The 42,390-nt window shown below is 64.9% G+C and carries 42 protein-coding genes; 29 read left to right on the top strand and 13 right to left on the bottom strand.

The genetic code is table 11. The features are described 5' to 3' along the window. Positions 1-3: 3 nt before the first annotated feature. Both RA20_RS00005 and RA20_RS00010 read right to left on the bottom strand, forming a co-directional pair. Positions 4-2,076, bottom strand: a complete 2,073-nt coding sequence (locus RA20_RS00005; protein ID WP_206540083.1) for an acetate--CoA ligase family protein — start codon at positions 2,074-2,076, stop codon at positions 4-6. Between the two features lie 4 nt (positions 2,077-2,080). Further along, entirely contained in the window at positions 2,081-2,896 is an 816-nt protein-coding gene (locus tag RA20_RS00010; RefSeq protein ID WP_039123509.1) for an enoyl-CoA hydratase-related protein, read from the bottom strand. Positions 2,897-3,011: 115 nt separating this feature from the next. Between RA20_RS00010 and RA20_RS00015 the strand changes: the two genes are divergently transcribed. After that, on the top strand, positions 3,012-3,959 hold the full coding sequence (locus RA20_RS00015) for a LysR substrate-binding domain-containing protein (protein WP_052248753.1): 948 nt from the start codon (positions 3,012-3,014) through the stop codon (positions 3,957-3,959). A 135-nt stretch (positions 3,960-4,094) separates the two neighbouring features. Here RA20_RS00015 and RA20_RS00020 read toward each other — a convergent pair whose 3' ends face one another. The 6 genes from RA20_RS00020 to RA20_RS00045 form a co-directional block, all read right to left on the bottom strand. After that, positions 4,095-4,862 carry an SDR family NAD(P)-dependent oxidoreductase gene (locus RA20_RS00020; protein ID WP_039123510.1) on the bottom strand — a complete coding sequence of 256 codons (768 nt, stop codon included), beginning with the start codon at positions 4,860-4,862 and terminating at the stop codon, positions 4,095-4,097. Between the two features lie 13 nt (positions 4,863-4,875). Further along, positions 4,876-6,060, bottom strand: a complete 1,185-nt coding sequence (locus tag RA20_RS00025) for a glycine C-acetyltransferase (RefSeq protein ID WP_039123512.1) — start codon at positions 6,058-6,060, stop codon at positions 4,876-4,878. Positions 6,061-6,072: 12 nt separating this feature from the next. Beyond that, positions 6,073-7,365 (bottom strand): TRAP transporter large permease, encoded by a 1,293-nt coding sequence (locus tag RA20_RS00030; RefSeq protein ID WP_039123513.1) that lies wholly within the window; start codon positions 7,363-7,365, stop codon positions 6,073-6,075. Continuing rightward, positions 7,362-7,859: a TRAP transporter small permease gene (locus tag RA20_RS00035; protein ID WP_039123514.1), complete on the bottom strand. Its 498-nt coding sequence runs from the start codon at positions 7,857-7,859 to the stop codon at positions 7,362-7,364. Before RA20_RS00035 ends, RA20_RS00030 begins: the two co-directional genes overlap by 4 nt. 55 nt (positions 7,860-7,914) lie before the next feature. Next, positions 7,915-8,907 (bottom strand): TRAP transporter substrate-binding protein DctP, encoded by a 993-nt coding sequence (dctP, locus tag RA20_RS00040; protein WP_039123515.1) that lies wholly within the window; start codon positions 8,905-8,907, stop codon positions 7,915-7,917. Positions 8,908-8,991: 84 nt separating this feature from the next. Beyond that, on the bottom strand, positions 8,992-10,017 hold the full coding sequence (locus RA20_RS00045) for a proline racemase family protein (RefSeq protein ID WP_039123516.1): 1,026 nt from the start codon (positions 10,015-10,017) through the stop codon (positions 8,992-8,994). Between the two features lie 99 nt (positions 10,018-10,116). Here RA20_RS00045 and RA20_RS00050 point away from each other — a divergent pair, with 99 nt between their 5' ends. The 4 genes from RA20_RS00050 (at position 10,117) to repC (ending at position 14,979) form a co-directional block, all read left to right on the top strand. After that, entirely contained in the window at positions 10,117-11,103 is a 987-nt protein-coding gene (locus RA20_RS00050) for a GlxA family transcriptional regulator (protein WP_039123517.1), read from the top strand. A gap of 250 nt (positions 11,104-11,353) precedes the next feature. Further along, on the top strand, positions 11,354-12,541 hold the full coding sequence (repA, locus tag RA20_RS00055; RefSeq protein ID WP_039123518.1) for a plasmid partitioning protein RepA: 1,188 nt from the start codon (positions 11,354-11,356) through the stop codon (positions 12,539-12,541). Then, entirely contained in the window at positions 12,538-13,557 is a 1,020-nt protein-coding gene (repB, locus tag RA20_RS00060) for a plasmid partitioning protein RepB (protein ID WP_039123519.1), read from the top strand. The genes repA and repB overlap by 4 nt, the downstream gene beginning before the upstream one ends. A gap of 183 nt (positions 13,558-13,740) precedes the next feature. Continuing rightward, entirely contained in the window at positions 13,741-14,979 is a 1,239-nt protein-coding gene (gene repC, locus RA20_RS00065) for a plasmid replication protein RepC (RefSeq protein ID WP_241482178.1), read from the top strand. A 296-nt stretch (positions 14,980-15,275) separates the two neighbouring features. Here repC and RA20_RS00070 read toward each other — a convergent pair whose 3' ends face one another. Both RA20_RS00070 and RA20_RS00075 read right to left on the bottom strand, forming a co-directional pair. Continuing rightward, entirely contained in the window at positions 15,276-16,922 is a 1,647-nt protein-coding gene (locus tag RA20_RS00070; RefSeq protein WP_039123522.1) for an ABC transporter substrate-binding protein, read from the bottom strand. Between the two features lie 35 nt (positions 16,923-16,957). Then, complete coding sequence (locus RA20_RS00075; RefSeq protein ID WP_039123523.1) at positions 16,958-18,496, bottom strand: sulfatase family protein; 1,539 nt, start codon at positions 18,494-18,496, stop codon at positions 16,958-16,960. 96 nt (positions 18,497-18,592) lie between these two features. Between RA20_RS00075 and RA20_RS00080 the strand changes: the two genes are divergently transcribed. Continuing rightward, on the top strand, positions 18,593-19,504 hold the full coding sequence (locus tag RA20_RS00080; protein ID WP_241482179.1) for a LysR family transcriptional regulator: 912 nt from the start codon (positions 18,593-18,595) through the stop codon (positions 19,502-19,504). A 66-nt stretch (positions 19,505-19,570) separates the two neighbouring features. Here RA20_RS00080 and RA20_RS00085 read toward each other — a convergent pair whose 3' ends face one another. After that, on the bottom strand, positions 19,571-20,194 hold the full coding sequence (locus RA20_RS00085) for a helix-turn-helix transcriptional regulator (RefSeq protein WP_052248754.1): 624 nt from the start codon (positions 20,192-20,194) through the stop codon (positions 19,571-19,573). 139 nt (positions 20,195-20,333) lie between these two features. Between RA20_RS00085 and RA20_RS00090 the strand changes: the two genes are divergently transcribed. Both RA20_RS00090 and RA20_RS00095 read left to right on the top strand, forming a co-directional pair. Beyond that, positions 20,334-20,858, top strand: coding sequence for a DUF4142 domain-containing protein (locus RA20_RS00090; RefSeq protein ID WP_241482180.1), 525 nt, complete (start codon positions 20,334-20,336; stop codon positions 20,856-20,858). Further along, on the top strand, positions 20,849-21,181 hold the full coding sequence (locus tag RA20_RS00095; protein WP_039123527.1) for a cupredoxin domain-containing protein: 333 nt from the start codon (positions 20,849-20,851) through the stop codon (positions 21,179-21,181). Before RA20_RS00090 ends, RA20_RS00095 begins: the two co-directional genes overlap by 10 nt. Here RA20_RS00095 and RA20_RS00100 read toward each other — a convergent pair. Then, positions 21,171-22,031 carry a response regulator transcription factor gene (locus RA20_RS00100; protein ID WP_082017865.1) on the bottom strand — a complete coding sequence of 287 codons (861 nt, stop codon included), beginning with the start codon at positions 22,029-22,031 and terminating at the stop codon, positions 21,171-21,173. The two genes, RA20_RS00095 and RA20_RS00100, sit on opposite strands and share 11 nt — an antisense overlap. Before the next feature lie 117 nt (positions 22,032-22,148). Between RA20_RS00100 and RA20_RS00105 the strand changes: the two genes are divergently transcribed. The 19 genes from RA20_RS00105 (at position 22,149) to RA20_RS24475 (ending at position 39,553) form a co-directional block, all read left to right on the top strand. Further along, on the top strand, positions 22,149-23,090 hold the full coding sequence (locus RA20_RS00105) for an ornithine cyclodeaminase family protein (RefSeq protein ID WP_039123528.1): 942 nt from the start codon (positions 22,149-22,151) through the stop codon (positions 23,088-23,090). A gap of 18 nt (positions 23,091-23,108) precedes the next feature. Beyond that, positions 23,109-24,233 (top strand): aminotransferase, encoded by a 1,125-nt coding sequence (locus tag RA20_RS00110; RefSeq protein ID WP_039123530.1) that lies wholly within the window; start codon positions 23,109-23,111, stop codon positions 24,231-24,233. A 165-nt stretch (positions 24,234-24,398) separates the two neighbouring features. After that, positions 24,399-25,121: a GntR family transcriptional regulator gene (locus tag RA20_RS00115; RefSeq protein ID WP_039123531.1), complete on the top strand. Its 723-nt coding sequence runs from the start codon at positions 24,399-24,401 to the stop codon at positions 25,119-25,121. Further along, positions 25,118-26,116, top strand: coding sequence for an ADP-ribosylglycohydrolase family protein (locus RA20_RS00120; RefSeq protein WP_039123532.1), 999 nt, complete (start codon positions 25,118-25,120; stop codon positions 26,114-26,116). The genes RA20_RS00115 and RA20_RS00120 overlap by 4 nt, the downstream gene beginning before the upstream one ends. Beyond that, on the top strand, positions 26,113-27,048 hold the full coding sequence (locus RA20_RS00125; protein ID WP_039123533.1) for a PfkB family carbohydrate kinase: 936 nt from the start codon (positions 26,113-26,115) through the stop codon (positions 27,046-27,048). The genes RA20_RS00120 and RA20_RS00125 overlap by 4 nt, the downstream gene beginning before the upstream one ends. Positions 27,049-27,077: 29 nt before the next feature. After that, complete coding sequence (locus RA20_RS00130; protein WP_039123536.1) at positions 27,078-28,109, top strand: ABC transporter substrate-binding protein; 1,032 nt, start codon at positions 27,078-27,080, stop codon at positions 28,107-28,109. 166 nt (positions 28,110-28,275) lie between these two features. After that, complete coding sequence (locus RA20_RS00135) at positions 28,276-29,139, top strand: ABC transporter permease (RefSeq protein WP_039123537.1); 864 nt, start codon at positions 28,276-28,278, stop codon at positions 29,137-29,139. Beyond that, positions 29,136-29,921, top strand: a complete 786-nt coding sequence (locus RA20_RS00140; RefSeq protein ID WP_039123538.1) for an ABC transporter permease — start codon at positions 29,136-29,138, stop codon at positions 29,919-29,921. Before RA20_RS00135 ends, RA20_RS00140 begins: the two co-directional genes overlap by 4 nt. Next, entirely contained in the window at positions 29,921-30,949 is a 1,029-nt protein-coding gene (locus RA20_RS00145; protein ID WP_039123539.1) for an ABC transporter ATP-binding protein, read from the top strand. Before RA20_RS00140 ends, RA20_RS00145 begins: the two co-directional genes overlap by 1 nt. A gap of 154 nt (positions 30,950-31,103) precedes the next feature. Beyond that, a complete protein-coding gene (locus tag RA20_RS00150; RefSeq protein ID WP_039123540.1) occupies positions 31,104-31,331 on the top strand; it encodes an AbrB/MazE/SpoVT family DNA-binding domain-containing protein in 228 nt (75 codons plus the stop codon). Next, positions 31,321-31,719, top strand: a complete 399-nt coding sequence (locus RA20_RS00155) for a PIN domain-containing protein (protein WP_039123542.1) — start codon at positions 31,321-31,323, stop codon at positions 31,717-31,719. The genes RA20_RS00150 and RA20_RS00155 overlap by 11 nt, the downstream gene beginning before the upstream one ends. A 342-nt stretch (positions 31,720-32,061) precedes the next feature. Then, positions 32,062-32,244, top strand: a complete 183-nt coding sequence (locus tag RA20_RS00165) for a Flp family type IVb pilin (protein ID WP_039123546.1) — start codon at positions 32,062-32,064, stop codon at positions 32,242-32,244. A 171-nt stretch (positions 32,245-32,415) separates the two neighbouring features. Then, positions 32,416-33,222: a Flp pilus assembly protein CpaB gene (gene cpaB / locus RA20_RS00170; RefSeq protein WP_039123566.1), complete on the top strand. Its 807-nt coding sequence runs from the start codon at positions 32,416-32,418 to the stop codon at positions 33,220-33,222. Between the two features lie 132 nt (positions 33,223-33,354). Continuing rightward, entirely contained in the window at positions 33,355-34,590 is a 1,236-nt protein-coding gene (locus RA20_RS00175) for an AAA family ATPase (RefSeq protein ID WP_039123549.1), read from the top strand. Position 34,591: 1 nt separating this feature from the next. Further along, positions 34,592-35,977 (top strand): CpaF family protein, encoded by a 1,386-nt coding sequence (locus RA20_RS00180; protein ID WP_039123550.1) that lies wholly within the window; start codon positions 34,592-34,594, stop codon positions 35,975-35,977. Beyond that, a complete protein-coding gene (locus RA20_RS00185; protein ID WP_039123557.1) occupies positions 35,978-36,970 on the top strand; it encodes a type II secretion system F family protein in 993 nt (330 codons plus the stop codon). A 14-nt stretch (positions 36,971-36,984) separates the two neighbouring features. After that, complete coding sequence (locus RA20_RS00190) at positions 36,985-37,986, top strand: type II secretion system F family protein (RefSeq protein WP_039123558.1); 1,002 nt, start codon at positions 36,985-36,987, stop codon at positions 37,984-37,986. A 452-nt stretch (positions 37,987-38,438) separates the two neighbouring features. Beyond that, positions 38,439-39,077: a helix-turn-helix transcriptional regulator gene (locus RA20_RS00195; protein ID WP_193748744.1), complete on the top strand. Its 639-nt coding sequence runs from the start codon at positions 38,439-38,441 to the stop codon at positions 39,075-39,077. Beyond that, entirely contained in the window at positions 39,074-39,553 is a 480-nt protein-coding gene (locus tag RA20_RS24475) for a prepilin peptidase (protein ID WP_052248756.1), read from the top strand. The genes RA20_RS00195 and RA20_RS24475 overlap by 4 nt, the downstream gene beginning before the upstream one ends. An 8-nt stretch (positions 39,554-39,561) precedes the next feature. Here RA20_RS24475 and RA20_RS00205 read toward each other — a convergent pair whose 3' ends face one another. Continuing rightward, complete coding sequence (locus RA20_RS00205) at positions 39,562-40,020, bottom strand: Lrp/AsnC family transcriptional regulator (RefSeq protein ID WP_039123559.1); 459 nt, start codon at positions 40,018-40,020, stop codon at positions 39,562-39,564. Positions 40,021-40,135: 115 nt separating this feature from the next. On the opposite strand from RA20_RS00205, the gene RA20_RS00210 reads away from it, so the two are divergent. Then, on the top strand, positions 40,136-41,338 hold the full coding sequence (locus RA20_RS00210; protein ID WP_039123561.1) for a methionine gamma-lyase: 1,203 nt from the start codon (positions 40,136-40,138) through the stop codon (positions 41,336-41,338). 10 nt (positions 41,339-41,348) lie between these two features. Beyond that, positions 41,349-42,390 (top strand): 1-deoxy-D-xylulose-5-phosphate synthase N-terminal domain-containing protein (locus tag RA20_RS00215; protein WP_039123562.1); only part of this gene is annotated, 1,042 nt, incomplete at its 3' end.

The following is a 42,390-nucleotide window of genomic DNA, read 5'->3' on the forward strand; positions in this document are numbered from 1 at the left end:
CCTTCATTCCGCCCCCTCCCGGACAGCGTCCTGCGCAGGCACGATCAGCGCATCCACCGCCATTGCGCCGCTTTCCGTCACCATCACCGGGTTCACGTCGATCTCAGCCACCCGATCCCGCATCGCAGCACAGGCCACGGAAAACGCGCTCAAGGCTTGCGCCGCTGCCGCCATATCCCGCGGCGCATCGCCCCGCACCCCATCGATCAGCCTGGCCACCCGCAAGCGGCGGATCATCTTCTCGGCCTGCCCCGGCCCAAACGGCGCCCGGGCAAACTGGCGTTCATCAAACAGCTCCACCAGCGTGCCGCCCGGCGCCACCATCACCAGCGGCCCGAAATCCGGATCCATCACGCAGCCAAAGGCTAGCTCAACGCCTTTCGAGGCCTGTTTCTGCACCACCGCCCGCGGCCCCAGCCGCGCCGACAGCTCCGCATAAGCCGCCGCCAGCGCTGCCGCATCCCCAAGGTTGAGGACCACCCCGCCCAAGTCGCTCTTGTGGTCAATCCCAGCCTCGGCAGTTTTCAGAACCACCGGGAAGCCCAGGTCCTGACCCGCGGCAGCCACGCTTCCCGCGTCGCTGCACACCTGGCTGAGCGCGCCCGGCACGCCAAAGCCGGAGAGCACCTCCAAACTCGCCGCCTCATCCAGATGCGCGGGCAGCGCCTGCCCGAGAGGCACCTCAGGCGCGGTCTCAACCTCCACCTGCAAGCCATCGGCCCAGGCCTGAAACGCTTTCACCGCCTGCATCGCGGTTTCGGCCCCGTTCAGGCAGGGCACCCACGCTTCCGCCAGCGCCTCACCAATGCCGCGGTTATGGGTCTGGCCAAAGCTGGCATAGAAAAACACCGGCTTGTCCGTGCGTGCCCGCAGCTGCCTGGCGTGTTCCAGCAGCCCGGGCTCATAAACATAATCGTCGCGCAGATCCGCCTCGAACCCCAGCATCGACACCTCCGGCGCCTGCGCCAGAATATCGAGGCCCCGGTCAAACACCTTGGGGAACTCATCCGTCAGATCCGCCGCACAGTCGAGCGGGTTGGAGGGCTCCAGCTCCGGCGGCAAAGCCTCGCGCAGCGCGATGCGGGTCTTGCCGCTCAGCACCGCCAGCGGCGTGCCGGTCTCCGCCGCCAGATCCACCTGCATCTCGCGCAACCCGCCGCTGTCGGTCACCAGCCCGGCGCCGCCCGGCCCCGGAATGCGGCCCGAGGAGCACAACAGCGCCGTGTTCATCAGCGCATCGACCGTATCGACCGAGATCGCGCCGCATTCCTCGAACACCGCTTCATAAGCCGCATGGCTGCCCGCCAGCGCGCCCGTGTGCGAGCGCGCCAGCCGCGCGCTCTCCTCGGTGCGGCCCACCTTGCAGATCACCACCGGCTTGCCCGCCTCCCGCGCAAGCTTCAGCGCCTGCACCAGCCCTTCGGGGCTGCGGGCGCTCTCCATGAAAACCGCAATCGCCTTGGTGGTCTCGCGGCTGGCGGCATAGGCGATGTATTCATCCACCGTCGCGCCGATCTCCTGCCCCGGGGAGGCAACCAGATCGAAGCGGAAGCGCGGATCGTTCATCCCCAGCACGGTAAAGACGCTGCCGGAATGGGCAATCAGCGAGATCCCCCCGGCCTTCATGTGATCTGCCGGATAAAAACTGCCCACCAGCCCGGTTTGCGTGTTGATCACCCCCATGCCCGAGCCGCCGCAAATGGGCAGCCCGGCCTCAGCCGCAATATCCTTGAGCCGCGTCAGGATCGGCGTGCCATTGACCGTCTCACCCTGGCAGAGGTCGAACACCACCGCCGATTTCGCGCCCATCGCAATCGCATCCACCAGCGCCGCCTCCAGATTCGCGCCGCCGATCCCCAGCACCGCCACATCCGGCGCATGGTCCAGCTCCCGGATCGAGGACAGCGCCTGCCGCCCCGAAATCTCCCCGCCGCGCGGGTTGATGAAACTGATCCGCCCCTGAAACCCGCCGGACAATGCCGCCTCAGCCAGCCGCGCGCCAAAGGAGCCGGCCCGCGCCGAGGCGCCCACCACGGCCACCGAGCGGGCCTCGAACATCGGAGAAAGCCTGTGCATCATCTCAGCCCTTGAACTTGGGGTCGCGTTTTTCGGCAAAAGCCAGCGAGCCTTCGGTGAAATCCTCCGACCGGATCATCTGCTCGTAGATCGGCATATCGCTCCTGCCGACCCAGGCCCGGCGCACCGCCGCATGGCTTTCCTCAACCGAGCGGTGGCCATATTTGCGCATGTATTCCTTTAGCGCACCTGCAACCAAAGGCGCCCCTTGCGCAATCGTATCCGCCACCCCGCGGGCGTGTTCCATCAGCTGATCGACAGGCACCACATCACGCACCAATCCCCAATGTTTCGCCTCATCGGCATACATCTTGCGCCCCGTCAGGATCAGATCCATCGCCACATTCCACGGAATCCGGTGGTGCAGCTTCTGGATCGCGCCTGCATCAGGCAGGAAGCCGCGCTGCATCTCCGGCAGCCAGAAATAGGCATCCTCGGCGCAGATGATCACATCGCCCCCCAGCGCCAGCTCAAAGCCGCCGCCGATGGCGCCGCCCGCCAGCGCCACCACCACGGGTTTATAAAGATCGAAATACTCCGGCAATCCGCCCAGGCCGCCGGGGCCAAGGTCGAACCCCTGCTCCGCATCCGCGCTTTCGCCGGCGGCAAAGGCCTTCAGATCCCAGCCCGCCGAGAAAATGTTCTTCTCATTGCCAAGGCTCGACAGCAGCCCGACGCTGAGGCCCTCATCCTCGTTCAGCCGCTGAAACGCCGCATACATCTGGCGGCTCAGATCCAGATTGATCGCATTCACCGGCGGCCGGTTCATCGCCACTTCCAGCACACGGCCGCGCGTGTTCACCTCTATCAGCCCTGCCATATCGTCTCCCCTCATGCCTCCCGCGGGCTTCTGCCCCGCGCATTCCGCTTGATTTCAACGGCAAAGAGGCGGCAAGGGTAGAGAGAAAGCGATCATTCTATCATGAAGGAATTTCATGATGCATTACTGGAAGACCATCCCGCCGCTGAAGGCCCTGCTGGCGGTCGAGGCCGTGGCCCGGCTGCGCAGCTTCACCCGCGCCGGCGAAGAGCTGAACACCAGCCAGTCCGCCGTCAGCCACGCGGTGACCCAGGCAGAGGCTTTCCTGGAGACCAAACTGTTCGACCGCTCCGCCCGCCCCGTCGCGCTGACGGCGGAGGGCACCGAGTACATCGCCTCGCTCAGCACCTGCCTGGCGCAGCTCTCGGCCGACACCCAGGCTCTGCGCCGCCGCAGGGAAGACAACACACTGACGATCTCCTGCAACCTGGCTTACGGCAACTATTGGCTGCTGCCGCGGCTCAAAGGGTTTCACGCCGCGCACCCCGGCATCCAGGTCAATATGGTCACTGCCTTCCACGGGCTGTCCACGCTCGACCCCGGCATCGACGTCGCCATCCGCTTTGGCCGCGGCAGCTGGCCCGGCTGCCGCTCCCGGCTTTTGTTCCGCGAGCAGATCCTGCCGGTCGCCTCCCCGGGCTACCTCGAACAGGCGGGCGCTGCGCCGCACCCGCAGGACCTGCTGGCCCACACCCTGCTGCACGCCCGCTCCAACGACAAATCCTGGTACGACTGGGCGCAATGGTTTGCCTACTTCGGCGTCAGGCAAAGCGGTCCCCTGCCCGGCCCCGCCTTCGACAACCACCTGTTGATGATGCAAGCCGCTCTCAGCGGCCGCGGCATCGCGCTTGGATGGATCGGCACCGCCATCGACTTCCTGCAGGAGGGGCAGCTGGTGCCGGTCCTCGGCACGCCGGTGGTGCTGGAGGACGGCCTCTATGCCGTGGCCCGCGACCGGAGTTCCCCGCGCATTGCGGCTTTTCTGGACTGGTTCGGCAGTTACACCGAGACCGAGTTCCGGGCGCAGACGGAAGCGCACTGGCCTGGACAGATCGTCCCTTAGCCTTCCCCTTCCATGAAGAGCAAAGGGCTGCAGAGACCCGCGGAGTGGCGCTATTGCGCCGCCCCATGGGGGCGGGTCGGCGCAGCCCGGCCTGTCGGCCGGGCAAATGGCATCAATTGAGCGATAAATGCTGCATCAGCCGCTCTTAATCACCCCGGAGGCATCAAATCCGCCATCCACCGGCAAATTGACCCCGGTGATATAGCTCGACTGCGGCAGTGCCAGATAGACCGCCGCCGCGGCCACCTCCTCGGGCGTGCCGTAACGGTCCATCGGGATGCCCGCCAGATAGGCACGGCGGGTCTCGGCGTCGTGCATCTTCTTGACCAAAGCGGTCTCGATCCCGCCCGGCGCCAGCGCGTTCACCGTGACGCCATGCTTGGCCCATTCCATCGCCATCACCCGCATCATCGCCGACACCCCGCCCTTGGAGGCGCCATAGGCCGTGCGCCCGGTCCCGCCGCGCACCCCGGCCATCGAGGACATCGCGACAATCCGGCCATAGCCCTTTTCCACCATCACCCGGCCCGCCGCCTGCAGCATCAGGAAGCTGCCGGTGAGGTTCACGCCAATGATCCGCTCCCAGTTCTCCCGCGTGGTGTCCAGCACATGCTGCTCCAGCCCGATCCCGGCAAAATGCATCAGGATCTCCATGCCCTTGAACCGCTCCAGCGTGGCGGTGATCAGCGCGTCCACATCCGCAGCCTCGGCCACATTGGTGCGCAGGAACAAGGCCTCGGCCCCCTCCCCTTCCAGCTGCCGCACCGCGTCGGCGCCAGCCTCTTCATTCAGGTCGGCAATGACGATGTTCGCCCCCAGCTCGGCCAGCATCCAGACAGTGGCCAGGCCAATGCCGCTGGCGCCGCCGGTGACAATCGCTGTCTGCCCTTTCAATGAAAACATCTGCAGTCCTCCTTCAGGATATGACGCCCAGCTCGCGCCCCGCCTGGGCAAAAGCGGCAATGGCGCGGTCCAGCTCTTCGATCGAATGCGCCGCCGACATCTGGGTGCGGATGCGGTCCTGCTCCTTGGGCACCACCGGGAAAGAGAACGCCGCCACATAGACGCCCAGCTGCCGCAGCCGCGCGGCAAAATCCTGCGCCAGCTGCGGATCGCGCAGCATCAGCGGAATCACCGGATGCTCCCCCGGCAAAAGCTCGAACCCCAGCGCCGTCATCTCCCGGCGGAAATGCTCCGCGTTGCGCCGCAAGCGCGCCCGCAGCTCCGGCTCCTCCTCCAGGAGGTCCAGCACACGCAGGCTGGTCTGCGCAATCACCGGCGCCAGCGTGTTGGAGAACAGATAGGGCCGCGAGCGCTGCCGCAGCCAGTCCGCCACCTCCCGCCGTGCCGCCACATAGCCGCCGGAGGCCCCGCCCAGGGCCTTGCCCAGGGTGCCGGTCAGGATATCCACCCGGCCTTCCACGCGGCACAGCTCCGGCGTGCCGCGCCCGTGTTCGCCCAGAAATCCCACCGCGTGGCTGTCGTCCACCATCACCATGGCATCGTATTTCTCGGCCAAGTCGCAAATCTCCGGCAGCTTCGCGATATAGCCGTCCATCGAGAACACCCCGTCGGTGGCAATCAGCCGGTAGCGCGCGCCTTGCGCCTCTTGCAAACAGCGCTCCAGCTCCGCCATATCTGAATTCGCGTAGCGGAACCGCTGCGCCTTGCACAGCCGCACCCCGTCGATGATCGAGGCATGGTTCAGCGCATCCGAGATGACCGCATCCTCGGGCCCCAGCAATGTCTCGAACAGCCCGGTATTGGCGTCAAAGCAGCTTGGGAACAAAATGGTGTCCTCCATTCCCAGAAACCCGCTCAGCCGCGCCTCCAGCGCCTTGTGCGGGACCTGCGTGCCGCAGATGAACCGCACCGAGGACATGCCGAACCCGAACTGGTCCAGCGCCCCCTGCGCCGCCTCCACCAGCGCCGGATGGTTCGACAGGCCAAGGTAGTTGTTGGCGCAGAGGTTGATGCTGCGGCTGCCATCCTCCAGCACCACCTCGCCTTGCTGCGGCGAGGCAATCGGCTGCTCGCGCTTATACAGCCCTTCCGCCTTCAGCCCGTCCAGCCGCGCGGCGATATCCTGGTAAAACGTCATGTCATCCTGTCCTTAGTATCCGAGAACATAGTCCGGCAGCGCCAGCGCGACGTCCGGAATGTAGGTTGTGAGAAGCAGCGTCGGGATCCAGGCAAAGGCGATCATCAGCAGCGTCGGCTTCAGCATCGACTGCACGGATGTCTGCCCCACCCGCGCCCCCAGATAGAGCAGCGGCGCGGTTGGCGGAGTGATGTTGCCCATGCCCAGATTGACCCCGATGATGGCGGCAAACTGCACCGGATCGACGCCCAGATCCTGCACCACCGGCAGCAGCAGCGGCGCCGACAAAAGCACGCCCGAGACGTCGTCCATCAGCATCCCGATCGCCACCAGCACGATGTTGATCATCAACAGGATCACAATCGGGTTCTCCGACACCGAATAGATGAACTCCTGCGCCAGCGCCGGGATGTCCTCGAACACCAGCAGGCGGCTCACGATCATCACCATGAAGAACATCACCATCACCGCGCCGGTGGTGACACCGCTTTCAATCACCGCCTCCTTGAAGGTCTGCCAGTTGAGGCCGCGGTAGACCCAGAAGCCCACCGGCAGCGCATAAAACACCGCAATTGCCGCCGCCTCGGTCGGGGTCATCACCCCGCCGTAGATACCGCCCAGGATGATCACCGGCATCAAGAGCGCCGGGGTGGCAAAGGCGGTGCGGCGGCGGGTCTCAGCCATCAGCGACTGCGGCGCCCCCTCCAGCACGATCTCCCTGCGGGTCCGCATCAGCACCCAGTTCACCAGGCACAGCAGGGTGATCAGGATGATCCCCGGCACCACGGTGGCCAGAAAACACTTCAGCACCGACTGCCGCGTCACCCAGGCATAGATGATCTGGATCGAACTGGGCGGGATCAGCAGACCCAGCGGCGCCGCATTGGCGATCAGCGCTGCCGAGAACCCCTTGGGGTAGTTGTGCCGCTCCAGCCGCGGCAGCATCACCCCGCCGATGCAGGTGAGCGTTGCCGCCGCCGACCCGGAGATCGAGCCAAAAATGGCACTCGCCAGCACCGCCGCCGCCGACAGCCCGCCGCGGAAGCGCCCCAGGAACAAGGAGGCCATATCCACCAGCGGCTCCGCCAGCTTGCCCCGGTTCATGATTGCGCCGGACAGGATGAACAGCGGGATTGCCAAGAGCACGATGTTGTTCATCCGCCAATGGCCTGAGGACAGGAAATTGGCGATATCGGTCTCGGCCGCCCAGCCGAGGTACAAAAGCACCGCGCCAAAGGCAAAGGGCACCGGCAGCCCGATCACCAGCAGCAGGCACAGCAGGATGAAAACGATAGCCAGGGTCATGATGCAGCCTCCGGGCTGGCCGCACGGGCACCGCGCAGGGTCTGCAGCCCGTTCAGCAGCGCATGCAGGGTCATCAGCACAAACCCCGCGGCAATGAAGAACCGCGGCACCGCCAGCGGGATCTTGTAAACGGTGGTGGCGGGGATGTTCGGCCAGCGGGCAAATTCGTTCAGAAACATGCGCACCGCGAAATAGGTCAGCCCGGCCAGGATCAGCGCCTCCACCAGCTGGATCACACCGGAATAGACCTGCCGCCCGCGCGGCGTTCGGATCATTTCCAGAATGATATCGGCCTTGATGTGGCTGTCGGTTTTCGAAGCCAGCGCGCCCCCTGCAAAATACAACAGAAAGGCCACGATCAGCGCCCATTCCTCATAGGCAAACAGATCACTTTCAAAGACATAGCGCATCAGCACCACCACCAGGAACACCGAGGCCAGAAACAGGCTGCAGGTAAACACGATGGCGCGCTCCAGTTTGACCAGAAGGTCCATGGGCTCCCCCTCCGCAAGGGCGCCGGGGCAGGCCCAAGCCCGCCCCGGCACATCATCAGTTCAGGTCGGCCTTGATCGAGTCGAGCAGCGCCTTGCCCAGCTTGTCCTCCAGCACCGGCCAGACGGTCTCGCGCACATGCGCTGCCAGCGCCGCGCGCTCGGCGTCGGAAATGCCCACCACCTCGATGTTCTTTTCACCCAGCCGCCCGATGTATTCGGCATCAACGCTCTTGCTCAGCGCAAAGGACTTGGCCGAGGCCTTGGCAAAGGCGTCCGCAATCACCTGCTGCTGATCGGCGCTCAAACCGTCCCAGGTGTTCTGATTGATGTAAAAGGCAGTGTTTTCGACAAAGGCGTTATAGGGGGTGAAGTATTTCACGCTGTCTCCGAACACGGTGTAATTCGACTCGGCAGTGCCGCCGATCACACCCTCGATCACGCCTTGCTGGATCGCCGGAACCACATCGCCCCAGTTCATCGTGGTGGTCTTGAAGCCGATCGCCTGTGCCGTCAGCCGGCCCACGTCAGCGCTCCACACCCGGATGTTCAGATCCTTGTCCCCGGTGCCGCCCGCATCAGCCGGCGCCTTGGTCGAACCCACGCCGATAAACCCTTCGGCAAAGACGCCCAGCAGTTTCATGCCCTGCGCTGCGATATGCTCGTCATAGATGCCATAGAAGGCAGAGCCTGCCGAATAGACCTTCTCCATCTCTTCGTAGTTGCTGACCAGATAGGGCAGCGAGTTGATTTCCAGCACCGGGTCCTTGTGGCTGTAGATGAAGGTATGGCCGATATCGATCACCCCTGCGGCAACGTCATCAAACACCACCTCGCCATTGCCCAGCTGGCCGGCCGGGAACAGCTTAATCTCGACGCCGACGCCGGCGCCTTCGATTTCGGCGATGGTTTCCTTCAGCACCTTGGTGGCGTTGTGGTCGACCGGGTGCTGCCCCGCCAGGCGCAGTTTCACATCGGCGGCCGCCGCGCCGGTGGCCGTCATCAGCACCAGCGCCGCAGCACCCAGTTTAAGTCCGGTAAAGAGTTTCATTGCATATCCTCCCAAGTTAGTGCCGGAAAATGAGGGGTAAGCCCCGGGCTGCTGCACCGGCGGCGGCAGCCGGGGCACAGGGGGTCAGCGGGGCGCCGCTGTGCCCCAGGTATCGGAAAGCGTGTAGCCCAGCGGGAACGGGTCAGAGGGATGCACTCCAAGCACATGGCGGCCATAGATCCAGGCCCGCCCGGCAACCTGCGGCAGGAGCGCCTCCCGCCCGCCGCAGGTGGTTGTCCCGGTGATCTTTGCGGTGAATTCGCCGCCGATGATCGAACACGACGACACCGTATCCGCCAGACTGATCTCCCCCCGCGCCAGCATCACCGCCAGCCGTGCGGAGGTTCCCGTGCCGCAGGGCGAGCGGTCGATGCGGCCCGGGTGAATGATCGTCGCATTGCGGATCGACGCCCCCTGCCCCGCGATGAACATCGGGTATTCCACCCGGTTGAAGGCATCGACCTCCGGATGCTGCACTTTGATCTGCTCCGCGGCTGCAGCCTGAATGCGCGCGCCCAGCTCCACCAGGTCCCGCGCCTCGTCCGGGGCAATCGCAAACCCCAGCTCCTCGGCTCGGATCAGCGCGAAATAGCAGCCGCCAAAGGCCACATCGGTCTTGATGGTGCCCAGGCCCGCCACTTCCAGCGGATGGTCGAAATGCTCGGCAAAGCTCACCGGCATTGCAATCTGCACCCGCTCCACCTTCTTGCCGTCCCAGAACGCGGTTGCCTTGATCAGCCCCGCAGGCGTGTCCAGCGGCACCACCGCCTCCGGCCCCTCGGCCTGCACCAGCCCGCTCTCCAAAAGCGCCGTCACCACGCACATGGTGTTGGAGCCGGACATCGCATGCGCCCCGTCCGCCTGCAGCGGGATAAAGCCATACTCCGCCTCCGCCCGGCAGGAGCGCTGCAGCAGGTTGATCGTCATCTGCGCCGCCCCGCGTGGCTCATAGAGGCACTGCTTCAGCAGGCTGTCGTCGGTGGTGTTGATGTACCCCATCTTCTCCACCAGCGTCTCACCGGGAATCTCCGGCGCGCCGGAGACGATCACCCGCCCGACCTCGCCTTCCGCATGCACGCCGAGAAGTTCGATTTCCCGCTCAAGTTCCATAAAACCGCCTTCGCTGTCAGATCCTGTTTGAGACAGGAAATTCCAGATTCCGGCAGGTAAAACTTGAATGATATGTTCATTTACTTGTAAAAACTGCGCATGACCGCCCCCCGCAAGCCCGAGGTGACCTTTGCGCTCACCATGACGCCGACCTTTTCGGTGCTGGCGCTCAGCGCTTTTGTCGACACCCTGCGCCACGCCGCTGACGACAATAACCGCAACCGGCAGATCTATTGCGGCTGGCAGATCTGCGGCCCCGACCGCAGCCCGATCCGCGCCAGCGCCGGCATCGACGTCACCCCAGACACCACCTTCACCGAGATGCAGGACCCCGACTACCTGATCGCCATCGGCGCGCTGATGCCCACCATCGACGACGTGCCGCAGGAGACGCTCGACTACATGCGCGCCTTCCACGCCCGCGGCGGCACCGTCATCGGCCTCTGCACCGGCAGTTTCATCCTCGGCCAGGCCGGGCTGCTCAAGGGCCGCAAGGCCGTGGTCCACCACCGCCACCGCCGCGATTTCCTGTCCCGCTACCCGGACGTGCAGATCACCAGCCGCGACATCCACGTCCGCGACGGCCGCGTCATCACCTGCCCCGGCGGCACCGCCTCCATCGACCTGGCAATCTCCCTGCTCACTCCGAAACTGGGCCGCCAGCGCGCATTGAAAGGCCTGGTCGAGATGAGCGTCGACCGCCACCGCCAGGCCACCGAAATGGCCATCACCCCGCTCAGCAAGTTCGACAGCCACGCCGACCGCCGCATCCGCATGGCGATCCAGCTGATGCGCGAGAACCTCAGCCAGCCCCTCACCACCGGCGAGATCGCGGACAGCCTCGGCGTCAGCCCCTCGCAGCTCTCCCGCGTGTTCCAGACGGAAACCGGCCGCAGCCCTGCCCGCTTCCGCCGCGCCCTGCAGATGGAACAGGCCCGCTGGCAGCTGGTCAACACCAGCCTGTCGCTCACGCAGATCGCCATGGAAACCGGGTTTTCAGACCTCGCCCATTTCTCCCGCGCCTTCTCGGCAATCTACGGCGCTCCGCCGCGCGACTTCCGCAAACAGCTGCGCGCGCGCGAGTAACCGCGGCGCCGATTTTACGTTAAAAGGGTGAAATCAGACCCTAACAGGGCCATATTGCTCTCAGGCCACAATGCTGCGCAAACAGCCGCAGCCTGCTTCCGCTGACCGGTCAAGTATAGAAAACACTTGCACGAATCCGCCTGTTTCGCCAATAGTCACGAAAAAGAGGCGGTAAACGCCAATTTCCGTGAACACGCTGCAGCAATACGAACTGCGCAGACCCACGGATATACATACGGGCAGCGAGCAGATGGATACTACACACACTCCCGAGGACCTCAACGCGGTAATCCGCCAGCATTCCGAATGGATTGCGGCGCAGCTGCATGCGCAGCGCGAGAGCCTGTTTCCGCCCAACGCCTCGAAAACCATGCGGAAATTCACCTCCGGCGAGGCCGCGGCCCTGCTGGGCGTGAATGATTCCTACCTGCGCAAGCTGCATCTGGACGGCAAGGGCCCCTCGCCCGAGCTGACCCCCGGCAACCGCCGCCAGTACACTGCCGACGACATCCAGGAATTGCGCGAACTGCTGGAAAAAACCGCCCGCAAGCCCGGCGACTATCTGCCCGGCCGCCGTGATGGCGACAAGATGCAGGTCATCGGGGTGATGAATTTCAAGGGCGGCTCGGGCAAGACCACCTCCTCCGCCCATCTGGCGCAGCGTCTGGCGCTCAAGGGCTACCGGGTGCTGGCCATCGACCTCGACCCGCAGGCCTCGCTGACCGCGCTGCACGGGGTGCAGCCGGAGTTTGACCTGCAGGACGGCGGCACGCTGTATGACGCGATCCGCTATGACGATCCGGCCCCGATCCAATCGGTGATCCGCAAGACCTATATCCCGAATCTCGACCTCATCCCCGGCAACCTCGAACTGATGGAGTTTGAGCACGACACCCCCCGGGCGCTGGCCCAGGGCAGCGCCGGATTGTTCTTTTTCCGGGTAAAAGAGGCTCTAACACAGGTGGATTCGGACTATGACGTGGTGGTCATCGACTGCCCGCCGCAGCTCGGCTTCCTCACCATGTCGGCGCTTTCCGCCGCCACCGGGGTGCTGGTCACCATCCACCCGGAAATGCTCGACGTGATGTCGATGTCGCAATTCCTGCGCATGACCGCCGACCTGATGGACGTGATCGCGGAATCCGGCGCCGATATGAGCCACGACTGGATGCGCTATCTGCTGACACGCTACGAACCCTCGGACGCGCCGCAGAACCGCATCGTTGCCTTCCTGCGCACCATGTACGGCGACAAGGTGCTGAACGCGCCGATGCTGAAGTCCACCGCAATCTCCGACGCAGGGCTCACAAAACAGACTCTATACGAGGTCGAACGCAGTGCCTTCACCCGCTCGACCTATGACCGCGCCGTCGAAAGCCTGAACGCGGTCAACGACGAGATCAGCCAGCTCATTCAGGAAACCTGGGGGCGCACATGAGCAACAGCAAGAAATCCCGCCTGTCGATGCTCGACAGCCTGGCCGCCGCCGGCGCGCCGATGGCCTCCCCTGGCCCGGCGACCTCGATGATGACCAGCAACCGCGCCCTGCGCTCGGCCCGCGACGCGGTGGACTCGCACCGGGTCTGGGAGCTGGAGCCGCATCAGATCGAAGACACCAGGATCAACGACCGGCTCGACCCGTCGGACGTCATCGACCTGCGCGACGCGATTGAGACCAACGGCCAGACTGTGCCGATCCTGGTGCGCCGCCACCCGTCGGAACCGGACCGCTACCTGCTGGTCTACGGCCGCCGCCGGCTGGAGGCGATCCGCTCCTCCGACAAGGTTGCGAAGATCCGCGCCCTGGTTGCCAATCTCGACGATGACGCCGCGGTGCGCGCCCAGATCTCCGAAAACATGGCCCGGCGCGACCTCACCTTCATCGAAAAGGCCCTGTTTGCGCAGGAGCTGGTCGAGAACGGCTTTGGCAACCAGTCGCAGGTGGCCGAGGTGCTGACCGTCACCAAATCCTCGGTCTCCATGGCCATCGCCATTGCCGAGGCCGTCGGCCCGGAGCTCGCCCGCGCCATCGGCCCCGCCCAGGGCATCGGCCGCCCGCGCTGGGACACGCTCGCCAAGGCCATCGAGGAAACCGGCGCCGACCGCGACGCCCTGATCCGGATTGCCGAAGCTGAGTACAGCAATTTCGCAGTGGAAGCGGTGGTCGAAGGCTCTGAGGCCGCAGCGGCGGATCCCTCGCTGCTGGCCTTTGAAGCCGTTTTCAAGGCCGCAGTCCCCTCCCCTGCCCCGCAGGCCGCCAAACCGGCAAAGAAGGTGCTGCAAGGGGCGCAGAAACTGACCATCGGCGGCAAACGCGGTGCCACCCTGCGCCGCTCCGCCAAGGGTTTGAACCTGGAGCTTCCCGGCGGCGAGTTTGCCGACTGGTTCGAGGCCGAGGCCCAGACCCTGATCGAAGAGCTTCACGCCCGCTGGCAAGAACGGGTGGAAGGTTAAATGAAAACAATAACTTAAGGAGGCACAGAGCAGACTAAAAAAGAAGGCCCCGCAAAGCCGGAGCTCCACGAGACCTACTTGTTTCTAGCACTCTCAAGTTAGTGGCCGGAGCCCATAACCGCAAGTCCAAAGCGATTCGCGGGCCGCTCTTTTTTTGTCTTTCGTGATGATGACATGGGATACATGCCCCTCACGCCTTTCGGGCGAACGGTGGAGGCTGTCCTGCTGCACCAGCAGGCCGCCACCGAACGGGCCATTGCGCCTGCTGCGGTGAACAAATGGGATGTGCTGCGCGAACTCGCCGCCGCACGTAAGCACTACGGCCTGAATGACCGCGACCTTACGGTGTTGCAGGCGCTGCTCAGCTTCCTGCCCGGCAAGATGATCGAACCCTCCGCCGGCTCCCCGGTGGTGCATCCGGCAAACCAGACCATCTGCGAGCGGCTGAACGGCATGCCCTGCTCCTCCATGCGCCGCCATCTGGCCAAGCTGGTTTCCGCCGGCCTTCTGATCCGCCGCGACAGCCCGAACGGCAAACGCTACGTGCGCCGTTATGGCGGGGAGCGGGTGGCCTATGGGTTCGACCTCTCCCCCCTCGCCCGCCGCTTTGCCGAAATCTCGGACGCGGCGGAAGCTGAGCGCGCCCTTCAGGCCCGTATCAAACAGCTGCGCGAAACCGTCAGCCTGATGCGCCGGGATCTTGCCAATCTTGCGCTTCTGGGTGAGGCGGAGCATCCGGACGTGCCCCACTGGACCCGCTTCCAGGACTGCGCCGTGCTCACCGCCCGTTCCCTGCGCCGCAAGCTTGGTTTGGACGAACTGCAGCTGATCGCCTCGGGTCTGGAACAGATGCTGACCGAGGTAAAAACCCTTTTAGAGCCTGTTTTGACCGAAGAACTGAGCACCAGTGACAGTCAAATTGAGCAGCACTATCAGAATTCAAAGAAAGACTCTTATGAATCTGAACAGGCGGCTATGGCTGCGCACGGATCTGAAACCATACCGCAAAAGGACATGGCATATGCTGAGAAGGCCTCAGCGCAGATCCTGCCGGACCACACAGTTTCTAACCAAACCCCAAGGAGCACCCCAACGGAACCGAACATCTCTCTCCGCCTGATCCTGGCATCCTGCGGAGAAATCCGAAGCTATGCCGAAGGCGGAATCACAAATTGGTCCAGCCTCCAGCGCGCCGCGGATACCGTGCGGCCCATGATGGGAATCTCTTCCCAGGTCTGGGAGGAGGCCAAGCGCGCCATGGGGGCAGCTGAAGCCTCGGTTGTGGTGGCTGCTATGCTGGAACGGTTTGGCGATATCCGTTCTCCCAGTGCTTATCTGCGGAGCCTCAGTGCCAAGGCTTTGGCCGGGACGTTCTCCAGCGGGCCGATGGTGGTCGCGCTCTCCCGCCGGGCGGCAGCGTGAGGAGTTCACAGCTGTGAACTTTGGCTGGTTGCGGCTGTGAACAGGGCCTGCGGTCTGAGAACTTTGCTTCGGAGCACAGTAGCCTTGCGGGCTTAACAACTACAAAGCGGTGCGTCCGGTGCCAACGCAACAGGTGGGGCGCCGAGGCTTGAGAGCGGTGATAACGGAGTTTTTGCAGGCAGATCAGAGCGAGGGAACGGCTCTTGATCCAAACCCCCTGCCCGGGTTTTCACGAGGCCCGGAGTAAAGTCCGGGGTCTTTGGGCCAGCCGCGATGACTGGCCCAGAGAAAGAGACTTAGATCCAGCCCATCTTATAGTGATGGTGGTCAAAGGAGAGATGCTGGCCGCAGCCGGCAAGGCCAGGACGGTGGTGGCGGTAAAGCGCGCGCCAATAAGGCTGAATGGCGACGCCCTCATCCTGGATCAGCTTCTGGATCTTGGCCATGACTGCGCGGCGTTTGCCGGCATCAGCAATGGCCAGGGCCTCGTCCAGCAGTGCGTCAAACTCCGGGTTGTCCCAGCCAAACTCGTTCCAGGCCTCGCCTGAGCGGTACGCCACGGTCAGGATCTGCACCGCCAGCGCGCGGTGGTTCCAGTTGGTGGCTGAAAACGGGTATTTGGTCCAGTCGTTCCAGAATGTCGAGCCGGGCAGCACCGTTCGTTTTACCTTGATGCCTGCATCGCGCAGCTGGGCCGCCACGGCATCGCAGGTGTTGCGGCGCCAGTCGTCGTCGATCGAGATCAGCTCATGCTCGAAGTCTCCCATGCCGGCCTCGTCCATCAGCGCCTTGGCCTTTTCCGGGTTCACCTCCAGCGGCGGCAGTACGGCATAGGCCGGATGCACCGGGGAGACGTGGTGGTTTTCGGCGGGCGCACCGAGATTGTTGTAGCCCAGTTCCAGGCAGACCTTGTTGTCGACGGCTAATGCAAGCGCCTTGCGGACGCGGACGTCGGCATAGGGTTTGACGCCGTTTATCTCGGCCTGCTGGTTGGGGCGGATCACCAGGGTTGAGGCGGTCACAACTTCGGACTTCTCCAGGCCGAGATCGTCGAGGATCGAGATGTATTCGCCGACCGATTCATGCAGCATGTCGACTTCCTCGGATTCCAGCGCCGCCAGCCAGGACGAGGGATCGGTGCCGAAGTCGAGATACTCGATGCGGTCGAGGTAGGGGCCGCCGTAGACCTCGGTGCCCCACCAGGTGAAATCCGCCTTGCGTTCGAGGATGCAGTTCACGCCGACCTGATGCTCGGCAATCACGTAAGGGCCGGTGCCGATGTTGTTCAGCAGGTCGGCGGTGTCGAAATTGGCGTGGATGATCTGCGCCGGGTAGTCGGCCATCGCCGGGATCAGCGAGATGTCAGGGCGGGGCAGGGTGAGTTTTACTGTCAGGTCATCGGCCACAGTGATGGCGCCGGGAAGGGCCTTGCCGCTGTCCTTGTCGACCAGGGTGGCCATTCGGCCGGCCATGGAGTTGCCCTCGACGGATTTGTCGCACCAGCCTTCGATATTGCGGGCGACGTCGGCGGCGGTGAAGGGATCGCCGTTGTGCCAGGTGACGCCGGGGCGGACGTGCAGGGTGTATTCGGTGGCGCTGTCGTTCACCTCCCAGCTTTCCAGCAGCATGCCGCGGAAGGAGCCGTCGTTGTTGTACTCGACCAGGTACTCAAAGGTGCCGCGGGTGATGTTGCCGATCTGCGACCAGTCGTAGACGCGGGGCTCCTTGAGGCCTTTCACGTCCATCTGGATACGCAGGGTGCCGCCCTGCTGGGGCACGGTTTCGGCGCGGGCCGGGGCGGCTGCTCCGATCAGCCCGTAGGCAGCCGTGGCACTAACGCCAAGCGCGGTGGCGCGGGACAGGAATTCGCGGCGGCTGAGCTTGCCGCCTTGAACTTCGGCGGCGTGCATGCGGGCCGCGGGGTGGATGTGGGGATGGGTCATTCTGGTCTCCCTGGAGTGATCTTGGCCTGCGCGCATCAGTAGGTCGCAAGCGATGGGCCGCCGGCCTGGGAGGCAGGCGGGAATTCGCGGGTGAGCTGCTCGGTAAACTGTTGTTTTTGTTTGGTATAGTCCGGATGAAAGTAAAGATTTACGTGTTCGCCCGGATCAGAGGCGAGGTGGAACATCTCGCCCCAGTCCGGATTTTCCGGATAAAGGGTGAAACGCCAGTCCGCGCTGAGCAGGGTCTGGTTGTAAGTGTCCATGCGGGTGCGCGGGTGGTACTCGGCATAGAAGGTCTCGCGGCCCGGTGTTTCGGGCGCGGGCAGCATGGGCTGGAAGGATTTCCCGTCTGTGTTCTGTTGGGGCAGGGCGAGGTGGTCCTGCAGCGTGGCACGCAGATCCAAGTGGCTGGTGATGCCGTTTCGCTCGCCGGGGGCGACGCCCGGTCCGGCCATGATCAGCGGCACATGCAAAAGCGGCCGGTAGGGGGAGGGGCCCTTGCGGATCAGCCCGTGATCGCCCAGCAGCTCGCCGTGATCGGAGGTGAAAATGATCAGGGTGTCCCCGGTCAGGCCCTGGGCGTCAAGCTGGGCGAGGATGCGTCCGATGCCGTCGTCGATCATCGAGACCATGCCGTAGGTATGGGCGATGGCCTGGCGCAGGGAGGCGTCGGAGAAGCGTTTGGTGGTCTGCATGAAGCCCTGCTCGCGCGGGGGGCCAGGGTTGCGCAGGAAGTCGACATAGCTGCTGGCGGCTTCCTCGCGGTCGTTGTCGAGGATGTAGGAGGGCATCGCCGCCAGTTCGTCCGGGACTTGGGCAGGGGCAGGGACCTCGGCGGGGTCGTACATGTCGCACCAGGGTGCGGGCGGTGAGAAGGGGTGATGCGGGTCAGGGTAGGAGACGAAGAGGAAGAAGGGCGCGTCGCCGGTTTGGTTCTGCAGGAAATGGCAGGCGCGGTCGGTGATCCAGCTGTTGTAGTGGAGCTCGGCCGGGATGGCGGACTTCCAGACCTCGTCCATGTCTTCGGGGGGCTGCTCCAGCGCGTTTTCGGGGAGGTAAAGCGCGGCGGCTTCGGGGGCGGTTTCACGCAGCCAGTTGGCGTAGTGGCCGCCTTCGGTGGCGCTGACGGATTCGCCGATCAGGATGTCGACGGAGTCAAAGCCGTAGAAGGGGCCGGTCCAGCCCGCGCTTTGCGGCAGATCCCAAAAGGCGTTGCTGTCGGGCATTTCGTGTTCGGCGCCTGCGAGGATGGGCTGGAAGTGGAACTTGCCCGCGCCGTGGGTGCGGTAGCCGGCCGCCTTCAGGTCATGGGTGATCAGCGGCAGGTCCTGGGGCAGGGCAACGCCGTTGCGGGTGAGGCCGGGGTGGCGGGCGAACAGACCGGAGAACAGGGTCGAGCGGCTGGGCGAGCAGATCTGATGCGGGGTGAAATGATTGCGGAACACAGCGCCGCGGGCGGCGAGGGCGTCGATCTGCGGGGTCTGCACAACCGGGTTGCCGGTGCAGCCAAGGCTGTCGGCGCGCTGCTGGTCGGTCATGATCAGGATGACATTCGGAGGCGTGGGGGGCGGCATAGGGGTCCTCTGCGGTTGCGGCGCAGGGACGGTAGCGGGCCAAAGAGATTTGGAAAAATACTATGTTTTTCCCATGATATTCGTAAAGTGAATATCATGTTCAGTCAGAAGCAGCTCGAAGTGTTCCGCGCGGTGATGTCCACCGGCTCTGTCTCCGCCGCCGGGCGGCGGCTGAACCTGTCGCAGCCAAGCGTCAGCCGGATCCTGGGCGATCTGGAGCGGCAGTTCGGGGTGCCGCTGTTTCAGCGCAAGAGCAAGGGCGTGCATCCGACGCCGGAGGCGGAGGCGTTTCTGGAGGAGGTGGAGCGGAACTATCTGGTGCTGTCGAACCTCGAGGAGGCGGCGGCGCAGATTGCCCGCAAGGAGCGCGGCACGCTGTCGATTGCCACCATCACCGCCGCCTCGCTGGAAATCGTGCCGAGGGCGCTGGAGCGGCTGGGGGTGCGGGAGAAACAGATCAAGGTGTCCTGGCAGGTGAAATCCTCGAAATGGGTGCTGGATTTTGCCCGCTCGGGGACGCTGAAAACCGGCTTTGCCAATGTGCTGCATATGCCGACCGGAATGCATCTGCTGTTTGAAGGCGCGGTGCCGCATATGGTGTTTGCGCCGGAGGGGCATGAGCTGGCCGGAGAGGCCGGGCCGCTGCTGTTGAGGGAGCTGCGCGGCGCGCCGCTGATCGGTCTGTTGGGGCAGGTGGCGGATGAGCTGGCGTTGCGCAATATAGGCTCTAATGCAGGGGCTCCGATGACGGCGGAGACCTCGCTGGCGGCGCTGACGCTGTCGCAGCATTGCGGCGGTCTGCCAGTGGTCGACGCCTTTACCGCGCATTACTGGCAGCAGCGTCATGGAGGGGCAGCGCGCATTGTGCCGGACCTGCCGGCCTACCGGTTTGCGGTGTTTGAGCCGCTGGGCAGCCGGGCGTCGATGATCGACCGGGAATTCCAGGCCTGCCTGATTGATGAAATCAAGCGGATCATGAGCTGGGTTGAGGCACAAACCCTAAGTTAGAGCCTGATTCCGGCGATCTCTTAGGCCGGGCCAGCACGCAATTCGGCCCGCTGGGCCATGACTTGTTCAGTCCTTGCGGAAGGCAAACCGGCACCGCTGGCCGCCCCTGACGATGCATTCGCGATGCTCGACCTGGCAGCCGGAGAGCCCGCGCAGCAGGGTGAGGTCCATTTCACAGACTTCCGGGTGCTCCTCTGCCACATCGTGAAAGACGCAATTGTGCGCAGCAATAACGGGGAGGCTGCCGGGTTCGGCGTCCTCCAGCGAGGCTTCATAGCCGAGACTGGCCAAGGCAGCACTGATTTCGCGGATCTTGTCTTCGGCGGACAGGCCGGCCAAGTCCTCCTGCAAGCCTGCGGCAAGGGTCCGGCCCAGATCCTGCAGCAGGGCCTTGGTTTCGTCTGTGCCCAGCCGGTCCTTGACCGCACTCACCAGCAGCGTGGCGATCAGCGAATAGGATTGCTTGAAGGTGGCCTGGCCCTTGCGGGTCAGCCGGTAGGTCTGGCCGGGGCGGCCCTTGGTTTTTTCCACCCGGTGGCTGGTGATCAGCCCGTCGCGCTCCAGCGTTTTGACATGCTGGTAGGTGGCGTTGCGGGAAATCTCCAGGCTTTGCGACAGGGCGTCGATATTGGCGCCCTCGGGCCGGTAGAGCAGGGTTTTCAGAATGGCAGACTGACTGGTTCCAAGCATCCGGAGCACTTTCCTGTGAGTGGGCAACACCTAGTGTGATCGCCGGTTTGACGCAACTTTGTAATTTAAGTAATTAACAAAGAGTGCAAAGAATCGCATGGCGGGTCCTTGCACCTGATTGATTGAAAGGGAGAGAGCTGTGAAACACCTGAAAATGACCGCCTTGGCGGCGGCCTGCGCGGCGGCAACGGCTGCTGGCGCCAGCGACAAGATGAATGATCTGGAGATTGCGCATACGGCCTATACCGCCGGGGCAATTGATATCCGTTATGCGCATCTGGCGCTGGCGGTGTCCGAAAGCCCGGAGGTGCGGGAGTTTGCCGCCGTCATGCTGCGCGACCATACGGCGGTGAACGAGGCCGCGGGCGGGCTGGTGGCCGAGCTGAATGTGACGCCGCAGGACAACGACCTGTCGCGGGCCCTGGTTTCGGGTGCCGCGGAGAAGCGGGCAGAGCTGGCCGGTCTGTCGGGCAAGGATTTCGACTGTGCCTATGCCGCCAACGAGCTGGCCTATCACCAGCTGGTCAACAAGACGCTGGAAGAGAGCTTTATCCCCTGGGCAACCGTGCCGCAGCTCAAGGAACTGCTGGGCGAGGGGCTGGTGACGTTCCAGGCGCATGAAAAACATGCGGAAAACATGGTGGCGGCGCTGCAATGCGGCTGAACCGGCGGGGCTTCGGCCTGTCCCTGACGGCCGCAGCTATGCTGCAGGCCGGGCAGGGGCGGGCTGCGGGAGCGGAGCATGCCGTGACCATCCGGCGGTTCACCTTCAGCCCGGCTGAGCTGGTGATCCGGCCGGGGGACCGGGTGGTCTGGGAAAACAGGGACTCGGCCCCGCATACGGCGACGGGCCGGGACGGCGGCTGGGACACTGGAGAGATCGTCAAGGGCGCGCAGGCCGGGGTGGTGTTTGAGCGGGAAGGGCGGTTTGAGTACCTCTGCGCCTATCATCCGCATATGACGGCGGTTGTGACCGTCAGGCGCTGACCGGCGGTCCGGCCGGGCGGGGGAAGCAGGGGCAGAAGGGGCAGCCGGGGGCCCTCTGCCATTCCAGGAAGGCGTTGAACAGCTGCTGCTGGGTGCTGATGCCCAGTTTGGCATAGGCGTTCCTGCGGGGGGTTTTGACGGTGGGCAGGGCGATGCCCAGGGTCAGGCTGATCGACAGGCTGGAGTGGCCCTTGAGAACCATCTGCACCACCTCCGCCTCGCGCGGGGAGAGGATGGCGCGGGCAAAATCCCTCAGCGTGCGGTCCGGATCAGCGGTTTCCGGAGCCACAGCCTCGCGGGACCAGAGCTGGCGGAAGGCGGCAGCGAAGAGGGGCAGGAAGGGGCGCAGGCGCTCCAGCAGATCGTCCGGGTAGCCGCCTTGGGCGGCGGGACGGGCAAAGCTGATCTCGCCCATGGCGCCTTCGGGCAGTTCCGCCAGCAGCGTGAGTTCCACCAGGCCCGCAGGCCAGCCGGGGGTGCGGTAGCCGATCTCCTCGGCGTCTTCGACCAGGATGCCGGGGGTTTCCGGCGCCGGGTTCCAGTTGTCGGGTGCGAGATCCGCCATCCGGTAAAGCCCGGGCTGCAGCCCGTCGAGGATGGCGTTGTAGACCGGGTTCAAGAGGTAGGTGCTGCGGGCGTAAAGCTGCACCGCGTCCTTGGCGGCGCCTTGCGGGTAGGTGTCTGCCAGGTACTGCGGGCGCTGGCCGGGGCGGTTCACCACGCAGAAGGCGGGGGAAAAGGGCAGCGGGGGGGGGGGGGCGGCAATCAGCTCAGCCGCGCCGCCGCTGCCGCCGATGACGCGGGCCAGCGCGCTGTTCGCGGTTTCGATGTCAGTGCCCTGATAGTCCACATCATCCTCCTGGTTCCGGCGGCATAACATGGCGGTGCGGCGGGCGCATCATCCTTGAGGATGATGGCGCGGGGTGCGGGGGCTCCTTAGGGTCGCGGGCAAAGAAGGAAATTGCCGATGACGACTCCCCCGATTGTTTTGGATGCCGAAGCCGTGGCGCGGCTGCTGCCGCAGGTCGATGTGCTGCAGGAGATGCGGGCGCTGTTTGCTGAACTGGGCCGCGGCGAGGCGATGCAGCCGGCGCAGACGCTGACCTTGTTTCCCGAAGGGCAGGGGGATTTCATCACCTATCTGGGCGCCGGGGGCGGTTCGTTTGGTGCGAAGCTGTCGCCTTATCTGGTGCGCGAGGGCGGGCCGGTGATCACCGCCTGGACGGTGTTGATGTCAATGGAGACAGGCCAGCCGCTGATGCTGTGCGACTCCGGGCGGCTGACCACCGAGCGCACCGCAGCCACAACTGCGCTGGCAGTGGATCTGCTTGCTAGGCAAGACGTGAAAACTGTGGCGGTCATCGGCTCTGGAGCTGTGGCGCAGGCGCATTGGCGGCATGTGCAGGGCTTGCGCGGCTGGCAGAAAGTGCGGGTCTTTTCGCCGGGGCTGGGCGCCGATGCGGACAAGCAGGCCGCCTGGCGCGGGATCTGTCCGGATGTGGCGTTTGCCGTCAGTGCGGAAGAGGCGGCGCGTGAGGCGGATGTGGTGATGCTGTGCACCTCTTCCGGTACGCCGGTTCTGGACACCGCGGCGGTGGCGCCGGGGGCGCTGGTCACCTCGATCAGCACCAATGTTGCCCAGGCGCATGAGATCGCGCCCGCGTTCCTGGCCTCGGCGCAGGTCTATTGCGATTACCGTGAGACCACGCCGGCAAGTGCCGGTGAGATGGTGCTGGCGGCGCGGGATCATGGCTGGAGCGCGGAACAGCTCCGGGGTGATCTGGCGGGGCTGGCCGCCGGAACATGTGAGGGGCCGGAGCCTGAGCAGCCGGTGTTCTTCCGCTCGATCGGGCTAGGGCTGGAAGACATCGCCATCGCCAATGCCATCTACCGCGCCGCAAGCGCTTGAGAGACAGGAGAGAGACCCATGCATATCGAACCTTTCGGCGTCGAAATCTGGATGAACGAGTGGGAGACCAAATGCGAATGGAACCTCGCCGAAACCTGCGTTGAGAGCCTGACGATTGAGGAGCTTCTGCAGCTGGCGGGGAGAAACTCCGCCGATCTGTCCGAGCTGTTGGCGATGAAAATGACCTATGGCGCCATCGAGGGATCGGACCGGCTGCGCAATGCGATTTCGGCTCTGTACAAGGGGCAGAGCCCGGAAAATGTCATCGTCACCCATGGCACCATCGGCGCCAATATGCTGGTGCACAAAGCGCTGGTTGAGCGCGGCGACCGCGTGGTGGCGGTGGTGCCGACCTATCAGCAGCATTACTCGATTCCCGCGAGCATCGGTGCGGATGTGCATCAGCTGCGCCTGCGCGAGGAGAACGGGTTTCTGCCCGACCTGGAGGAGCTGCGGGCGCTGGTGACGCCGGAGACAAAGCTGATTGCGATCAACAACCCCAACAACCCGACCGGCGCGCTGATGGACCGGGCGATGCTGGAGGAAATCGCGGCCATTGCCAGCGAAGCCGGCGTCTGGATCCTCTGCGATGAGGTTTACCGCGGCACCGATCAGGACGGGGACGGGATGACCGCCTCAATCGCGGATATTTATGAGAAGGGCATTTCTACCGCCGGCATGTCCAAGGCCTATTCGCTGGCCGGGCTGCGGCTGGGGTGGATTGCCGCGCCTGCTGAGGTGATCGAGGCGGTATCCATTCACCGCGATTACGACACCATCTCGGTGGGGATGATCGACGACCATTTTGCAGCGCTGGCATTGGAGAACCGGGAGGCCGTTCTGGCGCGCAGCCAGCGGATCACCCGCGGCAACCTGGCAATCCTGGAAGCGTGGGTGGAACAGGAGCCGCGGATCTCCTGGGTGAAGCCGCGGTCCGGCACCACGGCGCTGCTGAAATATGATCTGCCGATGAGTTCGCGGGAGTTCTGCGTGGCGCTGCTGCAGGAGACCGGGGTGATGTTCACGCCGGGGTCGGCCCTGGGTATGGAGGGCTATGTGCGGATTGGCTATGCCAACGGGCCGGAGGTTCTGAAACAGGGGCTGGGGCGTGTTTCGGCGTTTCTGGCGGCACAGAAGCAGTGAGGCCTGCGGCCCGCTAAGCTGCAACAAAACATGAGAAATTGAACAGCGCCGGAGGTCTCCGGCGCTGTTTTTGCTATAGAAGTCCGAAAGCGGTTCCAGCGCCTGCGCGCAGGGCTCTTGACAGAACAGCACGAATACCAAAAGGTACAGGTAGGAACAGGTACTATGACTCGCAAGCCAGTGAAACACGTCGGACTCCCAAAATCTGAGCAGGTGGCGCAGACCATCGAGCGCGAGATCCGCGAGGGCCGCGTTGGCCATGGCGACCAGCTGGAAAGCGAAGGGGCGCTGATGCGGCGGTTCTCGGTCAGCCGCAACACGGTGCGGCGCGGGCTGGAGAAGCTGTCGCGCCAGGGGCTGATCACCACCCGCACCGGGATCGGGTCCTTTGTGACCTATGACGGCGCGACGATTGACAGCAGCCAGGGCTGGACCGTGGCCTTGTCCGAAGGCGGCGGCAATGTGTCGACGCGGCTGCTGTCGCTGCGCAAGGATGGCTGCGCCCGCGCGGATGCAGTGCTGGGGGAGGTGCAGGACTACCTGTGCCTGGACCGTCTGCGGTATTGCGGCACCGCGGGGCAGGGCATTTCGCTGGAGCGCAGCCGGCTGCCATGGCGCGAGGGATTTGAGGCGGTACTGGAGCAGGGGCTGCAGGACGGCTCTTTGAATGAAACGCTGGCGGGGCAGGGTCTGGCGGCGGCCAGCGGCGAGGAGACGGCGGGGGTGATCCCGGCGCTGGAAGCGGTGGATGCGGCGATCATGGAGCGCCCGGCCGGCGCGCCGATGCTGCGGCTGCAGCGGGTGACCCGCTGCGAGGACGGCAGCGTGCTGGAGTTCGTGGAAAGCATCCTCGATCCGGACCGCTTTGGCTTGAGGATTTCGTTTTGACGGAACGGTTCGATAGGGCGCTTGGGGCGCTGGCCGGGGTGGCCCTGGGGGATGCCATGGGCATGCCGGCGCAGACCCTGCCGCGGGCGCAGATCCGGGCGGCCTACGGGCGGATCACGGATTTCATTGAACCTTTCCCGGATCACCCGGTGTCGCACGGGCTGCGGGCGGCGCAGGTGACGGATGACACCGAGCAGACCCTGCTGCTGGCGGGTCTGCTGCTGGAGAACCCGGAGGGGGTTGACGATCACCGCTGGGCGCGGGCGCTGCTGGATTGGGAAGCCGACGTGCGGGCGCGGGGATTGCGCGACCTGCTGGGCCCGTCGTCGAAGGCGGCGCTGGACGCGCTCTTGGCGGGCACGCCGGCAGATGAGACCGGCAAGGGCGGCACCACCAATGGCGCGGCGATGCGGATTGCGCCGGTGGGCATTGCCTGCCCCGCGCAGGATGCAGGCGCGCTGGCGGCCAAAGTGGCAGAGGCCTGCCGGGTGACCCATGCCACGCGCGAGGCCATTGCGGCGGCCTCGGCCGTGGCGATGGCGGTGAGCTGCGGCATTGACGGTGCGGATTTCGAGGCGGCATTGCCCGCGGCGCTGGAGGCGGCCCGGATCGGCAGCGCGCAAGGATATCCCGTCGGCGAAGAGGATATGGCCGGGCGGATTGCCCGCGCGGTTGAGGCCGCAGACAGCGGCGGCGAAGAGGAACTGCTGCGGGTGGCAGGCAACTCGGTGGCCAGCCGGGAGTCGGTGGCGGCAGCCTTTGGCATTGTGCGGCTGGCGCAGGGCGATCCCTGGCAGGCGGCGCTGCTGGCGGCGAATTTCGGCGATGACACCGACACCATCGGCGCGATTGCCTGCGCGATGGCGGGGGCCTGTGCCGGGATAGGCGCCTTTCCGGCAGAGAAGCTGGCGCAGGTGAAGGCGGCCAATGGGCTGGAGCTGGAACCGGTGGCACGCGGGCTGCTGGAGCTGCGCGCGCGGAGGGCTGCGGGATGAGCGCGCGGATGATCCAGCTGTCCGGGGTGATCATCGACATGATCTACTCGGTGGACGCGGTGCCGGCGCCCGGAACCGAGGCGGTGGTGCACGGCAGCGCCATTGCTGCGGGCGGCGGGTTCAACGCCATGGTGGCAGCGCGCCGGGCCGGATTGGACGTGGATTACGGCGGCACGCTGGGCAGCGGGGCGTTTGCCGGGATTGCCGAGGCGGCGTTGAAAGATGAGGGCATCGGTATTCTGCACCCGCGGCTGGACGGCCAGGATCAGGGCTGCTGCACGGTGCTGATCGACCGCGATGGCGAGCGCAGTTTTATCGCTTCCTCCGGGGCGGACGGGGTTGTGACGGATGCGGATCTGGCGCGGATCAAGCCCGGAGCAGGGGACTGGCTGCTGCTGTCGGGCTATGCGCTGCACTACAAGGGCAGCCGGGAGGCGCTGACGCGCTGGCTGCAGGCGCAGGCCGGGCGCGGGCTCGATCTGGTGTTTGATCCCTGTCCGCTGGTGGCGGAGCTTCCGGCGGCGGCTGTGCCGGCGGCCCTGGGCGCTGCGGCCTGGGTGACGGCCAATGCTGAGGAGGCGCGGGTGCTGACCGGCCTTGCCGGCCCGGCGGAGGCCGCTTGCAAACTGGCGGAGGGCCGCAAGGGCGGCGCGCTGGTGCGGGCAGGGGCTGCGGGCTGCTGGCTGGCGCTGCCGGACGGGGTGGTCTCGCATCTGCCGGGCCACAAGGTTTCGGCAGTGGACACCAACGGGGCAGGCGATGCCCATACCGGCACCTTCATCGCGCTGATGGCGCAGGGCTGGGCGGCGGCGGCGGCCGCGCGGGCAGCCAACATCAGCGCGGCGCTTTCAACAACCAGACGCGGGCCGTCAACGGCTCCGGCATGGGACGAGGTTCAAAGCGTGCTGGAGCGCGCAGAGGCCCCGGTCTGACACACCACACACATATCTGGGAGGATATCATGAAGAAACTGCTCGCCGCATCGGTGCTGGCCCTGGCTGCCCAGGGAGCGCTGGGTGATGAAATCCGGGTGCTGAACTGGCAAGGCTACGGCACCGATCTGGACTGGTCGCTGGAGGCCTTTACCGAAGCCACCGGCCATACCGTGGTGCATGAGTATTTCACCTCGGAACAGGAGATGCTGACCAAGCTGCGCACCAATCCGGGCGCCTATGACGTAGTGCTGATCAACGCGGCCTATACTGCGCAGGCGCAGGAAGAGGGGCTGATCGGGCCGGTTGATGCGACGCTGATCTCGAACTTTGCTGATCTGGACCCGAACCTTACGGGCAATGAGGATCTGAACCCCGGCGGTGCGCTGCATGGGGTGCCCTGGACATGGGGGCTGACCTCGCTGGCGGTAAACGCGGGCGAGTTTCCGGACGCGCCGACCTCGCTGTCGGTGCTGTGGGATCCGGAACTGAAGGGCCGCGTGTCGATCCGCGACGACGGGCTGGAGGCGGTGCAGTTCGCCGCAATGGCGACCGGCCAGAACATCAACGACATCCAGGACATGGATGCGGTGAAGGCGAAGCTGACCGAACTGCTGCCGCAGATCACCACTTTCTGGGGCTCGGAGAACGACTGGAACCAGTTCATGGCAGCGGGCGATTTTGCTGTCGCGACCTATTGGTCGGGGTCTGCTTCGCGGTCGATCTCCAAGGGGCTGCCGATCACCTTTGTGGTGGCGGATGAAGGCGCCATCGGCTGGCTGGACGGGCTGTCGATCCCGGCAAGCTCGACCCACAAGGAGGCCGCACACGCCTTTATCGACTGGATGGTCGATCCGGAGTTCTATGTGAAATGGGACGCCGAGGGCGCGCCGGCCACCTCCAACGCCAACGCGGCGGCGGCATTGCCCGAGACCAGCTTTAACCGCAAGGTGCTGGGCGATCCGGCCACCGTGGCCAAGGTGCAGTTCATGCGGCCGGTGTCGGAAGAGAACCGCGAAACCTACCTGAAGCTCTGGCAAGAGCTGAAGGCGGCGCAGTAGGGCGGGCCAAAGCTATCTGAAAGCAAAGCTGCATGCCGCTGGTGATTGCCGCAACAACAGGTTCGCGCCCGCCCTGGGGGGCGGGGACGGGCGCGAACCGGGCCGCAGGCGGCCCGGGGTTTCAGACAGACTGTTTTCAAAATGCCAAGACCCCAAGGGAAATGAGATGAGCAGCTTATCTGCCAGACAGGACCGGATACGGGCGTTCACGCTCCTTTCCCCGGCGTATCTGTGGCTGACGGTGGCGGTGTTCCTGCCGCTGTCGGCGATGGTGTTCTTCAGCTTTCTGTCCGATGTGCCTTTTGGCGATCGCGAGTGGCACGGGACGCTGGAGAACTATCAGGAGTTCTTTCAGACCAGCACCTATGCGACGCTTTTGTGGAAGTCGCTGAAGCTGGGGCTGATGGTGACGGGGATCTCGGTGCTGATCGGCTTCCCATGCGCCTATGTGCTGGCCAAGGTGATCAAGGGCCGCTCGCGCGAGGCGCTGTTCCTCTTGGTGATCCTGCCGTTCTGGTCCAACTCGCTGGTGCGGATCTTCTCCTGGGCGATTGTGCTGCGCGGCAATGGGGTCTTGGATTTTGCTGCCAATGCAGTGCTGCCCTGGGATGTGCGCATCAACCTGATGTTCAGCCCCACTGCCATCGTGATTGGTTTGGTGCATTCCTATCTGCCTTACGTGATCCTGACCTCCTACCTGGCGCTGCAGGCAATTGACGACAGCCTGATCGAGGCAGCGCGGTCGCTGGGCGCCAAGCGGCGGACCATCCTGACCCGGCTGATCCTGCCGCTGGCCGCACCTGGCATCCTGGCCGGTGCTGTGCTGATCTTTGTGCCCGTTGTGGGCTCTTTCATGGAGCCGCGTTTGCTCGGCGGGCGGCGCGGCACCTATTACGGCACGGTGATCGAGGATCAGTTTGTGGCGGTCTTCAACTGGCCCCTGGGGGCGGCGCTGTCCTTTATCCTGCTGGCGGTGGTGCTGGTGATCCTGGGCGCCTTCAGCCCCATCCTGCGGAGGGCACGGACGTGAGCAACCGTTTGCTGGCCCATCTGGGCAAGGCCTATCTGGGGCTGATCCTGTTCTTCCTTTATGCGCCGATCCTGGTGATGGCCGCGATGTCGTTCAACGCCTCGGAATTCTACCAGCTGCCGTTCAGCTTCTCGACCGAGTGGTACGAGCGGCTGTGGAAGAATGACGAAATCCTGGAGGCCGCCTGGCGCTCGGTCTGGATTGCAGTGGTGGTGACGGTGATTGCCACCAGCCTGGGCACCGCTGCGTCGATTGCGCTGTTCCGCTATGAGTTTCCCGGCAAGACCGTGCTGCAGCTGCTGCTGTTCCCGCCGATTGCGATCCCCTGGCTGATCACCGGCACCGCGATGCTGATCTTCTTCTTCGGCATCGGTCTGGACCGCGGCACGCCGGCAGTGATCATCGGCCATGCGGCGCTGGCGCTGCCTTATGTGATCGTGGTGGTGACGGCGCGGCTGGCAACCTTTGACAGAACCCTGGAAGAGGCGGCGCGTTCGCTGGGCGCCAGCGCCTGGAAGGTGACCATGGCTGTGACTGTTCCCTGGATCCTGCCGGGGATCATCGCCGGCGGCCTCTTTGCCTTTGCCGTCAGCTTTGACCAGTTCGTGGTCTCCTACTTCCTGTCGGAGCCGGGCGACAGCACCCTGCCGGTGCTGATCTACACTTCGATCCGCAAGGGTTTCACTCCGGAGATCAACGCGGTCTCCACCATCATCATCGCGGTCTCCATGGGCATCATGCTGCTGGCCGCGCGCTATTCAAATTTCGGAGGCGAACAGTAATGGGCGAAGTCCGGGTAGAGCATCTGGTCAAGACCTACGGCCCCGCGCGGGCGCTGGATGATGTGTCGCTGACCTTTCCTGACGGCGGGTTCTTTGGCCTGCTGGGCCCGTCGGGCAGCGGCAAGACCACGCTGCTGCGCGCGATTGCGGGCTTTGTGGCGCCGGACACGGGGCGGGTGATCATCGGCGGCGATCCGGTGGAGAATGTGCCGGTGGAGAAGCGCGAGATCGGCATGGTGTTTCAGAACTATGCGCTGTTTCCCAATATGACGGTGGCCGAGAATGTCGGGTTCGGGCTGGAGGTGCGCAAGGTGCCGGGCGCCGACCGCGCCCGCCGGGTGGCGGAGGCGCTGGAGCTGGTGCAGCTGGGCCATCTGGGGGCGCGCAAGCCGCATCAGCTGTCCGGCGGCCAGCGGCAGCGGGTGGCGATGGCGCGGGCAATCGTGACCCAGCCGCGGGTGCTGCTGCTGGACGAGCCGCTGTCGGCGCTGGACAAGGCGCTGCGCGTGGACATGCAGATCGAACTGAAGCGGATCCAGCGCGAGATCGGCATCACCACCATCTTTGTTACCCACGACCAGGAGGAGGCGCTGACCCTGTCGGACCGGATCGGCATCCTGAAGGACGGGCGGCTGGTGCGCCATGGCCCGCCGCGCGCGGTCTATGACGATCCGCAGGATGCCTTTACCGCACGCTTCCTGGGCGAGGCGAACCTGTTTAGCGGCACGCCCGAGGCGGGCGGGCTGCGGCTGGCGGATGGCGCCTTGATCGCAGGCTGCACCAGCTCTACCGCGGCGGTGCGGCCCGAGAACATCGCAATCACGCTGCAGGAGCCGGAGGCGCCGAACCGGCTGCAGGCAAACCTGGTGCAGCAGGTGTTCGGCGGTGCTATGGGCACCTGCATTCTGGACTGGCAGGGCGAAAGCCTGAAGGTGATCGGCCGCGATCAGGATATGCAGGGGCTGCCGGAGCAGGGGCCAGTGTGGCTGTCGTGGGACAGTGCCAAGACCATTGCGCTGAACGGTTAGAGGCGGGGAGGGGCGCTGCCCCTCTTGGCCTGACGGCCAATTCACCCCGGGGTATTTGAGACCAGAAAGAAGCAGGGGCCAGGCAGGTGATCTTGTAAATGCCGTGTGCAGGATATACATTTCATTTGTGATATCCATTGATGGAGGCAAGGGCATGCAAGTTGCAAAATGGGGAAACTCTCTGGCAGTGCGGCTGCCTGCCAAGCTGGTTCAGGAGATGGCGCTGAAAGAGGGCGATCAGATTGAGCTGCGGGCCGGGGAGGACGGGCTTGTGGTCTCCCGCCATGCCCGCCCCGAAGAGGTGCTGAAGCGCCTGCGCCGTTTCCGCGGCCGCCTGCCTGCGGCGGACCGGCTGACGCGCGACGCTGCAAATGAGCGGTGATTTCTTCGACACCAACGTCATTCTCTACCTGCTGGACGCCTCCTCCAAGGCGGATACTGCCGAGCGGCTGCTGCAGAAGGGCGGGCTGATCAGCACCCAGGTGCTGAATGAGGCGCTGGTGAACTGCATCCGCAAGGCCGGCATGTCCTGGGCGGAGGCAGGCGAGTTTCTCGGCGGTATCCGGGCCGTCTGCGATGTGGCGGATCAGACCGCCGAGGTGCATGATGCAGGCCGCGCGCTGGGGGAGCGTTACGGGTTCTCTGTCTATGACTCGATGATCGTGGCGGCGGCGCTGGTGAACGGCTGCAGCAGGCTTTATTCCGAGGACATGCAGGACGGGCTGATCGTTGAAGGCGCGCTGCGGATCGTCAACCCGTTTGCCAGCTAGGGTTCTGGCGCAGAGTTATTCCGGCTTCGGCAATGGATTGCTGGGAGTGCGGTATCAGAGCTCTGGCGCAGCGGTGCAAGCCGCGCAAAAATCATCTGAAATCATGATGCTGCAAGATCTGCTCCGCCCTGCCCTGCCAATTTGGCCGGGGCGGGCAGCCGGTGGCTCCAGCGGCACCGGACGGCTGCCTGCAAAGGGGGCGGAACACCTCCCGGCGGCCGGGGAGAAATACAATTCAGGGGTGAGTTTTTGGCCTTTGGCGCCGATGCGGCGCCTGAGGGCTGCCCGGTAAACTGAACCTGTGCCGGCATTGACCGGTGTTCAATTGACGGGAGACACAACATGACTGGATTTTTGAAGAAGATGCTGTCCCGCCTGCGCCGCGACGAGCGCGGGGTGACGCTGGTGGAATACGGAATTGCCATTGCCCTGGCGGTGACGCTGGGCACTGCGGGGCTGGCCACGCTGTCAACCGAAGTCGGCGGCGCGCTGACCGCGGCCGGCAATGAGATGCCGGATCCCTAAGAACAGCCTTTTGCCAGGTCCCGCCGGGTATTGCCTGCGGGCGGGCGTCCAGAGAATGCCGCGGCTGCGATGCGGCTGCGGCATCTTTCCTTTGACTTTTACATGGGCTGTTGCGGCCCGGTTGCCGGGTCCGGCCCACAGGCCTGCCGCCGCGCGGAAAGGATGCATGACATGAATATCTCATCGCTCTTGAGCATGATCTCCGGGCTGGCGCTGGCGGGCGGCTCTGCCTATGTCGCCAAGGATTACATCGATGGCCAGAATGTGGCCCGCGCGACCGAAGGGCCGGAGCTGGTCGAGGTGGTGGTGGCGTCGCAGGACATTGCATTCGGCGCGGCGATTACCGCGCAGACGCTGACCACCATTGCCTGGCCTGCCACCGCGCGGCCCGGAGGCACATTCACCGCCTATGACACGCTGCTGCCGGAAACCGGCAAACCGCCGCGCCGGGCCCGGCGCCCGATTGCGCAGGGCGAGCTGATCCGCGCGTCGCGGATTTCCAAGTTCGGCGAGAAGGTGACGATTGTGCAGAACCTGAGCCCGAACCACCGGGCAATGGCGATCAAGGTCAGCGCCGAGACCGCGGTGGGCGGTTTTGTAACCCCGGGCGACCGGGTCGACATCCTGCTGACCCAGGGCCGCGGTGCAGATCTGAAAACCGTGACCATCCTGCAGAACTCCCGCGTGGTGGGGGTGGACCAGGATGCCAATGAAGAATCGGAAACTCCGGGTGTGGCCCGGACAGTGACCGTCGAAGTCACTCCGGAGCAGGGCCAGCGCCTGGCGCTGGCGCAGCGGGCGGGTACGCTCAGCCTGACCTTGAGGACGCTGGATGCGCCGGCGGAGGAGGTGCAGCTGGAGTCGATCGGACTGGGCGATGTGCTGAACAACCTGCCGGCGAATGCCGGGGACGCCCCGGCCCGCAGAACCGTGCTGATCCGGCGCGGCACCGAGGTCACTGAAACCGAGATCCGCTGACTCTGGGGCTATCCGGCGCGGGGCAAGGGGGTGGCCCTGGACATCTGGAAAAGACAGCACCGGCGGAGCGGAGCCAAACCCGGCCCGATGATCCGGGCCGGGTTTGGTCAGCGGAACAGAAAGGACAGGCCGATGCAGGCTGAAACGCAATCCATCGTGGTGATTTCCAAGGACCCGGCTGTCAGTACCCTGGTGGCCAGCGTGGCGCAGTTCCGCCCGGGGACCGGGGTGCAGAAATGCGCGGCAGCCCTCTGCGACATCAACGGCACCGCGCTGCAGCTGGCGGAAGACAATGATCTGGTGATCTTCCGGGCTGAGGGAAATGCGGAACAGGACGCGGCTGCGGTGCGCGGAATGCTGCAGCGCACCGGCGGTGCCAAGCGGATCCTGGCGCTGGCGGATGCGGCCATGCCCTTTGCGGACCTGCGGCGCCTGATGGATGCCGGGGTGTGCGATGTGCTGCCTGACACGGTTTCGGCGGATGAGCTGTCGGCGGCAATCCGCAAATGCCTGGATCAGCCGGGCCAGCCGGACCCGCGGGCCGGGACCGGTGCAGAGCGCAGCCGGGAGGGCATGGTGATCCCGGTTGCCCAGTCCTGCGGCGGCGCAGGCGCCACCATGCTGGCGGTCAATCTGGCCGATTGCCTGACACGGCGCCGGGGCCTGCGCCGGAAGGAAGCGGAATTCCGGGTGGCACTGGTGGATCTTGATCTGCAATTCGGCGCGGTGGGCAGTTTTCTCGATCTGCCGCCGAACCGCTGCCTCTATGAATTGGCCAGCGAAGGGTTTGTGCCGGACCGGGTGTTTGCCGAACAGTCGCTGACCGAGGCGGCGCCGGGCTTGCGGGTGCTGGCCGCCCCGGCGGAGATTGCGCCATTGCATGCGCTGAAGCCGGAGCAGGTGCAGGCGCTGATCAGCCATTTGCGGCTGCAGTTCGACTTTGTGGTGATCGACCTGCCGCGGGCGCTGGCCGAATGGCTGACGCCGGTGCTGGAGGCGGCGGAGCGGCTGCTGATGGTCACCGGCAGCTCGGTTCCGGCGATCTGCCAGGCGCGGCGGCTGCTGGATTTCTACGGCGAGGCCAGCATGTCCTTGCAGACGGACATCGTGATCAGCCGCGAGCGCAAGCCTTTGATTGCCCCCAGCCATCACAAGGAAGCAGCCAGGCTGCTGCAGAAGCCGTTCAGGTACTGGCTGCCTGATGATGCATCGGCAGCCGCAGCGGCCGTGGATCACGGGGTGCCGCTGTCGGCGGCGGCCAGGCGTTCAGGGCTGGCCAAGGCGGTCAGGGGGATGGCGCAGGATCTGATTAAGGCACGGAATGCCCGTGCCGGGGCGGCGCAGCCCGCGCAGGGAAAGGCGGTTTGAGATGTTCAGGAATTTCGGCAAGAGAACTGAGAAGGCGCCGGATGCAGACACGGTTGTGCCCCTGTGGCCGCAAAACGGCAGCGCGGCGGAGGCTGAGCCTTCTGCAGAAGACAGGAAGCTGAGTGCTTTTCTTGAATTGAAAAGCCGGATGCATGAAGCGCTGATCGAGCGGCTGAACCTGGCGGTGATCGACAAGGTGGAGCCGGAGGAGCTGCGCCGCGAGGTGGCATCGCTGGTTGGCGACGTTCTGGCGGAAGAGAACAACCCGCTGCGCGCGGATGAATTCCGCCGCCTGGTGGATGAGCTGATCGACGAGGTGCTGGGGCTGGGGCCGCTTGAGCCTTTGCTGGCGGATCCGGGGGTGAATGACATCCTGGTCAACGGCCACAAGACGGTCTTTGTCGAGCGCGCTGGCGTGCTGGAGCAGACCGGGGTGCGGTTCCGCGATGAAAAGCACCTGCTGCGGATCATCGACAAGGTGGTGTCGCGGGTGGGCCGCCGGGTCGACGAAAGCAACCCCTGGGTCGATGCGCGGCTGGAGGACGGCAGCCGGGTCAATGCGATCATCCGGCCCTGCGCCATCGACGGGCCGTCGCTGTCGATCCGCAAGTTCTCCCGCGATCCATTGACGCTGGAGAAGCTGGTGGCGGGCTATGCGCTGAATGCCCAGGCCGCAGCTTTTCTGCAGGCACTGGTCGAAGCGCGGATGAACATTCTGATTTCCGGCGGCACCGGTTCGGGCAAGACCACGATGCTGAACGCGATTTCCGCCAGCATCGATCCGCGTTCGCGGATTGTCACCATCGAGGATGCGGCCGAGCTGCAGCTGCAGCAGGCGCATGTGGTGCGGCTGGAGACCCGGCCGCCGAATCCGGCGGGCGGCGGCGCGGTCAGCCAGCGCGACCTGGTGCGCAATGCGCTGCGGATGCGGCCCGACCGGATCATCGTCGGCGAGGTGCGCGGCGCCGAGAGTTTCGACATGCTGCAGGCGATGAACACCGGCCACGACGGCTCGATGACCACGGTGCACGCCAATTCCGCCCGCGACGCGCTGGGGCGGATCGAACAGATGGTCTCGATGATCGGGATGGAGCTGCCGCTGCCGGCAATCCGGGCGCAGATCGCTTCGGGTCTGCAGATCATCGTGCAGCTGGCGCGGCTGGCAGACGGCCAGCGCCGGGTGGTGAGCATTTCCGAGCTGACCGGCCTGGAGGGCGATGTGATCACCATGCAGGACATTTTCATTTTCCGGCGTCTGGGCAAGGCAGCGGACGGCAGCATCGCCGGGGAGTTCATTCCCACAGGCATACGCCCGCAGTGCACGGCGCTGCTGGAGGCCGCCGGGGCCAGGTTCGACCGGGCCATGTTCCTGCCGGAGGAAGCGTGAATGGCCTATGATCTGCTGAATGCGCTGCAGGGCTGGAGCGGTCGGCTGGGCGGGTTTGCAATCTACTGCGGCCTCGCCCTGGGCGTGCTGCTGCTCGCGTCGGGCCTGCGGCAGCTGCTGAGCCGCAAGAGCCTGGCTGAGGCCTCGCGCAGCCGCCGGATGCGGATGATCGCAGAGGGGCGGGCCGGAGCGGAACGGCTGGCGCTGCTGAAACCGCCTGCGCGCCGGACCGGATGGCAGCGGCTGCCGCTGGTGGGCGGGCTGGCGAAAACCCTGCGCCAGGCGGGCGTGCCGCTGAGCGCCGGCGCGTTCTGGATTGGCTGCGCGGCGCTGTCGGCGCTTCTGTTCATTGCGGCGTCGGTCTTTACCGCTCCGCTGAATGCCGCCGCGCTGGGGGCGGTTGCAGGGTTTGGTGTGCCCGTGGCGCTGCTGCAGGCACGGCTGCGCAAGCAGATGGACCAGCTGGTGCAGCAGCTGCCCGATGCGCTGGAGATGATGGCGCGGGGCCTGCGGGCCGGGCATCCGCTGAACAATGCAATCGGCATTGCCGCCCGTGAAATGGCGGATCCGGCGGGCACCGAACTGGGGATCATTTACGACCAGGTGACCTATGGCGAGGATCTGCCTGCGGCGGTGCTGGAATTTGCCGAGCGCTGCCAGCTGGAGGACGTGCAGTATCTGGCCGCAAGCATCGGCATCCAGCACGGCACCGGCAGCGACCTGTCGGGGATGCTGGAGACGCTGGCGCGGGTGATCCGCGGCCGGATCGCCTTGCGCCGCAAAGTGCATGCGCTGTCCTCGGAAGGGCGGCTGACCGCCTGGCTGCTGTCGGCGCTGCCGCTGGTGATCTTCGGATCGGTGTCGGCGCTGACACCCAGCTATTTCTCCGGGATCTCTGACGACCCGCTGTTCATGCCGATGATGGCCGGTATCGCCGTGCTGACGGTGCTGAACGCGGTTGTGCTGAAGAAACTGGTCAGTTTCCGGATTTGAAGGAGAGGTTTGCCATGGAACAGCTGCTTGCCGAATTTGCCAGCCGCACCGGCCTGTCTGCCGCAACTTTGGCGGCTGCCGGCGCGGCCGCGGCAGTGCTGCTGCTTTACTTCGGCCTGGCGGGCAGCCTGGCCGGAAAATCCCCGGCGGCGGCGCGGCTGTCGTCGCTGCATGAGGCCCGCCGCCGCCAGCGCCGCGACATGAATCTGCTGAAGGCGCCGGCCGGGCAGGCCGGCGGGCTGATGAAAGCCTTTGTGCCTGCGGATCAGCGGGAGCGCTCGGAGCTGGAAAACAAGCTGGCCCAGGCCGGGTTCTCGCAGGCAGGCGCCCTGCGCAAGTTCACCCTGATCCGGGTGCTGCTGGGGCTGGTGCTGCCGGGTCTGCTGCTGCTGGTCATCGCAGCCGGGCGGACGCCCGGGCTGCTGCCGCCGAACCCGGTGACCGGTTTTGCCGCGGGCTGGACCAGCCTGCAGGTGTTTCAGGCCCTGAGCGGCCTGGTGGGAGCGGGCTATTTCGGCCCGGTTTATGTGCTGAACGCCCGCGCCGCGGCCCGCCGCCGCCGGATCGAGGACGCCTTTCCCAATGCGCTGGACCTGATGCGGATCTCGGTGGATTCCGGGCTGGGGTTTGATGCGGCGATGACCCGGGTCGGCAATGAGCTGGCCGAGGTCTCGCCGGATCTGGCCTTTGAGCTGTTGAGCGTGCAGCGGCAGATCCAGGCGGGCCGCCAGCGCGAGGATGCATTGCTGGACATGGCGCAGCGGACCGGGGTGGAAACCGCCCGCTCCTTTGCCAATGTGGCGCTGCAGTCGATGCAGTTCGGCACCAGCATGGCCTCAGCGCTTGCGACCTACTCGGAAGATTTGCGCGGCCAGAGGGAAATGCGGGCCCAGGAAATGGCCAACAAGCTGCCGGTGAAGATGTCGGCGGTTCTGGCCTCGCTGATGCTGCCTGCGCTGATTGCAATCACCATCGGTCCGGTGGTGATCCGTTACATCCGGATGCTGGGCAGTTGATTCGCAAGTGGTTGAACAATCTTCTGAAAATTACGGAATTGACCCCCTAAGCCCCTCTCAAACGGCGCAATTTTTCTCCTTATGATTGAAAATTTGATCGCACCAGATCGATTAATGTCAAATTATTGACGTATTTGAAGAATGCCGCCAGCATGGGTGGAGGCAATAAGGGGGTAACTGTTTTTTGCGCTTGCTACGGCATTCAAAGCGCTAAGTTAATGAGTATACTTTGCTGTGGGGGGATGCGCGTTATGGGGACCAATGCGCTTTTTGACACCCGCACCATCCAGGCCGCTGAGGCCGGTATGATTGCGCCTATTGCGCGATGGTGTGAGTGCCTTCATGGCTGCGCGCCATTCCGGGACGCTTTGCGCGCCCTGGCGGCAGCCATTAATGGGGAAGCTGCTGCAGTTTGCAGAGTTTCGACCGGCAAGGGCCGGGCTTCAGGATCAGTGTTTTTCGATGCGGCCGCTGGTGAGCGCAATGGCCCGGCGCTGGACCGTTCCTTTGCGCGGGCGGTGCTGGGGGGCTATCTGGACAAGGCCAAGCCGGGGCTGATCTGGTACAAATCGATGAGCGACCAGAACAGCGATCCGGCACTGGACCGGTTCCATGCGTCGCGCAGGCTGGCAGAGCTGGCGGTTATTCCGCTGTCTTCGGGCCGCCGCCACACGGATTTTCTGGAGCTGCATTTTTCCTCCCGTCCGGGGGCGGTGCAGCAGGCGCTTTTGAACATCATTTCGGACACGCTGGTGCGGACCTGGACCAACCGGTCGCCGGGGCTGTACACCGAAGCCTGCCTGAGCGAGCGGCGGCTGCGCCGCAATGCCGAGGTGGAAGCGCATCTCTTGAGCATGGAGAACCCGGCGCAGCTGAGCCGCGCCGAATACCGGGTCTGCGTACTGCTGAGCAAGGGCCAGCCGGCCAAGCGGGTGCAGTCGGATCTGGGGATCTCGAAATCGACTCTGCGCACGCATCTGCGCAACATCTATGCCAAGACCCGGACCAGCAATCTGACCGAGCTGGTCTATCATCTGGTATCCGTGGACACGTTTGCCGGGCAATCGCCGCGGCGGGGCACGGCGGCATGAGCGGGCTGTCCGGGTTTCTGCCGCTGGCGGCAGTGCTGCCGCTGCTGATTTGGGCTGCGGCCAGCGACCTGCGGCATCTGCGGATACCGAATTGGCTGGTGCTGGGCATGGCGGCTGTGTTTGTGCTGACGGCACCGCTGCTGCCGCTGCAGGAGACCGGGCTGCGGCTGCTGGCGGCGGTGCTGGTGTTTCTGCTTTGCGCGGCCTTGTTCCACTGGCGGATACTGGCAGGAGGCGACGTCAAGATGATGGCGGCTGCGATGCTGTTTGTGCCCTCTGCGGCGCTGACCGGATTTGGCTGGTGCTTCAGCGCGGCGATGCTTGCAACGGTTGTTGCTGCGGCGGCGCTGCGGGTGGGCCGGCCCTTTGCCGCCGCAAACTGGGCGGTGGTTCGGGCGCCGGGAAGCCTGCCGATGGGGGCAGCGATAGCCTTGGCGCTGGTGCTGCTGCCAGCCGTCTCTGTGCTGGCTGGCTGATCCGGGGCCTAAGAAGGCAGCGGAAACACCGCAGTGCGTTTGACGGTGCCGTAGACAAAACTGGTGTCGATTGAGGCGATGCCGCCAATCGGGTGGATGCGGTTGCGGATGAAATCCTCGTAAGCTTCCAGGTCAGGCACCAGCACCCGCAGCTGATAATCCATCACACCGGTCAGCACGTGGCATTCCAGCACTTCTTCGATCATCTGCATCCGGCGTTCGAAATGCTGCACGTCGGTTTCGTTGTGCCGTTCCAGCCGGATGCGGACAAAGACGGTGATTGCAATTCCGTAGGCCTTGGCGTCGACCTCGGCGCTGTAGCCGCGGATCACGCCATTGGCTTCCAGGTTGCGGACCCGGCGCAGGCAGGGGGAGGGCGACAGGTTCACTGCCTCGGCGAGCTCCTGGTTTGTCATGCGCCCGTCGCGTTGAAGGGCGCGGATGATTTGTCTGTCCTTGTCGTCCATTTGAGCCTGAAAGTTAGCAGAATCTGCCAATCATGATAGCCATGGGAGCATAATTCGCAATCAGTGACCTGATATTGGGGCGCATTATGGCCGTAACACGATTGAGGAGACAGCCATGACCCGTTCCGCAGGCTTTGCCACCCGCGCCATCCACCACGCCTATGACCCGCAGGAGAACGAAGGCGCGCTGACGCCGCCGCTGCATCTGACCTCGACCTTTGCGTTTGAGACGGCTGAGGCCGGCGGCGAGATGTTTGCGGGCGAACGGGCCGGCCATATCTACAGCCGGATTTCCAACCCGACCTGCGATCTGCTGGAGCAGCGCATTGCAACGCTGGAAGGCGCCGAGGCCGGGTTGGCCTTGTCCAGCGGCATGGGCGCGGTGACGGCCGTGCTGTGGACGCTGCTGTCGCCCGGCGATGAGGTGATTGTCGACAAGACGCTGTATGGCTGCACCTTTGCCTTCATGCGCCACGGGCTGTCGAAATGGGGCGTGACCATCACCCATGTGGACATGACCGACATGGAAAACCTGCGCGCAGCAGTCTCGGACAAAACCCGGGTGGTCTATTTCGAGACCCCGGCCAATCCGAACATGCGGCTGGTGGATATTGCCGGCGCGGCAGAGATCGCCCATGCGGCGGGCGCGCAGGTGGTGGTGGATAACACCTACTCCACGCCTTATCTGACCCGGCCGATTGAGCTGGGCGCCGATATCGTGCTGCATTCGGCCACCAAATACCTGGGCGGCCATGGCGATGTGGTTGCGGGGCTGGTCGCGGGCCGCGCCGAGCAGATTGCCGAGATCCGCCTGGTCGGCATGAAGGACATGACCGGCGCAGTGATGGCGCCGTTCAATGCAATGCTGATCCTGCGGGGTCTGAAGACGCTGAACTTGCGGATGGACCGGCATTGCGCCTCGGCCCGGGTGGTGGCGGAGTTCCTTGCTTCGCACCCGGCGGTGCAGGCGGTGTTTTTCCCGGGACTGGAGAGCTTTGCCCAGCACGCGGTGGCCGAACGCCAGATGGATCAGCCTGGCGCGATGATCGCTTTTGAGGTCGAGGGCGGGCTGCAGGGCGGCATTGCCCTGATGAATGGTCTGCAGATGATCCAGCGGGCGGTGTCGCTGGGCGATGCGGAGACCCTGATCCAGCACCCTGCCTCGATGACCCATTCGACCTATACTCCGGAAGAGCGCGCCGAGCATGGCATCAGTGACGGTCTCATCCGCCTGTCCGTGGGCCTGGAAGAGGTTGAGGACATCCTGGCCGATCTGGAGCAGGCCCTGCCCGCGCCGATGCAGCACGCCGCCGAATAAGGAGAGAGCCATGCGCCCGGACCTGACCCATCTGAAAACCGTTGAACAGCGGCTGCTGTGGCTGTCGCATTGGATGATCCACAACGCCAATCACATCCGCCCCAATCCGGACGGGATCAAGGTTGGCGGGCATCAGGCGTCCTCGGCCTCGATGGTGTCGATCATGACGGCGCTCTATTTCTCGGCGCTGCGGCCTGAGGACCGGGTGGCTGTGAAACCCCATGCCTCGCCGGTGTTCCATGCGATGCAGTATCTGATGGGCAACCTGAGCCGGGAGAAGATGCAGAACTTCCGCGGCTTTGGCGGGGTGCAGAGCTATCCGAGCCGGACCAAGGACGTGGACGACGTGGATTTCTCCACCGGCTCGGTGGGGCTGGGTGTGGGCATCACCGCGCTGGCCTCGATGGTTCAGGATTTCATCGCTGCCAAGGACTGGGGGGCAGAGACCCGGCTGGGCCGCATGGTGGCGCTCGTGGGCGACGCGGAGCTGGACGAGGGCAATATCTACGAGGTTCTGCAGGAGGGCTGGAAAAACGGCCTGCGCAACACCTGGTGGATCATCGACTATAACCGCCAGTCGCTGGACGGGATCGTGCGCGAAGGCCTGTTCGAGCGGGTCGAGAAAGTGTTCGACGCCTTTGGCTGGGATGTGGTGCGGGTGAAATACGGTGCGCTGCAGCGGGCCGCATTTGAGGAGCCGGGCGGGGAGGCTTTGCGCGGCTGGATCGATGCCTGCCCGAACCAGGAGTATTCGGCGCTGACCTTCATGGGCGGTGCGGTCTGGCGGCAGCGCCTGCTGGATGATCTGGGCGATCAGGGCGAGGTCTCGGCGCTGATCGAACGGCGCAGCGATGCGGAACTGGCAGAGCTGATGGAGAACCTAGGCGGCAACTGCGTGGAGACCATGGCAGAGAGTTTCGCCGCCATTGATCATGACCGCCCGGTCTGCTTCTTGGCCTATACGGTCAAGGGCTGGGGCACGCCGATTGCCGGTCACAAGGACAACCACGGCGGTCTGATGACCAAGGCGCAGATGGCAGAGTGGCAGGCCC

The sequence above is a fragment of the Leisingera sp. ANG-Vp genome (assembly GCF_000813725.1).
Lineage (GTDB): Bacteria > Pseudomonadota > Alphaproteobacteria > Rhodobacterales > Rhodobacteraceae > Leisingera.

What these genes read in the sequence shown, in the direction of transcription:
- RA20_RS00005 (WP_206540083.1), bottom strand. Translation starts at nt 2,076, where the DNA reads ATGCACAGGCTTTCTCCGATGTTCGAGGCCCGCTCGGTGGCCGTGGTG.
- RA20_RS00010 (WP_039123509.1), bottom strand. Translation starts at nt 2,896, where the DNA reads ATGGCAGGGCTGATAGAGGTGAACACGCGCGGCCGTGTGCTGGAAGTG.
- RA20_RS00015 (WP_052248753.1), top strand. Translation starts at nt 3,012, where the DNA reads ATGATGCATTACTGGAAGACCATCCCGCCGCTGAAGGCCCTGCTGGCG.
- RA20_RS00020 (WP_039123510.1), bottom strand. Translation starts at nt 4,862, where the DNA reads ATGTTTTCATTGAAAGGGCAGACAGCGATTGTCACCGGCGGCGCCAGC.
- RA20_RS00025 (WP_039123512.1), bottom strand. Translation starts at nt 6,060, where the DNA reads ATGACGTTTTACCAGGATATCGCCGCGCGGCTGGACGGGCTGAAGGCG.
- RA20_RS00030 (WP_039123513.1), bottom strand. Translation starts at nt 7,365, where the DNA reads ATGACCCTGGCTATCGTTTTCATCCTGCTGTGCCTGCTGCTGGTGATC.
- RA20_RS00035 (WP_039123514.1), bottom strand. Translation starts at nt 7,859, where the DNA reads ATGGACCTTCTGGTCAAACTGGAGCGCGCCATCGTGTTTACCTGCAGC.
- dctP (WP_039123515.1), bottom strand. Translation starts at nt 8,907, where the DNA reads ATGAAACTCTTTACCGGACTTAAACTGGGTGCTGCGGCGCTGGTGCTG.
- RA20_RS00045 (WP_039123516.1), bottom strand. Translation starts at nt 10,017, where the DNA reads ATGGAACTTGAGCGGGAAATCGAACTTCTCGGCGTGCATGCGGAAGGC.
- RA20_RS00050 (WP_039123517.1), top strand. Translation starts at nt 10,117, where the DNA reads ATGACCGCCCCCCGCAAGCCCGAGGTGACCTTTGCGCTCACCATGACG.
- repA (WP_039123518.1), top strand. Translation starts at nt 11,354, where the DNA reads ATGGATACTACACACACTCCCGAGGACCTCAACGCGGTAATCCGCCAG.
- repB (WP_039123519.1), top strand. Translation starts at nt 12,538, where the DNA reads ATGAGCAACAGCAAGAAATCCCGCCTGTCGATGCTCGACAGCCTGGCC.
- repC (WP_241482178.1), top strand. Translation starts at nt 13,741, where the DNA reads ATGCCCCTCACGCCTTTCGGGCGAACGGTGGAGGCTGTCCTGCTGCAC.
- RA20_RS00070 (WP_039123522.1), bottom strand. Translation starts at nt 16,922, where the DNA reads ATGACCCATCCCCACATCCACCCCGCGGCCCGCATGCACGCCGCCGAA.
- RA20_RS00075 (WP_039123523.1), bottom strand. Translation starts at nt 18,496, where the DNA reads ATGCCGCCCCCCACGCCTCCGAATGTCATCCTGATCATGACCGACCAG.
- RA20_RS00080 (WP_241482179.1), top strand. Translation starts at nt 18,593, where the DNA reads ATGTTCAGTCAGAAGCAGCTCGAAGTGTTCCGCGCGGTGATGTCCACC.
- RA20_RS00085 (WP_052248754.1), bottom strand. Translation starts at nt 20,194, where the DNA reads ATGCTTGGAACCAGTCAGTCTGCCATTCTGAAAACCCTGCTCTACCGG.
- RA20_RS00095 (WP_039123527.1), top strand. Translation starts at nt 20,849, where the DNA reads ATGCGGCTGAACCGGCGGGGCTTCGGCCTGTCCCTGACGGCCGCAGCT.
- RA20_RS00105 (WP_039123528.1), top strand. Translation starts at nt 22,149, where the DNA reads ATGACGACTCCCCCGATTGTTTTGGATGCCGAAGCCGTGGCGCGGCTG.
- RA20_RS00110 (WP_039123530.1), top strand. Translation starts at nt 23,109, where the DNA reads ATGCATATCGAACCTTTCGGCGTCGAAATCTGGATGAACGAGTGGGAG.
- RA20_RS00115 (WP_039123531.1), top strand. Translation starts at nt 24,399, where the DNA reads ATGACTCGCAAGCCAGTGAAACACGTCGGACTCCCAAAATCTGAGCAG.
- RA20_RS00125 (WP_039123533.1), top strand. Translation starts at nt 26,113, where the DNA reads ATGAGCGCGCGGATGATCCAGCTGTCCGGGGTGATCATCGACATGATC.
- RA20_RS00130 (WP_039123536.1), top strand. Translation starts at nt 27,078, where the DNA reads ATGAAGAAACTGCTCGCCGCATCGGTGCTGGCCCTGGCTGCCCAGGGA.
- RA20_RS00135 (WP_039123537.1), top strand. Translation starts at nt 28,276, where the DNA reads ATGAGCAGCTTATCTGCCAGACAGGACCGGATACGGGCGTTCACGCTC.
- RA20_RS00145 (WP_039123539.1), top strand. Translation starts at nt 29,921, where the DNA reads ATGGGCGAAGTCCGGGTAGAGCATCTGGTCAAGACCTACGGCCCCGCG.
- RA20_RS00150 (WP_039123540.1), top strand. Translation starts at nt 31,104, where the DNA reads ATGCAAGTTGCAAAATGGGGAAACTCTCTGGCAGTGCGGCTGCCTGCC.
- RA20_RS00155 (WP_039123542.1), top strand. Translation starts at nt 31,321, where the DNA reads ATGAGCGGTGATTTCTTCGACACCAACGTCATTCTCTACCTGCTGGAC.
- RA20_RS00165 (WP_039123546.1), top strand. Translation starts at nt 32,062, where the DNA reads ATGACTGGATTTTTGAAGAAGATGCTGTCCCGCCTGCGCCGCGACGAG.
- cpaB (WP_039123566.1), top strand. Translation starts at nt 32,416, where the DNA reads ATGAATATCTCATCGCTCTTGAGCATGATCTCCGGGCTGGCGCTGGCG.
- RA20_RS00175 (WP_039123549.1), top strand. Translation starts at nt 33,355, where the DNA reads ATGCAGGCTGAAACGCAATCCATCGTGGTGATTTCCAAGGACCCGGCT.
- RA20_RS00180 (WP_039123550.1), top strand. Translation starts at nt 34,592, where the DNA reads ATGTTCAGGAATTTCGGCAAGAGAACTGAGAAGGCGCCGGATGCAGAC.
- RA20_RS00185 (WP_039123557.1), top strand. Translation starts at nt 35,978, where the DNA reads ATGGCCTATGATCTGCTGAATGCGCTGCAGGGCTGGAGCGGTCGGCTG.
- RA20_RS00190 (WP_039123558.1), top strand. Translation starts at nt 36,985, where the DNA reads ATGGAACAGCTGCTTGCCGAATTTGCCAGCCGCACCGGCCTGTCTGCC.
- RA20_RS24475 (WP_052248756.1), top strand. Translation starts at nt 39,074, where the DNA reads ATGAGCGGGCTGTCCGGGTTTCTGCCGCTGGCGGCAGTGCTGCCGCTG.
- RA20_RS00205 (WP_039123559.1), bottom strand. Translation starts at nt 40,020, where the DNA reads ATGGACGACAAGGACAGACAAATCATCCGCGCCCTTCAACGCGACGGG.
- RA20_RS00210 (WP_039123561.1), top strand. Translation starts at nt 40,136, where the DNA reads ATGACCCGTTCCGCAGGCTTTGCCACCCGCGCCATCCACCACGCCTAT.